The sequence below is a fragment of the Vreelandella neptunia genome (assembly GCF_000712975.1).
Classification (GTDB): Bacteria; Pseudomonadota; Gammaproteobacteria; order Pseudomonadales; family Halomonadaceae; genus Vreelandella; species Vreelandella qaidamensis.
The window spans coordinates 1-57,671 of the sequence record NZ_JHQL01000002.1 but is presented as its reverse complement, the minus strand read 5'-3'; the positions used below and the strand labels follow the sequence as shown (position 1 = coordinate 57,671).

Below are 57,671 nucleotides of genomic sequence, written 5' to 3'. Positions count from 1 at the left end.
GCTGGAAGCGCTGATTCGGTCGGGTGCGTTAGATAACTTGGGTCCGAATCGGGCGGTGTTATCCGCTGCGATGGAAGATGCCTTGAAAGCCGCTGCGCAAAACCACGCCAATCAAAACCTGGGTATGCTGGATATGTTTGGCGATGCGTTTAGCGCAGAAGAGGAAGCGACAGACCCTTACGCTGAGTATCAAAGCGCTCGTGAGTGGACGGATCGTGAGCGCCTTTCTGGGGAAAAAGATACGCTGGGCCTCTATCTAACCGGTCATCCCATTGATGAATATGAGCGTGAGCTAAAACGCTTTGTTTCTACTCGCATTAGTGATTTGAAGGCTTCGCGTGAGCCGCAGCGGGTGGCGGGATTAGTGGTAGCTATGCGCACCATGAAGTCCAAGCGTGGCGATACCATGGCGTTTATCACACTAGATGATCGTACTGGGCGCATCGAAGCTTCGCTATTTGGCGAACTATTTGATCAACTGCGGGGCCAAATTGAGTCTGATCAAGTGATCATCGTTGAAGGTGAAGTATCCAACGATGACTTTTCCGGCGGTTTGCGCTTGCGGGGCAAAGACGTGACGCCGATGGTGACCGCACGTATTCGCTATGGCGAAGCGGTGGAATTAGCATTGGATGCTGAACAGATCAACGGACGTCTAGTCGATAGCCTACGCGAGAGCCTTACGCCATACCGCGATACCGGCGGATTGCCAGTTCGGCTGCAGTATCGTCACTCAGAAGCGGTCGGTTGGTTAGCATTGGCGGATGACTGGAAAGTAGCTCCCAGCGATGATCTGCTGTTAGCCCTTCGTGATGTGCAAGGGCAGGTAGGTGTTCAGCTACGCTACCGTTAGGAAATGCACTAAACGTATACGAGCCGGTGTCAGATGGAAGACTAAATGACCGTGCGGCACGCTAATTGAAAGGGTACTGCCTTGCGTGGCAAGTTCAGGGTGCGATAATGCCCCTATACATGCCCGTTTCAACAAGGCTTCTTTTTTTATAGGCAGCTTACAGGCAGAGCCGATGAATCCTAATTATCTCGATTTTGAACAGCCCATTGCCGAGCTTCAGGCAAAAATTGAGGAGCTGCGTTTGGTTAGCTCCGATAGCCAGGTTAATCTTTCTGACGAGATTTCTCGTTTAGAGGAGAAGAGCCGTAAGTTAACCGAATCGATCTTCAAGGATTTAACGCCCTGGCAGGTTTCTCAAATATCTCGTCACCCCCAGCGTCCTTATACGCTGGATTATCTTGAGCATATTTTTACTGACTTTGATGAGCTTCATGGTGACCGTAACTTTGCTGATGACGCCGCATTAGTTGGTGGCATTGCGCGTCTGGACGATCAACCGGTGATGGTCATTGGCCATCAAAAAGGTCGTGATGTAAAAGAAAAGGTGCGCCGTAACTTTGGCATGCCGCGGCCAGAAGGTTATCGCAAAGCCTGTCGCTTAATGGAGATGGCAGAGCGTTTTAAAATGCCCATTCTAACCTTTATCGATACGCCTGGTGCCTACCCTGGGATCGATGCGGAAGAGCGGGGGCAGTCGGAAGCCATTGCCTACAATCTGGCAGTGATGTCGCGCCTAAAAACGCCGATTATCTCCACCGTGGTGGGTGAAGGTGGCTCCGGTGGCGCGCTAGCCATTGGCGTATGCGACGAGCTACATATGCTGCAGTACTCCACTTATTCGGTGATTTCACCGGAAGGCTGTGCGTCGATTCTTTGGAAGAGCGCTGAAAAAGCATCTGACGCCGCCCAAGCCATGGGTATCACCGCCGAGCGCCTTAAAGAGCTTGGCTTTGTTGATGAGCTAATTAAAGAGCCGTTAGGTGGCGCTCATAGACATCCAATGACTACCGCCGAGCGCGTTAAAGAGGCGTTGGCTAACAGTCTGGAACGTCTGCAAAGCTTTGATAGCGATGCACTGCTAGAGCGTCGCTACAAACGGTTGATGAGCTATGGCGCTCCAGCCGCCTAAGCCGCTGTTACGCTTGCTAAATGACGCCCTGGCGGAAACCCCGCCGGGGCGTACTATTTGGGTGGCGCTTTCTGGGGGGCTGGATTCTTCGCTGCTGCTGACGTTGGCCGCTGAAGTTTGTCGAGATGCAGGACGCCCACTGCAGGCGATTCATATTAACCATGGCTTGCAGGCCGCAGCTAGTGCCTTTGAAGCGCATTGTCTGGCGCTGTGTGATGCGCTTAACGTAACGCTGGTGACGGCAAGCGTCGCGGTAGACACACTCGGCGAGGGCGTTGAGGGGGCGGCACGGCGAGCACGCTATCAGGCGTTCATGACGCATATTCCCGCTGGCGATACGCTATGGCTAGCCCAGCACCAAGATGATCAAGCGGAGACGTTGCTGTTGGCGGCGCTACGCGGCAGTGGCGTGCGTGGGTTGGCGGGTATGCCTTTTCGCCGTGATTGGCAGGGGCTGACCCTGCTACGGCCCTGGCTGAGTATCAGTAGACAGACGTTGGCTGATGCAGCGCATGGGTTATCAATCAGTTGGTGCGAGGACCCAACCAACCGCGATATCGCGTTTGATCGCAACCGCTTACGCCATCAGGTGATGCCAGCCTTACAGCTACGTTGGCCTGACGCTGCACGGGCCCTTGCCAACAGCGCCCAACATGCCGGCGAGGCAGACCAACTGTTGGCGTCCTATGCCGCGGAAGAGCTAGCAACGCTAATGCGAGGAGAGCGCTGCATGGATGCTACGCTGCTTAGCCAATGCTCTTTACCGCGCCAACGACTGCTCGTGCGTACACTTTGTGAGCAGCTAGCGCTCCCAACGCCGCCGCAGAAACGTCTGGAAAGCTTGCTTTCGCAACTAGGTGCGGCAAACGATGCCCAGGTCAAAGTGGTATGGCCGGGTGCAGAAGCACGCATGTGGCAGCGCCGTCTCTACCTCATGCCTCCGCTGACGCCGTTGCCTAGTTGGGAAGTTGAATGGGACGGTGTACTGGAGCAGACAACGCCCTTAGGACCGCTGCAAGTAGCGTTGACACCACCACGCCGCGTAACGCTGCGTTGGCGACGGGGTGGAGAGGTTATTGCGTTAAAAGAGCGCGGAAGGCGAGATATTAAGCGCTTACTCCAAGAGCGGGGAATACCGCCCTGGGAGCGTGAGCGTTTGATTGTCGTGATGGATGGAAAGGTATGTTTGGCCGTTATCCTGCCGCCTGCTAATGTGCTCTGGCAGGCAGAAGGGGTTGTTATTGATTTGCCTCTACTACCAAAAACGTAAAGCCAGCCGCTGTCATATAGGCTTGTTCTTGCTCCATATCGGTACTTAGCAGTGTCGGCTCGTCGCTGGCAGGTAGCGTTATCGTCAGCGTTTCGCCTTCTGCTTTAATAGCCGGTAACGGTGGAGCAACTTCAGATCGCGAGTGATTAATAAGCACAGCAAGACGCATCAGGCGGGCAAGTTTGGCGCAGCCTTCCTGATGGGAGGCGGGTAACGCCTGCCACTCTTTGGTGGGAAACTTGCGGCGATGGGCACGCACTAAAAACGCCAGTAAGCGCTGTTCAGGGCGCGAAAAGCCAGCTAAGTCGGAATGTTCTAGCAAGTAGGCGCCATGGCGATGAAACTGGCTATGAGAAATAGCTAGGCCAATTTCATGCACATGACTTGCCCAGACAAGGTAGTGGCCTTGCTCTTGGGATAGCGCCCAGGCTTTTTTTACGTCGTTAAATAGCCGAAGGGCAGTGTCGGCAACATTTTCGGCTTGCCGAGAGTCAACATCATAAATCCGCTTCAATGCATCTAAGCTTTTAGAACGGGTATCTTCTGCGCTATTTCGGCCCGCCATATCATAAAGCACCCCTTCGCGCAGGGCTCCATCCGCGAAGCGCATTTGGGAAAGATTAAAGGCTTCAAAAATAGCGTTTAAAATGGCAATACCTGCCGGAAAAACTTTTGCTCGATCAGGTTTTAGGCCATCTAGCTCAACTTTGTCTAGCTGTTTGCATTTGAGTAAGCGTTCGCGCAGCTTTTTTAATCCGCTGCGAGTGATAACACCTTCCTGAGGCGTATCGCCATAGGCATATAGCACGCTAGCAGCGGCTTTAATCGTGCCACTAGAACCTACTGGATCCTGCCAGCCAAGGCGTTGGTAGGGTCGCTGAATATTGGCCAGTTCTGACAGGGCGGCGAGCTCAGCGCGACGCATACGTTTTTCACTGAGCTCGCCGTCACGAAAGAAACGGCTGCTGAAAGTGACGCAGCCCATGCGTAGGCTTTCAAGTGCTTTAGGCTCAAACGCTTCACCAATAATGAACTCGGTAGAACCACCGCCGATATCGACAATTAAACGGCGTCCATTCTCAGCCAATGCGTGGGCGGCCCCCAAATAGATCAGGCGAGCCTCTTCACGACCAGCAATAATTTCGATGGCGTGTCCAAGCTGCGCTTCGGCACGCTCAATAAATGTTTGGCTGTTATAGGCATCACGCAACGCATTGGTTCCAACAATGCGAAGGTTGGCACTCTCAATGTCGGTGAGAAACGGCGCAAAGCGGCCTAGGCAATCTAACGCTCGCTGCATCGCGGCTTCGCTTAAATAACCGTTTTCATCTAGCCCAGCGGCTAATTGAACCTTTTCACCCATCCTAGCGACGACTTGCAGGCGCTCATGTTGATAGTTGGCGACCAACAAATGAAAGCTATTAGAACCCAGATCAATGGCGGCTAAGCGCTGCGGTTCGGTGTTATCCAATTCAGCCGGCGACGCGGCGAGAGGGAATGAAATTTCCTTGGGCATGGGCGTTCCTTCCTAGTGGCTATGCCAAGGTTGCGGTGCCTCATTAGTATTGTCAATTGTCAAAGGCTTGCGTTTATCTCGGGCCTTGACTACCATCGAGCTACTGGCTTGATCCGAGTTAGCTTGTTTGTCTATTAAACAAGTGTATTTAAGCGAGTGTATTGCTCAGATATTTTGAGTGGTACGTATCCAATTGACATCAGCCAGATGTCCAAGTCGTCAGATAACCCCTGAAACAGCACCTTTCTGTGCTAATCAGATTAACTAGTTTGCTAGCACCCTCACGCTGAGCAGTCAATTATGCCGCTACTCCTTCTTAGGCATAGCTATGATAACTCTCTAGCGATCAGTATCTGAGCGTGTGCTTAGTGGGGTTCTGAACGCATCACTCGGCGCTTAGCCCTACTATTTAGGCCACGCCTCCTGTCTTATTCCCGGCGCTTGTCGCCTAGCTTTCATGAGCAACTTTCTAACACACCGATGAATCTCACTGAACTCAAGCAAAAAACCGTTCCCGAGCTGCTCGATATCGCCCGTGAAATGGGTATCGACAACCTAGCCCGTTCGCGCAAGCAGGACATCATCTTCGCTATCCTCAAAAAGCATGCAAAAAGCGGTGAGGATATCTACGGCGATGGTGTGCTGGAAATACTTCAGGATGGCTTTGGCTTCCTGCGTAGCGCCGACAGCTCGTACCTCGCCGGACCGGACGATATTTACGTATCGCCGTCGCAGATTCGCCGTTTCAATCTGCGTAAAGGTGATTCCATTTCCGGCAAAATCCGCCCGCCAAAAGAAGGTGAGCGCTACTTTGCCCTACTCAAAGTTAGCCAGATCAACTTTGATCGTCCGGAAAATGCCAAGCATAAGATTCTCTTTGAGAACTTAACGCCGCTATTCCCAGATGATCGGATGCGCATGGAGATCGGTAACGGCTCTACCGAAGATCTTACCGCGCGCATCATTGATCTGACGGCGCCAATTGGTAAAGGTCAACGTGGTCTATTGGTGTCACCCCCTAAAGCGGGTAAGACACTGATGCTGCAGAACATCGCGACGTCGATTACGCGCAATAATCCTGAGTGCCATCTGATTGTATTGCTGATCGATGAGCGCCCTGAGGAAGTTACCGAAATGTCACGCACCGTGCGTGGCGAAGTGGTTGCTTCTACTTTCGATGAACCGCCCGCTCGCCATGTGCAGGTTGCCGAAATGGTCATCGAAAAAGCCAAGCGCTTGGTAGAGCACAAGAAAGATGTGGTGATTCTGCTCGACTCTATCACCCGTTTAGCGCGTGCCTACAACACCGTGGTGCCCAGCTCCGGCAAAGTGCTCACCGGTGGTGTGGACGCTCATGCCCTTGAGAAGCCTAAACGTTTCTTCGGTGCCGCGCGTAATATCGAAGAGGGCGGTAGCCTGACGATTATTGCCACCGCGCTAGTTGATACTGGCTCGAAAATGGACGAAGTCATCTTCGAAGAGTTCAAAGGCACCGGTAATATGGAAGCGCACCTTGACCGCAAGCTAGCTGAGAAACGCGTGTTCCCTGCAATCAACATTCGCCGTAGTGGTACTCGCCGCGAAGATCTGCTGGCGTCTGAAGACGAAATGCAGCGCATGTGGATCCTTCGCAAGCTGCTTAACCCGATGGAAGACACCGCTGCGACAGAGTTCTTGATTGATCGTCTGAAAGATACCAAGACGAATCTGGAGTTCTTTGAAGCGATGAAGCGACGCTAAGTGCTTCATTTGCAGCCAAGCACTGGCAACAGTAATGGCTGACAGCCGGGTAAGTGCCTTGAGGAGAGTGCCTTGAAGTACCACGACTTGCGCGATTTTATTGCAGCGCTTGAAGCGCAGGGTGAACTGAAGCGGATTAAAGCAGAAGTCGACCCCTATCTCGAAATTACTGAAATTTGTGACCGTACACTGCGCGCTGGTGGCCCTGCACTATTGTTTGAGAATGTGAAGGGCCATGATATGCCGCTATTGGGCAACCTGTTTGGTACGCCTAGGCGGGTAGCGCTCGGTATGGGTCAAGATTCAGTAGAAGCACTGCGCGAGGTAGGTAAACTACTGGCGTTCCTAAAGGAACCTGATCCGCCGAAAGGGCTTAAAGACGCCTGGGACAAGCTGCCGATTTTTAAGCAGGTGCTCAGCATGGGGCCCAAAAATGTCAAGCGAGCCCCCGTGCAAGAAGTGGTGTATGAAGGTGATGAGGTTGACTTAGGCCGTTTGCCGATCCAGCACTGCTGGCCAGGTGATGCCGCGCCGCTGGTAACTTGGCCGCTGGTAATTACCAAAGGCCCGCATAAAAAGCGCCAAAATCTTGGCATTTATCGTCAGCAGAAAATCGGTAAAAACCGTCTGATCATGCGTTGGCTTTCCCATCGCGGTGGTGCGCTGGATTTTCTTGAGTTTCAAAAAGCGCATCCCGGTGAGCCATTCCCTGTGGCAGTGGCGTTGGGGGCTGATCCTGCAACAATTTTAGGTGCCGTGACGCCGGTTCCTGATTCGCTGTCTGAATACGCTTTTGCTGGGTTGCTTAGAGGCTCGCGCACCGAGCTGGTCAAGTGCGGTCATGCAGAGTTGGATGTGCCTGCGTCGGCTGAAATCATTCTTGAAGGGTTTCTCTACCCCGACGATATGGCACCAGAAGGACCGTTTGGCGATCACACCGGTTATTACAATGAAGTTGATCACTTCCCTGTGTTCACCGTGACGCGGATGACCATGCGGCGGGACGCGATTTATCACTCCACCTACACCGGCCGCCCACCCGATGAGCCAGCCATTTTAGGGGTTGCGCTTAACGAGGTGTTTGTTCCCATTCTGTGTAAGCAGTTCCCCGAAATTGTCGATTTCTACCTACCACCGGAAGGGTGCTCCTATCGAATGGCTGTTGTGACCATGAAGAAGCAGTACCCGGGTCACGCCAAGCGCGTCATGATGGGGGTGTGGAGTTTTCTGCGTCAGTTCATGTACACCAAATTTGTCATTGTATTAGATGACGATATCGATGCGCGTAACTGGGAAGATGTGATGTGGGCCATTACCACGCGCATGGACCCGGCGCGGGATACGGTGATGGTGGAAAACACCCCTATTGACTACCTCGATTTTGCGTCGCCGGTGTCTGGGTTAGGTTCCAAGATGGGGCTCGATGCTACCAATAAATGGCCAGGCGAAACGGATCGTGAGTGGGGAACGCCCATTGTGATGGATGATTCGATAAAAACCCGCGTTGATGAGCGCTGGGACGAGCTGGGCATTGATATCCCATTACCCACTCCTCGCCACGGCTAACCCAGTGGCGCAGGTCGGGCGACTTTCTATATAGAGGCTTTCATGAGCGCAAGCACGTTAACTTGCAGAACGTTAATCTGCCAGGTAACCGCCGTTGAGGATTTAAATCCCGATGTCTTTGGGGTGACCCTGGAAGGGCGGCCCGAGGCCATGCAGCATGCGCCTGGGCAGTATTTAGAGCTCAAACTAGACGATAACACTTGGGTACCGTTTTCTATTGCCAGCGCGGAACGCGGTGACGGTATTATCGAATTACATATTCAGCACTGGCCTGAGCGAGATAACTCTGCTCGCCTGCGAGAGTTATTGCAGGTAGCTAATCAGTTGACTGTTCGCCTACCCAGCGGTGAATGTGTATTAGACACGCAAAGCGAGCGTCCTCTGTTGCTAATTGCTGCAGGTACAGGCTTTGCACAAATGAAGGCGATTGTTGAGGCGGTACTAAGACAGCAGCCTGAACGGCCCATTTCACTATGGTGGGCCAATCGCGAACATCGTGATCTTTATGCGGAAGATCTGGCCTGCGAATGGGCACAGCAGTATGCCAATATTTCTTTCCAAGCGGTGACAGAGTTTCCACTGACTGAGCCGCTAGCAGAAGGCGAGCGTATCACGCATCATCAAGGGCGCATTGACTTGGTGTTAGAGAGTGATCTTGAGAACATGCTTGAGAGTGGAATGGCTGGGTCGCCCAGCGGCTGTGATATCTACTTGTCGGGTTCGCCGGGTATGGTGTACGCCTGTGTTAATATCTTAGAACGGAAAGGTATTGACAGTGAGCGAATGTTCTCAGATGTGTTTGCTTACGCGCCTCGTCCTCACTAAAATAGCTGGCCAATAACTGGTGTTCGGCATATGCCGGTAACCGATACTGATAAAAAGGAGGCTTTCATGGCCCACCATGACGACAACTTTAAAGACGAATCAGGTTTGCTTGCTATTGTGCTCGGTGTTGTTGTGCTGGTGAGTATGAGCGCACTGCCCGCTACTATTGGTTGGATACAAGCGTTTGGCGGTTGATGGTTGCCATTTTGCCTCTATGCAGGCAGGATTAACCCATTAGAAGCACTGTTCTCGACAATTAATGTGAATCAGGACGTAGCCATGCACACAGCACAATGCATTCAACACACACAAGCAAAGCCAGCATCGGCGGCTGGTGTGTGGGCGTGTGTTGCTGCGTTCTTTTATGCTGTCTATTGGTTTAGCTACGGTGTGCCCCTGGCCGACCAGTAGCGTCGCGTCATCAGGCACACCGACTAGGTTGCCTGCCGCATGCAAAGAAGCCTCGGTTGGTAGCCCAACCGAGGCTTCTTTTGTTTTAACTGTTTATTTAGGTTAATTGCTCAGATTTCACAGGACTTTCATCAAGGAGCTGCATCATGATGTACCGCGCAAACTCTCTCGCTAATCTGCTCGCCAACGTTGCTAACTATATCGGTTATGGCTATGGCTGGCGATTTAGCGACGCGCGGTCGGTGCAAGCTGCCACCTCCGACCGTGCAAGCCAGGGTGGCATGTTGTTGTTATCACGATGTCATACGCTTCCGGAGAGTTAAGTTATGAATGCCCATGTCAGCCCTGCTTGCGCAACCTTGTCAAATCTAGCGTCATTAACGAATGGCCCCACGAACTCATCGCAGCCGTTGCCTTTGCCAGCAGAGCTACGCCGCAGTGTAGGTATCGATAGCCAATTGAATGCGCAAATTGCCCATCAGCGCCAAGCGGTTCAGCGCATTTTGAATGGTCAAGATAGCCGCTTATTAGTGGTAGTTGGCCCTTGTTCTATCCATGACCCGCATGCCGCGCTAGAGTACGCCGATCGGCTGGCTGCGCTTAGTGAAGAAGTGAGCGAGCAACTGCTACCGGTAATGCGTGTTTACGTTGAAAAACCACGAACTACAGTGGGTTGGAAAGGTTTGGCATATGACCCTGATTTAGACGGCAGTGGCGATATGCCAAAGGGCATATCGCTCTCTCGTGAGTTGATGCATGCCGTAGCCTCACGGGGCTTGCCGGTGGCTACTGAGCTTTTACAACCCATGTTGGCACCTTACTTAGATGATCTGTTGAGCTGGGTCGCTATTGGCGCACGTACCACGGAATCACAGCTGCATCGCGAGCTGGCCAGCGATCTCACGGCAGCAGTGGGGTTTAAAAATGCCACTAGTGGCGACGTCCAGGTTGCTATTGATGCTATGCAGGCAGCGGCGCATTCCCACCAGCGTTTCGCAATGAATAGTGAAGGGCGGCCGGTCATGCAGGAAACCGCTGGTAACCCCAATACGCATGTGGTGTTACGAGGTGGTCATGGCGAACCAAACTACCAAGCGCATCATGTGCGAGCAGCGGTGAATACCTTACGAGACGCCGGACAGAATCCTCGCTTAATGGTGGACTGCAGTCATGCCAATGCGCGAAAAGATCACCGACGCCAAAGTGAGGTTATGCTCGACGTGCTGGCGCAGCGTAAAGCGGGCGATGCTAATTTGGTCGCATTAATGCTCGAAAGCCATTTGTATGAAGGTAAGCAAGCGCTGTCACCCAACGCGATGCGTTACGGCGTGTCGGTGACCGATGCCTGTGTGAGTTGGGAAACGACCGAACGGTTGCTTAAAACTGCTGCCGAGCGAATGAGTTAATACTGGTTATCTACGGCGAGCTTGATAATCACTTGTTTGCCCTGGTCAGCCCCGTATCATAAGGGACTACTTTTGATGATGAGGTTGGCCATGGTTTTCACTCTTGAGCAGCATGACCCTAGCAGTTATCAGCGCAAGGCGCGAATGATCAGCATTGCCATGGCAGGGCAGTTGATCGTCTTTGGGCTACTGTTCTCAATGCTTTTAACATCTGCTTTTGGCAGTAGTCTATGGCTTAATGCGCTGGGTGTGTTTCTAGGTCTATTAGCCACTAGCGCGATGTTTGCAGTTCTCAAGGATCGGCCTTGGATGACTGAAATGCGCTATGTTTGGCAGCTCAAGCATCACCTTTCCCATATTAGTGGTTACCTACAGCCACTGCGCCGGGGAGTGGAAGAAGATAATCGCGTAGCGCTGGATATTGTGACGTTTTACCATCAGGGGATGACGCAGCTCGCTGAACTCAACGGTCGTACTACCGATGATGATTCAGAACGTCTCGCTGAAAAAATGCAGATAAGGCTGAAACGCGAAGAATTAGGGCTGCCAGCCCAGGTTGACAGTTTTGATCCACAGGACTTAAAAGCATTTAAGCGCCGCTAAACGAATTGAATTTGTTTATTCAGAAGAAATGCGCTGAACGCTAAGTAGGCGTCCATTGACGATGTTTATGATAATGAAAAACATCACAAAGATAGCGGCATGAATAGTAATAGTGGTAACAACAGTGATAACAACAGGGAGCAGGATGCATGACTTACTTACCTAATCGGTTAACTGGTTTAATTGCGCTGACTGCCTCGGTTGTGCTGGCAGGCTGTGCAAATACTGGGGCAACACCTGCTGATTCTACTGCTGAAGTGTCTAAAACAACGGTACACAGCAGTGCACCATTACTGCCTGCTGTCCTGTTTCCTGGTAGCGCGTCGTACTTTGACGCCTGGGAGTGTCAGCCCGCCAACCAAAACTTGGTCACCGCGGTGAACGACGATAATTTGCGGCTTTGGTCACTGCATGGTGCCTGGCGTTTACCAGAAGCGGTCGTGGCAAGCGGTGCGCGCTATCAGGATGGAGAGGTCAGCTTCTGGAACCGTGGCGATCAGGCGCAGGTGGAAACACCGCGTGGTCAGCTTCAATGTCGACAGGGGCAGCGCCGAGCAGCAGCCACACGGGCGGATCACCCCGGCGTGATGTTCTTGGGGCGTGGTAATGAGCCAGGTTGGTCGATTGAGCTTGCCCATGATGCGCCGATCATGACCTGGACAACAGCCTACGGTAGCGAGACGCAAACGATGCCCTATATGGTGAGTGTCATGGATAACGAAGCGGGTAGGGTGGTGATTGAGAATGCCAACGCTGATCAGTTTTTCCGTGTACGTATTGAATCAGGCGCCTGTTTTGATGATATGAAAGGCCAGCCATATCCCGCCCGAGTCACATTGACCATCGGCGGGGAGCAGTACAAAGGCTGCGGCCAGGGTATTGCCCCTTAATTGGCGCGAACTTTTAAATTCACTGGTGTGTTAGCAGCGGTAAAGGAAAGGCTCGACACGCCAGTGGGGTTCGATAAAGTCGCTAGCGCATAGTGCGGTGACATTGCCCGTAGCTCTCACAGCAAGTCTGGAGAGTGTCGCAAAACGAAGGCCGCGTGATGTGTCTACTTCTTCGCTAATCTCTACTGGTTGCCAAAGGTCACCATCCCGGGTTGCCAGGGTAAAACTGAATGGATGAAACCCGGGAAAGCCAAGTCGAATATCCGTGGCGATCAACGTTTCCTGGCCATCAACCCACTGTGTGTCATAACGCAGAAATGGACCTGTAAACCATACTAGCCGTTGTCCTAGCGGCTCTGCCAGGGCACTTTCCTCCAGTGCAACGTTGCGTTTGATAGGCTCAAATATTGGCTCTCGCTGGCCATCAAACACGCTGATCAAACTCTCAAAATAGCGATCTCCGTCAATAACAGTGGCGCGCCACAATGCAATATTAAACGGTGTTGGTTGAATCAATATAGGGGCTGCTTGCAAACCAGCGTCCGCTAATGCTGGTGCTAAGCGCTGCTCAATGCTCCATTTTGTGCCTGCTGCCAGTAGCAAATATAGGCTGGATATTGCTAATCCGATCGTACAAGCCTTACGTACTTTTTTTGTGGCAATGGCGATAATCAGTGCTAACAATAGTGGCAGGGTATAAAAAGGATCGATAATAAACACGATAGGCCACGCTGCAGGTGGCATATCGAGCGGCCAGAACAACTGTGTGCCGTAGGTGGTCAGTGAATCCAGTAGCGGGTGGGTGATCAAAATGAGCGCAAAAAAGCACCACCATCTTCCCAAGGATATATCCCGAGCAGGCGCAAAACGATGACACAGCAGTGCCAAGACGGTAGCTAAGCCGGTTAGCACAAACAGCGAGTGGCTAAAACCGCGATGCTCTGTCACATTGGCCACAGCATCGCCATAGTCGAGCACAACGTCTAGGTCCGGCAGTGTGCCAAGCAGCGCGCCAATAAACACGGCTTTGCGGCCCAGTCGTTTACCTAGCACCGCACCCCCAATGGCAGCCCCAAGAGTAGCTTGTGTAATTGAATCCACGAATGTCTCCTTGGGGTGTTCCCCGACGACTAAACAATAAATGTATTATTATACAGATCTGTGAGGAGGATGTTTAAATGTCAAAAAATCGTCTAACTAAGCGTCTGGTAGCCAGTTTTTTTGCTGCGTATTCACTCAACGCATTAGCAGCGCCCACTGTTGATGTGCACAGCGACCCTAACTGTGGTTGTTGCAGCGACTGGGTGAGTCATCTCGAAGAGGCTGGGTTTGAAGTGAATCATCAGCGAGATGGCGATCTAAGATCTATTAAAATGGCTAATGGCGTTCCACCAGAACTAGCTTCTTGCCATACAGCCTTGATTGATGGCTATGTCATTGAAGGCCATGTGCCCGCATCCGATATCAAGCGACTGCTGGAAGAGCAACCAGAGGTGGTTGGGCTAACGGTGCCAGGCATGCCGCATGGTTCTCCAGGCATGGAGACAGGCCGAGTGGATGATTATGCTGTGCTCAGTTGGAGCCGAAGTAACAGCACGCCCGAAATTTTTAGCGACTACACCCAGAAATAATGAAGGGAGAGTGACATGCAGTTTTTGCATACTATGGTGCGGGTGAGCGACCTAGACGTGTCGCTAAATTTTTACTGCGATCTCTTAGGCTTAAAAGAAGTACGCCGTAAAGAAAACGAAAAAGGCCGTTTCACCTTGGTCTTTCTCGCTGCCCCAGAAGATGAAGCGCGCTCTGAACGCTTAACCGCACCAGAGCTTGAACTGACCTATAATTGGGATCCGGAAGAGTATAGCGGTGGGCGCAATTTCGGCCACCTAGCTTACCGAGTTGACGATCTCTATGCGTTATGCAAAAAGCTTCAAGATAATGGGGTCACTATTAACCGTCCGCCGCGGGATGGTCATATGGCATTTGTGAAGTCGCCCGACGGTATTTCTGTTGAGCTGCTGCAAAAAGGCGATGCGTTGCCGCCTCAGGAACCATGGGTGTCAATGGAAAATAGCGGAAGCTGGTAATTTTCAATAAGGAGCATAAGACAGTGACGGTCAAATTTGGAGCAATGCTAGCCGGTGTCGCTACCGCGCTACTGATCAGTGCGTGTAGCAGTTCACCAGAGCAAGAGAGTACAACAGCGCCGGAAAGCATGTCGCTATCAGGCGCGATAGTCGATCAGCGTTGGAATTTACTGCTAATAGGTACCGATGAGCGGGTATCGTTACCCGATACGCCATTCTTTAAAATTGAACGCGACGGCAGCGTGAGCGGTTCGGATGGTTGTAACCGATTTACCGGCAGTGTGGAGTTGGGTGAAAACCAACGTATCGAGTTTAGCCAGCTCGCCTCGACACGCATGGCTTGCCCCAATATGGAAGATGCCAAGCGGGTAACCGACATGCTCGATACGGCCTACCGCTACCTGATTGACCACGACAGGCTGGTATTTTTTGGACCAGATAGCCGTGTATTAGGCGGCTGGCGCGAAGCCAACTAAGCTTGAGATCAGTATTTGATCTCAATTAGCTAGCGTTCAAAAGGCGGATTGAAGCGGGCGATAAAGCGCGCATCAATCCGCCTTTTCCATTCTCATGCCCAGCGGCTGGAAAAGTCGAAGGCGCATCTTCTGGAAATTATATGACTGTTTCCGAACTGCGATAGTGCACTCTGGAACGTAAAAAATATCGCTCTTCGTTGCTAACTAAACCTTAAGAATTAAGGAAGTTGCAGTTTCTTTTGTCATTACCGTTCAACCATTTGGGTTGAAACAATAACATTAGTAAATTTCGAGTCAATTCGTAATGCTAAAGTATTATTGACTTGAAAAAACTGCTTTACAGTAATTCTAGGCAGAATTATTGTGGTTTAAAGGCCAGCGATAAAAATCAACTATGGTCTTTTACGGGAGGATGCCAGACTGTCTTTATTGGCTGCTGGTTTTATGTCAGGTATTCCTTTATTAAAAAAAGAATATTAGGAAAGAAAATGGTAAAGACTTTTATTGTCGGCTTCGATGGCACAGATGCATGTCAGCGTGCTGTGGACTTTGCAGTAGCCTGTGCTAAACATCAATCTGCTGAAGTGCATCTTGTGCATGTTTTGGAGTGGTCTCCTTATAAATTTATGTCTAGCGAAGAAATGCGCGAACGCCACGAACGTAAGCAACAAGAAGTGGCTAGTGCAGAAAAGTTTATCAAGCCAATTGTCGAAAAGATGCGTAAAGATGGTGTTAAGATTACCAGTGAAGTTCAGCATGGTAATCCTACCGAAATTATATGTAGAATTTCAAAGAATAAACCAGATTCGCAGATTTTTGTTGGTCGTAAGGGAGCTTCTAAGCTAACTAAGTTATTGGTGGGAAGTGTTGGTATGTCGTTGATTCAGAGTTCACCGGTACCAGTTACTATTGTACCCTAAGTTGCTTTTTACTTAAAAAAGTAATGCTCTCTATGTCGAATGTATTTCAATTGTTAATTCCCTGATCCGTGCAAGCTGCTGGAGATTCTTAGATGCATAGTCTACTAACCCGCATAATTGCGATTGCAGTACTTTTTGGTTTTTCCTCTCAAGCTTTTGCTCAAAGTGGTGGTTTGGATGAAGCAATTAGTCGTGTTTTCGAACCTATTGCTACCCCTATTGTAAATGTTATTTTTTATTCGGTACCTATCGGCGGTGTGCAATTTCCGCTTATCGTAGGGTGGCTAGTTATTTGTGGTCTTGTTGCAACTTTATTTTTTAAATTCGTTCAGTTTAGGGGGTTTAAACACGCCATTGACTTGGTACGCGGCTGTTACTCTAAACCAGGAGATGCAGGAGAGGTATCCCACTTTCAGGCGCTGACTACGGCGTTGTCTGGTACGGTTGGGCTAGGAAATATTGCGGGTGTTGCTGTTGCTGTTTCTATTGGTGGAGCGGGTGCAACTTTCTGGATGATTCTCGCGGGCCTGCTGGGAATGGCATCTAAATTTACCGAATGCATACTTGGCCAGAAATACCGAAACGAACTACCTGATGGCAGAGTTTCTGGCGGTCCAATGTATTATTTAGAGCGTGGCCTGCGAGAAGAACGTAATCTAGGTGGTTTGGGAAAGTTCTTTGCGACTGTTTTCGCTATTTGTTGTATTGGTGGTGCGCTAGGTGGCGGCAATATGTTTCAGGCCAACCAAGCTTATTCTCAAATTGTTAATGTTACCGGTGGTGCTGAGAGCTTCTGGGTTGGTAAAGGCTGGTTGTTTGGTTTAATTATGGCAGTCGTTGTTGGAAGTGTCATTATTGGCGGTATCAAATCTATTGGCCGTGTTACCGAAAAGCTGATTCCTACTATGGCTGGCCTCTACTTTATTGCTGGTCTTGTTATTATCGCTGTCAATATTGATATGGTTGGATGGGCTTTTGGTGAAATTTTCCGCGGAGCTTTCACTGGTGAAGGTGTCGTTGGTGGTGTTCTGGGCGCTTTAATACAAGGTTTCAGAAGGGCTGCTTTTTCAAACGAAGCAGGTATAGGTTCAGCAGCGATTGCTCACTCCGCAGCTCGTACTAGTGAGCCAGTGTCTGAAGGCTTTGTTGCCCTACTTGAGCCATTTATCGATACCGTTGTGATCTGCACAATGACCGCGCTTGTGATTATTATTTCTGGTGCGTTGTTAACTGACTTAACAGGAGTTGAATTGACCTCAGCAGCTTATGCGACTGTCCTTCCATGGTTCCCGATAGTTCTTGCGATTGCGGTCGTTTTGTTTGCACTTTCAACCATGTTTGCATGGTCTTACTATGGTCTAAAAAGCTGGACTTATTTGGTTGGCGAAGGTAAGGCTAAAGAGAATGCCTACAATTTCGTTTTCTGCTTATTTATCATTATTGGTGCCAGCATGAGTTTGGGGCCTGTGATCGACTTCTCGGATTCTATGCTGTTCGCGATGGCTATTCCAAATATTATTGGTATTTATCTATTAATGCCTGTTGTTAAGCGTGAGGTGAATAAGTATTGGGCTAAAATAGAAAGTGGTGAAATCAAAAAAGTAAAATAAAGATAAAAGGCGCAAGGAGGCGCCTTTTGTTATTTAGGAAAAAATAGCATTATGCGTCACTTGTTATTGTTTTTATTTGCTTTCTTACCCTTGATGATGGGCTGCGACAATATGCGTCCAACCCCTATAACCTCCGAACTATTACATTTAAGTGTTGCTGAGCTAGTTGGGAAAATAGACAGTGCTTTAAGTCGGCTTGAGTACAGTAATGGTAAGGTGGGGGTTAACCTGGGGCGCGTAGGCATGCGTATGGAATTGCGTACGTTACAGTCTTGTTTAGAGCAATTAGACTATTTTGACGGACCGCGTTTGGGTATTCTTGATGATAAGACGGTTGATGCTATTGAGCGCTATCTAGCTAATCGGGACAGCCTGTTGTAGGAGCTTGTTTTGCTATGAGTTTAAGCCTTTGGCTTGCTTTTGTGGTTGCTGCTGGGGTTATTGCAATTACCCCAGGCCCTGGGTCTATTCTTGTGTTATCAACTGGCCTACGCTATCGTTACTCTTTTGTTTTTATAGCACTTTTGGGCTTAGAACTTGCCTTGTTGGTTCACCTTGGTATTGTCGCACTCGGGCTGGGCGCTTTACTGACGGCTTCGAGTACCGCCTTTCTTGTGATGAAGATCATCGGCGCAGTTTACCTAGTCTGGCTGGGCATTCAAAAATGGCGAGCTAGCGTTGAGCCGATTGATACAAGCCAGTTCCACATTGCCGCCAACAGACAGCTGTTTCGCCAAGGCTTGCTCGTCAACCTAACTAATCCCAAGGCCGTCATCTTTATTGCTGCTTTAGTGCCACAGTTCATCAACGCCAATGCCCCTCAACTACCACAGTATCTGATCATTGGCGCAACCATGGTAGGGGTGGATGTTTTCATAATGACGGCCTATGCCTTGCTGGCTGGTCGGTTTCGTAACTGGTTTCAAGATACTCGGATGTTGCGCTTACAGAACCGTGTTTTTGGCGGAATATTCGTATCTGCTGGAACATTGCTGGCTGTGTCATCTCGCTAAACGCTTGAGCCTGAGCATCGTGAAAAAATGGGCTTCAAGAGTGTTTATCGAGCTTGATAGCGCCGGGCGGATTGAAGCGGGTTATAAAGCGCGCATCAATTCGCTTTTTCCACTCCCATACCCATTTCCCCGCGAAGCCGATCTGGCCGCGGCTGGCAATTGCGCGGCTGTCGCCCGTGCCAATCAGCGCCAGCACCCGTTTGGGTGGCTGCCAGTTAGCCAAGGGTTGTCCGTGGCAGGCGGCGCGCAGATTCCCTGCTAATACTGGCCCCTGGCGTACGGCGTATACCCCGGCTTTGGGTAGCGGCGGGTTAAACTGAGCGCAGTCGCCTGCGGCAAAAAGCTGAGGTATGCCGGTAACCGCTAATGTTCGTCCGGTAGGAATAAAGCGTTTTTCGTTTAAAGGGAGCGTGGTTTTGGATAGCCACGGATGCCCGACCGCGCCGGTGGCCCAGAGCACGATATCTGCTGGTAAAGTCTGGCCCTGGTCATCCTGCACGCCTCCATCAACCAGTTCGGTACCACGCCCACGATGCACCTGAATACCGGCTCGCTTAAGAGCGCGGAAGGTTAACTGACGGGGCAGCCAGCCAGCGTCGCCGAGCAGGTTGGGTGATGCACTAAGAAGATGCCCCTGCCAATCAATATCTGCGCGATGGTGGCGAAGCTGGGCCAGCACGCTCATCAGGGTTTCGCAGCTGGCTGCGCCGCCGCCAACGCTGACGATCTGCTGGGTCGAACCACCAGGCAACGTCTGGATACGTTCCTGCAGTGCTTGCCAGCGGTGATGCAGTGAGCTTAACGGGCGCATGGCCAGCAGGTAGGGCAAGCTGTCGCCGTGGGTCGCGGGGAGTTCCAGCGTCGAGCCGACGTTTATCGAGGCAACGTCAAAGGTGAGTATCTGGCCGTTGGCCAGGCTGACCTGACGTGCCTTGTGATCCAGGGCGACCACCGGGGATTCAATCAGCGTTGCGCCTGCTCGCTGGCAGAGCGCTGCGACATCAAGCTGGGTATCGCGTAGTGAGCAATCTCCCGCCAGCCAAGCAGGCACGCTGCCGGAGTAGGCGGCCAGGGAGCTATCGCTGACCACGGTGATCGTCACCTCAGGGTCAGGTGTCTCTGCAAAGGCTTCCAGCACAAAGGCATGGGCATGGCCTGCGCCGATCAGTAATAGCTGGGTCATGCTTGATCTCCTTGCTCTCGCTCTTTCTGGGTATTCTGATGACCCCGCCGCCAGCGGAAGTAGCGTTCCAGTAGTGTGAGAACACGTTCAGGCTTGTGGGCGTTTTTCCAAACCCCGGCGCTGGCCTTGGCCGCTTCCCCGAGAGTCGGGTAGGGGTGAATGGTGCCAAGCAGCTTGTTCATACCCAGACCGTGCTTCATGGCAATCGTAAATTCACCCAGCCACTCACCGGCGTGTTCGGCAACGATGGTAGCGCCGAGAATCTTGTCGCGGCCAGGAACGGTCAGCACCTTAATAAAGCCCTGGGTGGCCCCTTCGGCAATGGCGCGGTCGCTTTCGGCCATGGCGTAGCGGGTCACCTCAAAGGCGATGCCCTGAGCTTGGGCGTCTTTTTCGTTCAGCCCGACCCGTGCTACTTCCGGTTGGAGATAAGTGACCGCAGGCATAAAGCGATAATCCACAGCAAAGCTCTTCAGTTCGCCAAACAGAGCGTTCACGGCAGCATGCCACGCCTGGTGGGCGGCCGCATGAGTAAGCTGATAGGGGCCTGCTAGGTCGCCGCAAGCCCAAATGTTGGGTAAACGAGTTTGCAGACGTTCGTTGAGTTCTAATGTTCCTGTGTTAGTGGTGGTGATACCTAGCGCTTCCAGGCCTAAACCTTCAACATTGGCTTGGCGGCCAACGCTAACTAGCAAATAATCGAATTCAATGGTGGTGCGCTCGCCGTTATGCTCTACCACCAGCTGATGCCCCGGGCCATCTTGGCTTATTTCCAAGGCATTGGCGGCGGTCATTACATTGACGCCTTCTTGGGTTAGCGTGCGTTCAACGTGTTCGCCTACATCTTGATCCTCTCGACCTAGCAGCTGTGTCATACCTTCCACTAAGGTGACATGACTGCCTAGGCGAGCAAAGCTCTGGCTAAGCTCGCAGCCAATGGCCCCACCACCCAGTACGACCAAGCGTTTAGGCAGCTCAGTGAGTGACCAAAGATTTTCCGAAGTGAGCACTGGCGCATGCTCGATACCAGGCAGCGATGGCACGCGAGGGCGTGCGCCGGTAGCCAGCACAATATGTCGGGCGGTAAGGGTTTTATCACCGACCTTAATTTCCCAAGGAGACGTTAGGGTAGCGTGGTCCTGATACACCTCAACGCCCAGTTTGGTGTAACGCTCGACGCTATCGTGGGGTTCAATATCAGTAATGGCTTGGTGTATATGTCCCATCACCTTGGTGAAGTCGATCTCTGGCTCGCCAGCGTTGACCCCAAAGCGGGAGGCCGTGCGTACTTCATGAGCGGCATGGGCGGCACGGATCAGCGCTTTGGAGGGCACACAGCCAGTGTTCAGGCAGTCGCCGCCCATTTTGTGCTTTTCTACCAGTGCCACTTTGGCTTTTACCGCGCTGCCGATGTAGCTAGTGACGAGGCCCGCCGAGCCGCCGCCGATGACCACAATGTCATAATCAAAGCGGGACGGGCGCTTAAAACCACGGTAGGCATTGCGCTTTTGCACCAGTAGCGCAATACGGCGAGCTATCCAAGGAAATACTGCCAGCAGCGCAAATGAAGCCAAAAGCCCAGGAGAAATAATACCTCCCAGGCTTTCAAGTTCACCTAATTGGCCGCCAGCGTTCACGTAAACCACGGTGCCGGGCAGCATGCCAAGCTGGCTCACCCAGTAGAAGGTGACGGTTTTAAGCCGCGTTAGCCCCATCACTAAATTAATCATAAAGAAGGGGAATATTGGCACTAGGCGAAGGGTGAAGAGATAGAAAGCACCATCTTTATCGACGCCACGATTCACCGTTTCGAACTGGCGGGGAAAACGCTTTTCAATTGGCTGGCGAAATAGAAACCGCGAGAGTAAAAAGGCCAGTGTGGCACCGATGGTGCTGGCAAAAGAGATAATCAACAGCCCCCAGCCAAGGCCAAATAGCGCGCCACCCAACAGGGTTAGCAGGGTTGCACCAGGTAGCGATAGTGTTGTCATGACGACATACACTGCAAAGAATATGCCCGCAACCTGCCAAGGTGATTGCTGAAATGCTGTCTGGAAATCGCTGCGATAGGCTTGCAGAGTTTCCAAGGTAAAAAACGTGTGAGCACCGCTCACGTAAAAGCCGAACACGGCCAGTAGCAGCAGGGCGATAATCATCAGGCGCTGACGGTTCATGGCAGGCTCCGTTGGGGCAAGGTGGTGTTAGAAACAGAACATTCGTTCAGTAACAGTGACGTAAAGAGCGGAATCCTTACATGCTGTTTGCGTGCTTCAGCGCTTGTTGCCAGCGTTGCCAATCTTCCGGTCGGTCAATATCCCACATGGTATCGGGAAAAGCGGCGTCCAGGCCCAGCGCGGCAAGCCGCTGACGAGTGACCTTGAGCACTTGCTCGGTTCCCCATGGAATATCCTCAAACAAGCTAGGGCAGTCGTTATGAGTGCCGATCAGTCCGTAACCGCCGTCTTCGGCGGGTAGAATCACAACCGGTACGTTTTCAAGTGCTGAACTGCACCGCCTAAGCATGGCAACGGTGATGCTTGGGCAATCAGTGCCCATCACCATTGACGCACCTTGTGTACTATTAAGTGCGTGACGAACGCGCATTCCCACATCACCTTGCTGTTGAGCGGCAAGTGCTATCCCGTAGTGTGTCTGCAGTTCCATGAATAGCGGATGCTGATGCTCTAAGGAAGTCCATAGTGTGACGTGCTGCGATCCCAGTGCTTGGCAGGCGGTGGCAACGCAGTGGCGAACCATGGTGGCATGGGCTTGCGCCGCACCTTCTGGCCCCAGGTAAGGAATTAAGCGCGTTTTCGCCTGTCCAGGCAGTGGCGCTTTGGCCAGCAGATGTAAATGGGGCTGCACGGATGGCTTAACGGGCATTACGATACTCCTTGGCCAGTTGGCTGGCGCTGACGCCACGCCAGTAGCGGTAACGTAGCCGCCACATCAGGCAAATAGTTTTCCAGGCGCCGAACTTATCCCAGCGCCTGCCTGAGCTTATCACTTTGGTGCGTAGGCAGTTGGGGGAGGCAAGTGCCTTTAGCCGTTTGCTTAACTCGATATCTTCCATCAGCGGCTGATCGGGAAAGCCGCCAACGGTGTTGAATGTTGTGCGGCGGATAAACAGGCATTGATCGCCGGTGGCAATGTCTGTCAGCTGCGAGCGCAGGTTCATCATCCGGCTGACCAGGGGTAACCAGCGGCTCTGGCCTTCCAGATGAATATCAAAACGCCCCCAGCAGTGGGTGTTAAGCGCCTGGGTGATCAGTTCAACAGCCCCTGCGGGAAGCTGGGTATCGGCATGTAAAAACACCAGCGCCGCTGCGCGGGCGTGTTCGGCCCCCAGATTCATCTGTCGGGCTCGGCCGGGGTCGCTGATCAACAGCGCATCTGCCAGCGGGGTGGCCAGCGCCACGCTGTTATCACTGCTGCCACCATCGACCACAATGATCTCTGTGCCAGCTTCGCGTAGCACTTGCAGCGGCGCCAGGGCGGTCTGAATGTCAGCTGCTTCATTGAGCATGGGGATGATAATGCTGAGTGTCGGCGTGTCAGCGTCTGGGTTAGCCAAGGGCAATGATCGGCCCTCCGGCAGCGGCGGCATCGGCTTCGTCATGGGTGACCAGCAGGGTAGGCAAGCCCGCCTCGCGCAGCTGGCCAAATACCAGGGCGCGCATTTCCTGGCGCAGCGCGGTGTCCAGTTTGGAAAACGGCTCATCCAGCAGCACGGCGCGGGGTTGTGATAGCAACAAGCGCATCAGCGCTACTCGGGCCTGTTGGCCACCGGAAAGGGTCGCCGGGTCGCGGTTTTCAAAGCCTGCCAGCCCGACCTGCTCCAGCGCTTGGGCGATCTGTTGTTGCTTATTGTGAGTGCGCTTGGGGAGGCCAAAGCGCAAATTACCCGCCACGCTTAAATGCGGAAACAGCAGCGGGTCCTGAAACAGCAGGCCAATGCCGCGCTGCTCGGCGGGCAAGGTCAACAGATTCTGCTCACCCAGCCGCACCTGGCCCTGGGCGTCAAAGGCGCTATCCAGAAAGCCTGCCACAAAGGCTAGCAGGGTGGACTTGCCCGAGCCGGAAGGCCCCATCACCGTCAGCACCTCGCCGGGTGCAATCCGGGTGTTGACCTGCAGCAATGCTTGCCCCGCCAGGCGGATGCAGACCTCTTCCAGAGTCAGTGATTCAGTCGCAGCGTTGTTCACAGAAATCCTTGATAAGCATACGGTTAACGGGCTGATCCTCGCTGGGGAGCACCTAGCCAGCGGGGTAGCGTCAGGGCGATGATAAAGCCGATCAGCGGCAGGCCTGCCTGTACCAGCGCCCAGACGCCGATCAGCCGACGGTTGCCGCCAGAGGCCAAAGCGACGGCTTCGGTGGTTACCGTTGTGACCCTTCCTGCGCCAAGAAGTTGAGTCGGCAGATACTGGCCGATGCTCACCGCCAGGCCGACCGCCACTGCCGTCAGCAGTGGCGCCAGCAGCAGCGGCAGGCGAACCTTCCAGAATGCCCGGTTGCGGGAGACGCCTAGCGACTGAGCTATCTGCAACCAGCGTGGGTCCAAGCGCCGGTAAGACTCGCCCAGCGAGAGATAGACATAGGGCAGTACAAAGAGTGCATGGCCGGCGATGACCAACGACAGCTGAGGGCGAACGCCGATCTGTTCCGCGGCCACCACCAGGCCGAACAGAAAGGCGATCTGCGGTACCAACAGGGGTAAATATAACAGCCACAGTGCCCGGCGTGGATGAAGGTGCTGGCGCTGTTCGTTTTCCAGCGCGGCAACTACCAGCAGGGTGGCCAGGCCGGTGGCGACCAGTGCAATCACCCCAGTGGTGACCAGGGGCGCTGCCAGCATGGCGGCGCTGCGCTGCCAGTGATCGAGGACCAGGGATTGGGGCAAAAACTCCGGGAAGCGCCAGAAACCGGCTACTGAAAACAGCGCCAGGCCCACCAAAGCCGCAAGGGCGCTCAGGCTGGTCAAGGCCAGGCCACTACGGCCTGCCACTGTTAGCGTTGCCGCGCCACGGCGGCGGCTGCCGTTGGTTAGCCAGTGGCGGCTGCATCGGCAGATCAGCTGTTCCAGTAGCCACCAGCCGATAAGGGCGGCCAGGGTGACGCCAAGCTGGAGTACTGCGGCCGCTGACGCCATAAAGCGCCGAGTGATATCTGGGTCGTTGAACCAGCCCAGAATCGAGACACTCAGGGTCGAGGGCAGCCGTGGGCCGAGTATCAGCGCCATATCCACTACCGAGGTGGCATAAGCTATCACGGCATACACCGGCAGGCGAATCAGCGGGTAGAGCGAAGGCAGGATCACTTTCAGCCAGGCAATGGTCGGGGCATAACCCAGTGAACGCGCCAGCTGCAGGCGCTTGTCAGCCTGCAGCTGTGGCAGTGCCGCTAGGCTCATCAGCAGCAGAAAGGGCGCTTCCTTGAGCACCAGGCCAAAGGTTAATGCCAGCCCCCAGGGGTCATTGACAATCAGCGCATCTGGCGGGCTTTGCCAACCGGACGGCCAGGGGGAAATCAACCGGGCCATCAGCCCGGAAGGAGCGATCAGAAAGGCAAAACCAAAGGCCACGGCAGCATGGGGAATCGCCAGCAGGGGTGAGACCAGGCGACGTAGGCTGCGATCCAACCAGGTGCCTTGGCTGGCGGCCAGAAACAGCACCACGATCAAAAGGGCCAGCGCCGTGCTAGCTAGGCCGCTGGTAAAGCTGAAAGCCACCGAGCGCCATAGCCCCGGCTGGCTGAACAGGGCCTGCCAGGGCGCCAGGCTCAACTGCTCGCCACCCAGCACCGGCAGATAGCCAAAAGCAGGCAGCAATACCATGCCCAGCCCCGCGGTGACCGGGATCACCAGCAGGGCAATCATCAGTATCGGCACATACCGCAGCATCAATCAGTTAACACCATCATCAGTTGACACCCCTATCAGTTGACAACATAACGCTCAAGCCAGGCGTCCTGCAGCGCGGTCATCCAGCTGGGGTGAGGTTCGGCCAGGGTGTTGGAAAGTGCATCCACCGGCAGCGCTGAGGGGTGCTGCTCGCCTTGCTCGAACAGGGCCTGGTCGCTGTCGTCGAGCTGGCTGATGGCCAGCACGCTGCGGTCGCCCCACATGTCCAGCGACTGCTTTCTTGCCTGGGCCTCGGGCGACAGCAGGAAGTTGGCCAGCGCCATGGCGCCTGCCTTGTGGGGTGAATTGTAGGGAATGGCCACAAAGTGAACGTTGCCCAGGGTGCCATCTTCCAACACATAGCTGCGCACGCTGGGGGGCAGCTCATACTCCATGACGGCCACGGCCGCATCGGTGGGGTAGAAGGAAAACGCCAGGCTGAGCTCGCCATCACTCATCAGGGTGCGCAGGTTGGGGCCGGAATCGGGAAAGCTGCGACCGCTGCGCCACAGGTGGGGATGAAGCTCATCCAGGTAGGCCCATAGCGGCGCGGTGATTTCTTCAAAGTCGCTATCTTCCACCGGCTGGTAAAGCGCATCGTCCTGGTCGCTGAGTTCGATCAGCGCCTGTTTCAGGAAGGTGCTGCCGGTAAAGTCGGGAATCCGCGGGTAGCTGAATTGGCCGGGGTTTTGTTTAGCCCATTCCAGCAGGGCGTCAATGCTCTGGGGCGGTGCGTCCACCTGGGCGCTGTCATAATAGAAGGTGATCTGCGCCTTGCCCCAGGGGGATTCGTAGCCGTCAGTGGGCAAGGTGAAGTCGGTAACTACTTCCGGGTTGTTGTCCGGGTCGGTCAGGGCAAAGTGAGGCAGCGCATCGGCGAAGGGCCCGAACAGCAGATCCTGTTCGCGCATGGCGGCGAAGTTTTCGCCGTTGATCCAGATCAGGTCGATACTGCCCTCGTCGTCATTGCCAGCCTGTTTTTCCCCCAGCACCCGTGCCACCGCACTGCTGGTGTCGTCCAGTTTGACGTGCTCCACCTCGATCCCGAAGTCTGCCTGCATCTGTTCGGCGACCCAGGCAATATAGCGGTTGGTGCGCGCATCGCCGCCCCAGGCGTTCCAGTAGACGGTCTGGCCGTTGGCCTCTTCCAGCACCTTCTGCCAGTTATCCGGGGCAGGTGCGGCCACAGCAGGGAGTGCGCCGGGCAGTGAAAGAGCCAGCATGGCCGTGGCGATAACCGCCGAGAGTAGGGGTCTTGATTTCATCATGAGCCTCGTAAAAATCAGGTGCTAGAGCGTCGTTTGCAGGTTCAGCAGTTCGTTGTGAACGTGTTCGATGGCCGCTGGCGATAGATAGTGTTCGACCCGGTCGCGCACATGGGCAATCACGCTGGCATCGGTCAGCTCTGCCGACCAGTCCTGGCCGCGGTGCTCAGCATCTTTGCTGTGTAAATGCTGGGCGCGCCATTTGGCACACCAGGTCAGCGACCATAACCAGGTGGCCCGGCGACAGGCGATCAGGGTTTGTGCGCTGGGTGATTGGCCCATGCGCGCCTGCCAGCGGCGATAAAACTCAATCATCTGATCGTGGGTGAGCACCGCCTGGCTGTTCACATCCCAGGTGGTTGAGGTGTAAAGCGAGGTGTGAGCTAGATCAATCCCCGGCAGGCCATAACGGCCCTTTTCCAGATCAACCAGCACGGCCCGGCCATCCTGAGTGATGAGGAAGTTGCCGGGGTGGGTATCAAAACTGATCAGGCAGCGCTTTGAATCCGGCAGAGTAACCGGCAGGGCGTCGAGTTCGTCACGTACCCGGGCAATGGTGTCCGGGTTCAGGTCGGCCTTGTCCAGCCATTCGGCCTGGCGGCTGACCTCCTCGCGCATCGCCTGCCAGGGGTCGTTGGGGGCCAGCAGCGGCGCTGTCTGCGCGGGCAACGGCAGTTTGTGAAGACTGGCCAGCGCTTCCGCGATGCGAGGGAGATCTTCCGGCAGTTGCGCCAATCGGCCTTCGATGGCGTCGACCACCAGGCCGCCACGGGGCAGCGTCTCGCTTACCGGCAGAATGCCGTGCAGGCGGGGAACATGGCCACCGGCGCTGGCGCGCTCATAGCAGGCGGCTTCATAGGCCAGGTTATCGGCGGGGCCCAGATCCATCTGGCTCTGTTTGGGAAGCCGAGCAACCCAGTCATTGCCGGTGCGGTGAATCCAGATATGGTCGTGGGCCAAGCCGGTGTCCGCCATCAGCGAGAGTGTTTGGTAGGTAATACCCGCCTGTTGCAGGGCATTTTTCAGTGCTTGTAAACGTGCCTCAGTTGGTGTCGGCATAGCCTCATCCGCGTCGATATATGTTTAGCAATGCCAGTGAGTGGCTGTTCTTGTACCAACCTTACACGGTTATCAAGAAAAAGTGATTAAGACGCGGCAGAAGAGCGCAGACTCGTTTAATGCACGAAAATTCACAGCGCTAAATAATGGTAACGCTTTTGTTTAGCTGTATAGACGTGGGCTATACGAAAAATGGCACCTTGAGGTGTAATGCTTGTCAGTTAAGCTTGCCATAAGTGGGTTTAGAAGGGGGCCGTGTTGGATACCGGCCTGGTCTCCATAAGCATTCGGTTCACATATACATTCAATGCGTATTGTGCGATTTATTGGCAGCAAATTTTACTAGGTGCTTTAACACCTATTTTTCCACAAGCGTTTCTGCACAACCTACCCTGTTGAAAAGTTGGTTTTTTTTGCAGGTTTTAGTGGAATTTATTTCCATAAAATAATGCGTTGCATCAATAAGCAAACCTTTATGGCTGGTGTGTTTATGCATAAGTTGCAGCAAATAACGCTGAAAAGTTACGAACATGAAGGAAACAGAGTTAAAACGACTGTTTTTCTGCAAAGTTTACTACGTGCTTGAGACGCATAGGTTTTTTCTATATTCTGGAGTGACTTTTCTACTTTAGGCTGATTGGACCTTGACCATGATAGATGCAAATAAGCAAGCGGCTTTGGATTATCACGCTAAACCGATTCCCGGTAAGCTATCTGTGGAGTTAACCAAACCCACGGCTACCGCGCGTGATCTGGCGCTGGCGTATAGCCCTGGCGTTGCTGAGCCGGTTCGCGAAATCGCTCGTGAAGCGGAAAATGCCTATCGCTACACTGGTAAAGGCAATCTGGTTGCTGTTATTTCCGACGGGACCGCCATTTTGGGTCTGGGCAACCTTGGCCCGCTGGCCAGTAAGCCGGTAATGGAAGGTAAGGGCGTACTGTTCAAGTGCTTTGCAGGCATTAACTCTGTTGATATCGAAGTGGATGCTGAAAGTCCGCAGGCGTTTATCGATACAGTTGCGCGTATTGCGGACACTTGGGGTGGTATTAACCTGGAAGATATCAAAGCGCCTGAGTGTTTTGAAATTGAGAAAGCCTTGATTGATCGCTGCAGTATTCCGGTATTCCACGATGATCAGCACGGCACCGCCATTGTAACCGCAGCCGGCATGCTGAATGCGCTGGATATCGCGGGTAAACGTATTGAAGATGTAAAAATTGTCTGTATGGGTGCGGGCGCTGCGGCAATTGCCTGTATGCGTTTGTTAGTCTCTTGTGGCGCTAACAAAGAAAACCTAGTGATGCTGGATCGCCGTGGAGTCATTCACACTGACCGTGACGGTATTAATGAGTACAAGGCGGAGTTCGCCCGTGCTACCGACATGCGCACGCTAGACGATGCCATCGATGGCGCTGATGTATTTATTGGCCTTTCCGGTCCTGGGCTTCTTTCTGCCGAACAAGTGAAAAAAATGGCCGCAGATCCGGTTATTTTCGCCTGTACAAACCCCGACCCGGAGATTCATCCCGCTGTGGCTCGTGAAGCACGTCCTGATGTGATTATGGCGACAGGCCGTTCGGATTATCCGAACCAGGTAAACAACGTGTTGGGTTTCCCGTTTATTTTCCGGGGAGCCTTGGATGTTCGGGCGACACGTATTAATGAAGCCATGAAGTTGGCTGCGGTCCACGCCCTGAAGGATCTGGCCCGTGAACCTGTTCCTCAGGAAGTGTTAGACGCCTACGAGCGCACTGAAATGAGCTTTGGGCGTGAGTATATTATCCCGACGCCCGTCGATATTCGCTTGCTAGACCGAGTTTCCTCTGCAGTGGCTCAAGCAGCGGTAGATTCTGGCGTGGCACGTAAGCCTTATCCTGCCCACTATCCGCTGAAAACCATCAATGACGTTTACGGTAAATCAGTAGGTTAATTATCTGCTGATGTGTCACCCGCGCCCGCTAATTGCGGGCGTTGGTGTTTTTAGCGTGTATGTAATTGGTGTGTGTAATTAATGAGAAGGGTAGCGTACCAATCCCTCTTGAGCGCTAGAGGCCACTAAACGCCCATCACGGCGGTAAATATGGCCACGGGCTAACCCGCGGGCGCTGCCTGCCCAGGGAGAGTCAATCACATACAGTAACCAGTCATCCAAACGGGTATCTTCGTGTAGCCAAAGAGAATGGTCTAAGCTGGCAATGCGCAGTTTAGGGTCGGTGTATTTGACCCCGTGGGGAATCAACCCAGTGGTTAGCAGGTTGAAGTCTGAAGCATAGGAGAGCAAGTGGCGATGCAGTGCTGGATCATCAGGCAGCGTGCCGCCTGCTAAGCGAAACCATAGGCACTGGCCTGCAGGTGACGCATTATCTGGATTGCCCTTCAAGTGCAGAAATTCGATAGGGTGTCCTGGAAAGCGCGCGTGTTTAACGTCGCCACTTTCAATTAATGCTTCCGGCGTAGGCACGGTGGGCATTGCGCGCTGGTGGCTCATGCCCGTTTCATCGCTTTGAAATGAGGCGCTACAGAAAAAGATTGGTCGTCCTTTTTGAATGGCGGTGACGCGGCGAGTCGTAAAACTGCCGCCGTCGCGAATGGTATCTACTTGGTAGACTACCGGGCGATGAGGGTCGCCGGGACGCAGAAAATAGCCATGCTGGGAGTGTGGTCGGCGTTCATCGGGCACTGTGCGGGCGGCGGCTGCCAGTGCTTGGCCCAATACCTGTCCGCCGTATAGCTGAGGAAAGCCTAAGTCCTGGCTTTGGCCGCGAAATAGTGTCTCTTCAAGCATTTCTAGTTCTAGTAAACTTACCAGTGACTTCAGCGCATCGTTCATTCTCGGTATCCTTGGTGCTGTCTGTTTTGCCGCTGATGATGGCGAAGATATTTATGCGGCTATCACACAATTAAAACGATCGTTTTTTCTACCTTAGCGGAGTTTGCTTTGATACGCAGCGATGAATTTTATATGCACCGTGCGCTCGATCAGGCACATCTTGCTTTTGCCGAAGGAGAAGTGCCGGTGGGTGCTGTCGTCGTTGATGCCCAGGGAACCATTATAGGCGCAGGGCGAAACTCACCGGTAGCGAGCTGCGACCCCAGTGGTCATGCAGAAATTCGCGCGTTGCGAGAGGCCGGGCAGGAGCTAGGTAACTATCGCTTAGAAGGCTGTACGCTGTTTGTGACGCTTGAGCCCTGCATGATGTGTGCAGGGGCCATGGTTCATGCTCGGTTAGCGCGCTTGGTCTATGGTGCAGCAGAGCCGCGCACAGGGATGGTTGAATCAAAAGCCAATCTGCTTGCTCAGCCGTGGTTCAATCACCAAGTGGCAGTGACCAGAGGCGTGCTGGCAGCGCCAGCTAAAAAGCTGCTAAAGCAATTTTTTGCTACAAAACGTGAATCCATTACGCAGCGTTAAGGTGCCGCTATCCTCTGTGGATAAAAGCGCTAGGATTCGTCATCGTGACCTATTCCACTGGCGGAATAATATCAAAGAGTAACAGCGGCTCGTCGCTAACTAATGTCTGTTCCAACTGGAAAAATTGCTGACGACTGCGCTCAACGTACTCAATCATCTCGTAGTAACGACGAATATTGCGCACATAGATGACAGGCTCGCCGCCGCGCGCATAGCCATAGCGAGTTTGGCTGTGCCACTCCCGTTGCTGAAGTAAGGGTAGCGCTGCGCGTACATCCTGCCAGCTATTTGGGTCACCGCCGCGCATTTCAGCTATCTTACGGGCATCGTATAAGTGCCCAAGTCCCACGTTGTAGGCTGCCATCGCCATGTAGAGCCGATCATTGCCGACAATGCTTTCTGGTAGGCGATCTTTAATACTGCGTAAATAGCGTGCGCCACCGTCGATGCTTTGAGCCGCATCTGTACGATCGGCAATGCCCATCTCTTTGGCGGTTGGGTTAGTCAACATCATCAGGCCGCGTACGCCGGTAGGAGAGACGGCGTCGGGGTCCCAGTGAGACTCTTGATAGCCTACGGCCGCCAACAGCTTCCAGTCAAAGCCAGTGCTTCGAGCAGCTTCTTTGAAGAGCTCGGTATAGGTGGGCAGTCGTTCATCAAGATGGGCTAAAAACGTGCGTGTTCCGACGTACTCTAGATAGTCATCATGGCCAAAATAACGGCTGACTAACTGTTCCAACGTACCATTTTCTTGCAGCTCTTGAAGAAACTGGTTGGCTGCGTCCAATAACCCCAGCCCGCGCCCACTGGGAACCGCCCAGGTTAATGACAGTGGCTCACCTAAGAAGAAGCCGCGTTCGACGTTAGGAAAAAAAAGCCGGTTGAGACGAAACTGGTGATCAAAAATAACGGCCGCATCCAGCGTGCCGTTTTCCACCCGCGCCAGCAGCTCTGCCACTTCAAGTTCATGGGACTCTTTCCAGCTTAAGCTTGGGTAATCGCGTTGCAAAGCAAGAAGCGCTTGGCTAGTGCCTGCTTCACTCAGCGTGCCCAGTTCCAAGCCAACTAGATTTTCCGGTCCGTTGATACCGTTCAAGCCGCGACGATAGACCACCAGCGGCTGCATTTGAATAATCGAACGAGTGTAATGAATACCAGGCGAGTCGGGTAGCAGTGGCAATGCTGCAGCGCCCAGGTCACCTTGTTTTCGCACCGCAGGAAGCACGCTTTCAGGGTGATGGCTGGCATTAAGGTTTAGGCTAACGCCTAGGTAGTCAGCAAACCGATGCATTAATTCATATTCAAAGCCTGTGGGGCCTTGGCGGCCTTCGTAATAGGTGGTGGGCGTATTACGGGTATGAATAGTAATAAAATCTTTTGCAGTGATCTGAGCTAAATGTTCACCGGGCAGCTGCGAAGAGACGCGCGGAACTAACACTAGGAAAAGCGTGGCAGTCACTGCGAAATAAGCGTGTAAACGCTTCATAAAATGTCGGCAAATCAACGTCAGCATGGCGTCTTGTCGGCATGAAACAGGCTGCCACGATACCCAGCCTGAGTGACGCTGTCACCTTGTTGATTTCGTGTGGCCGCCGCTTTCCAGTATCATAGCCCCTATTAGTGTCATTAAAGAGGGCCGCGCTGCGGCCTGTTGATTTCCTGCACGAACTCTTCCTGCTTTAGAGGCTCCCAGATATGCTCGAACTGCGAGGCGCACCTGCCCTTTCTGCCTTCCGCCATGAACGGCTGCTAACGGTGTTGCGTGAACGTGTTCCCGAGGTGGAGGCGCTGTCCGCCCATTACGTCCACTTCATTGATCACCAAGACACGCTGGATGACGCCGCCCAAGAGCGTTTGGCCCAGCTGCTTGACTATGGAAGCCACGCTAGCCAAGACGTACCGGAAAACGCCCTGCGCTTTTTGGTAGTGCCTCGCTTGGGTACCCAGTCTCCCTGGTCCTCTAAAGCAACCGATATTGCCCATAACTGCGGGTTGCATCAAATCAGCCGCATCGAACGTGGGGTCGATTACCGGGTGGCGCTGAGCGGCGAACCAACTAGCGACGACCTGGAAGCGGTCAGTGCGCTGCTGCATGACCGTATGACAGAGAACGTGCTGGCTGACGTCGCTGATGCGGTCAAACTGTTTGCCCATCACGCACCTGCCCCGCTGGGCAGTGTTGATATTTTGGAAGGCGGCCGCGAAGCGTTGGCAACCGCCAACCGTGAATTAGGGCTGGCGCTTGCCGACGATGAAATCGACTATCTGGTGGCTGCGTTTGTTGAGCTTGGCCGCAACCCTAGTGATGTCGAGCTAATGATGTTCGCTCAGGCCAACTCTGAGCACTGCCGCCATAAAATCTTTAACGCAGACTGGGTTATCGACGGTGAAGCCCAGAGTCATTCGCTGTTTAAAATGATTAAAAACACTTTTGCGACGTCGCCAGATAATGTGCTCTCGGCCTATAGCGACAACGCGGCGGTGATCAAAGGAAGTCATGGTGGGCGCTTTTTCCCCACGCCTCTGGTCGGCGCTGAGGGCGAGCGGGCAAGCTATGATGCCCATCAAGAGCCGATCCACATTTTGATGAAGGTGGAGACCCACAACCACCCCACAGCGATTGCGCCATTCCCAGGCGCAGCGACCGGTTCTGGCGGTGAAATACGTGATGAAGGGGCGACCGGTATCGGCGGTAAGCCGAAGGCGGGTCTGTCAGGCTTTACCGTCTCTAACCTGCGTATCCCGGAGTTTGTGCAGCCCTGGGAAGCCTTTGACTACGGCAAGCCTGAGCGTATGCAGTCAGCGCTGCAAATTATGTTGGATGGCCCTATCGGCGGTGCCGCATTTAATAACGAGTTTGGCCGTCCTAACCTGACGGGCTACTTCCGCACCTATGAGCAGGATACGCTGAGCGACGATGGCATAGAACGTCGTGGCTTCCACAAGCCGATTATGCTGGCCGGTGGTTATGGCAATATTCGTGCTCACCATGTGCAAAAAGGTGAAATTCCCGTTGGTGGCAAGCTCATCGTGATGGGTGGTCCGGCCATGCTGATCGGTTTGGGCGGTGGCGCCGCGTCTAGCATGGCCTCTGGCGAGTCTAGCGCGGACTTGGACTTTGCCTCGGTGCAGCGAGAAAACCCAGAAATTGAGCGTCGCGCCCAAGAAGTCATCGACCGCTGCTGGGCTCTGGGCGATCAAAACCCGATTCGTTTTATTCACGATGTAGGCGCCGGCGGTCTTTCCAATGCCCTGCCGGAGCTGGTCAAAGACGGCAATCGCGGTGGTGTGTTCGATCTGCGTGCAGTGCCTAACGCCGAGCCGGGCATGAGCCCGCTGGAAATTTGGTGCAACGAAGCCCAAGAGCGCTATGTGCTGGCCGTTGCCCCTGAAGACCTGGATACTTTTGATGCCCTATGCAAGCGCGAACGCTGCCCCTATGCGGTGGTTGGTGAGGCCCTGGAGCATCATCACCTGGAAGTGCGCGACGGCCATTTTGATACCAAACCGGTCGATCTGCCGATGAGCGTGCTGTTTGGCAAACCGCCGAAAATGACGCGCTCGTTTGAACGTCAAACGCCTGAGCTGTCTGGCGTTATGCTCGATAACCTAGATCTACGCGAAGCGATGGATCGGGTGTTGCGTCTACCTACGGTGGCATCGAAAAGCTTCTTGATTACCATTGGCGACCGCTCAATTACCGGTCAAGTCGCCCGTGACCAGATGGTTGGCCCTTGGCAAGTGCCGGTGGCCGACGTTGCCGTTACCACCGCAAGCTTCGACACCCACGCTGGTGAAGCCATGGCAATGGGCGAACGTCCGCCGGTAGCATTAATTAACCCTGCTGCCAGCGCCCGTCTAGCCGTTGCCGAAGCGATTACTAACCTAGCCGCTGCGCCCATTGCCAAGCTGTCGGATATTAAGCTCTCAGCGAACTGGATGAGCGCCGCTGACCATCCTGGTGAAAACCAAGCGCTTTATGACGCTGTGCATGCTGTTGGTATGGAGCTGTGTCCGGCGCTAGGCATTGCCATTCCGGTGGGTAAGGACTCCATGTCCATGCGCACCGCTTGGCAGGAAAGTGATGAGGCTGACGAAAACAGTGCTGACGAAAAGAGCATTACATCGCCGCTTTCGCTGGTGGTAACTGGGTTCGCGCCGGTCACCGATGCAATGGCGACGTTAACGCCGCAAATCAACCTAGACCAAGACGAATCCGACCTGATTCTAATTGACCTGGGGAATGGCCAAAACCGCTTAGGCGGCTCTGCGTTGGCGCAAGTCTATGGTCAAGTCGGTAACGAGTGTCCTGATGTTGATGACCCAGAAGACCTGAAAGCGTTTTTTGAAGTCATTCAGGGGCTCAACCGCGACGGTAAACTGTTGGCCTACCATGACCGTAGCGATGGTGGCCTGCTAGTGACGCTGTTGGAAATGGCCTTTGCGGCCCACGCGGGCCTTGAGATTAAACTGGATTGGCTGATTGACGAGCCGGTGGAAGCTTTCAACGCACTGTTCTCCGAAGAGTTAGGCGCGGTCATCCAGGTGAGCCGTGAGCACACTGAAGAAGTGCTCACTCAGTTTGCTGTTGCAGGTATCGAAACATGCGGTGTTATTGCGCGCCCTCGTTATGACGATCAGGTGCGGGTAACGCTGTTTGAAGAGCCACTGTTGGAAACCACCCGCCAACTGACCCAGCGCACCTGGGCGGAAACCAGCTACCGCATGCAGGCGCTGCGTGATAACCCCGAATGTGCCAAGAACGAATTCGATAATCTGCTGGACGTCCGTGACCCTGGCCTAAGCGCTGCGCCTAGCTTTGATATTAATGATGATATCAGTGCGCCGTTTATTAACACTGCCAAGCCCGCTGTTGCCGTGCTGCGTGAGCAGGGCGTGAATGGCCAAGTCGAGATGGCTTGGGCGTTCCACAAAGCAGGCTTTGACGCAGTGGATGTACACATGAGCGACATCCTTGAAGGGCGTGTTTCCCTTGATGAGTTCAAAGGGCTCGTCGCCTGCGGTGGTTTCTCTTATGGCGATGTACTAGGTGCAGGCGGCGGTTGGGCGAAATCGGTGCTGTTCAATGAGCGTGCCCGTGAGCAATTTGCCAACTTCTTCACCCGTGATGACAGCTTCTCGCTGGGCGTGTGCAACGGTTGTCAGATGCTCTCGCAGCTGAAATCACTGATTCCGGGCGCTGAAAGTTGGCCTGCGTTTGAGCGTAACGAGTCCGAGCAGTTTGAAGCTCGCGTGGCGATGGTGCGGGTAGAGAAAAGCCCATCGATTCTGCTGGCCGGTATGGAAGGCTCTAAGCTGCCGATTGCGGTGGCTCATGGCGAAGGGCGTGCCGAGTTCCGCGATACTGCACACTTGCGCAGTATGCAGTCCAGTAGTCAGATAGCGTTGCGTTATATCGATAACTACGGCCAGGTAACGACCCGCTACCCGGCCAACCCCAACGGCTCGCCGTCAGGGATCACCGGCCTCACCACGCCGGATGGCCGCGTCACCATTATGATGCCTCACCCAGAGCGGGTGACCCGTGCGGTCACTAACTCCTGGCGTCCGGCTGAATGGACGGAGGACGGCGCTTGGCTACGCTTGTTCCGTAATGCCCGCGTATGGCTGGGCTGATACGCCCTGCCATGCTAAAGAAAAGCGGCCTGCGGGCCGCTTTTTGCTAGGGGGGAGCTCTAGGAGGGCAAAGCAGTACAGCAATGGCGAAAGTAAAATAAAACGTTTGTTTGAAAAGCGTTCATCTTCGCGCCACACTCACTTCATAGACGCGGTGATCAGTTTATCAGCGGATTAGCCCACACACGCAGCGATCGCCCATCGGTGGCGAGCCAAAGAAAGTTTCAGGGAGCCCGAATGCATCACATCTTCAATGAGCGTGTAGCGCTAACCTTTGCCGACCATGTAGCCGACGTTATGTTGTCGCGCCCCGTCCATCATAATGGTTTGGATTGGGCCATGATCGATGGCCTGCTGGCAGCCCAGCAGCACCTGCCCCAGCTTGCTGGGCTGCGGGCGGTGGTTTTAAGCGGTGATGGTGATAGCTTTTGCGCAGGGCTAGATATGGCGTCGATCATGAGCGAGGCGGAGCGGCTGCCCACCCTGCTGGCGCCTGACGACGCGGGTATCAACCCAGTTCAGCGCTTGGCGCTAGGCTGGCGCGAGGCGGGCGTGCCCGTGGTGGCTGCTCTGCATGGGCATGTTTACGGTGGTGGCCTGCAGATAGCACTGGGTGCCGATATACGCATTCTTCACCCTCACGCGCGCCTGGGGCTGCTGGAGATCGACTGGGGCATTATCCCCGATATGGCGATTAGCGTGACAGGCATGGGGCTGCGTCAGGATGTGCTTCAAGAACTGGCGATAAGCGGGCGCAAGGTATCAGGGGAAGAGGCGTACCAGCTGGGGTTAGGCAGCCGCCTAAGTGATGTGCCCCAGGAAGCAGCTCGTGAAACCGCAGCGCTTATCGCCTCGCGCTCACCTCGGGCGGTGGCGGCTGCTCGTGAGCTGTTCGCTCGCGCGCCGGATCTAGCCCATGGCGAGCGGCTGGCCCTTGAAGCGCATTTGCAGCAGCAGCTGTTGGCGGGTGCCGAGCATCGCGAGGCGGTAAGCGCACGGATGGAGCGTCGCGCCCCGCGCTTCGACTAATATGTCTTCATTCAGCTCGTCCAGCAGCGCTAGTTCCGCTTCGCCGCCCAGCTTGCGCCCTTACCAAACAGAGGCAGTCAAGCGGGTGGTGGAGCACTTCCGCGCGACCAGTGCGCCCGCGGTGGTGGTATTGCCTACCGGTAGTGGCAAGTCGCTGGTCATTGCTGAGCTTGCCAGGCTTGCCCGTGGCCGCGTTCTGGTGCTGGCCCACGTACGTGAGCTGGTCGAGCAAAACCATGCTAAATATCAAGCCTATGGGCTTGAGGCAGATATTTTTAGCGCGGGTCTCAAGCGTAAAGAAGCCAGCCGACAGGTGGTGTTTGGCTCGGTGCAGTCGGTGGTGCGCAACCTAGAGCGTTTCAGCGATGCAAGTTTTACGCTGCTAGTGATAGACGAGTGCCACCGGGTCTCGCTGGAAAAAGACGCCAGCTATCGCCAGGTGATTGAACATCTTCAGCATCACAACCCGCAGCTAAAAATTCTCGGTTTAACTGCCACGCCGTTTCGGTTGGGGCAGGGGTTTATCTACCACCGTCACCACCATGGCATGGTGCGCGGTGATGACGCGTGCTTCTTTGCCGACTGCGTCTTTGAACAGCCGCTACGGCTAATGGTGAAACAAGGCTTTTTGGCGGAGCCTAAACGGCTGGATATGGCCATTGAAGGCTACGACTTTTCCGCCTTGGCTCCTGCCTCCAGTGGGCTGTTTCGTGAGGAAGAACTCAACCGTGTTGTTGCCGGTAGCCGCGTTACGCCAGGGATTATTGCCCAGGTGGTTGAGTATGCCGCCGCGCGTCAAGGGGTGATGATTTTTGCCGCCACGGTCGCCCATGCCGAAGAAATTATCAGTTATTTACCCATCAACCAGTCAGCGCTGATTACCGGTGCGACGGCCTCTCACGAACGTACAGCGCTGATTGAGGCGTTCAAGGCGCGTGAACTTAAATTTCTTGTTAACGTCGCCGTGCTGACGACTGGATTTGATGCGCCCCATGTGGATTTAATCGCCATTCTGCGGCCCACAGAATCGGTAAGCCTTTATCAGCAAATTGTTGGCCGAGGGCTGCGTCTTTCGCCGGATAAAGCCGACTGTCTAGTGTTGGATTATGCCGGAAACCCCTGGGACCTCTATGCGCCAGAGGTCGGCGAGCCAAAGCCGGACAGTGACAGCGAGCCAGTACAGGTTGAGTGCCCGGCCTGTGGTCATGCCAATCTATTCTGGGGTAAACGTGATGGTGAGCTGGTAATTGAGCATTTTGGCCGTCGATGCCAAGGGCTGGTAGATAATCCCAATCCACCTGCTAAGCCAGGCAAGGGCAGGTGGGGCACCAATCAAAAGCAGTGTGACTTTCGTTTTCGCTTTAAAGTCTGCGAGCAATGTGGCGCTGAAAATGATATTGCCGCCCGCCGCTGCCACGGTTGCGAGCAATTGTTGGTAGATGCTGACGATAAGCTCAAAGATGCGCTTAAATTAAAAGATGCCAACGTGCTGCGAGTCAGCGGTATGCAGTTAGAGGCCATCACGAATGGGCGAGGGCTGCCGCGATTAAAAGTGACCTATTACGATGAAGATGGCGCCAGCTTGGCCGAGTGGTTTGCGCTGGAAACGCCGGCTCAGCGGCGGGCATTTTATGCGGTTTTCTTACGTCACCATTTGCGTGCGCCAGGGACTAAGTGGCAGCCTGCTTCGCCAGCTGAGGTGGTCGAAGAACAGCGCCGCCTACGCCACCCAGACTTTGTGGTGGGCCGTAAAGTTGGGCGGCACTGGCAGCTTCGCGATAAGCTGTTTGACTACCAAGGGCGCTACCGTAAAGCCGCCGAGGCAGGCTAGGTGCCGCCACGGCTTGCACGCTGTTACACTGGCCATCATGGATGTTTAACTGATAAAGGAATACGCCCTGCGTGAGCGAGACGCCAAGCGCTACCGTTGACCATGACTCTCTCGACGCCCTCGCCACAGCACCCATGGCGGAAGTGCTAGGGCGTCTGTTTGATGAGCCCATCATGCAGCTGCCGGAGGATCTGTATATTCCACCGGAAGCGCTGCGCGTGTTTTTGGAAGCCTTCGAGGGGCCGCTTGATCTGTTGCTCTATCTGATTCGGCGCCAAAACCTGGATATTCTCACGATTAACGTGGCAACCATTACGCACCAGTACATTGAGTACGTCGAGCTGATGAAAGCCATGAAGATTGAACTGGCCGGTGAGTACCTGTTAATGGCAGCGACGCTGGCGGAAATTAAGTCGCGCTCACTGCTGCCGCGCCCGCCGAAGGCGGAAGGCGAAGAGGAAGAAGATCCCAGGGCTGAGCTGATTCGCCGCCTGCAAGAGTACGAGCGTTTAAAAGAAGCAGCCGAAACGTTAGACACGCTGCCTCGGGTTGGGCGTGACTGGTTCAGCGTTCAGGCAGGGTTGCCACCGCTGGAAGCGCGAGTGATTCACCCTGACGTGGGGTTAGACGAACTGTTAGGGGCGCTGTCGGACATTCTGAAGCGCGCTGAGCTGACACAGTCCCACCAGATCAGCCGCGAGGTGCTGTCTACCCGAGAGCGCATGCTGAAAATTATGGAGCAGCTAAGTCACGACGCTGAGCACCAACGCTATACCCCCTTTGAAGCGCTGTTTACGTTGGAAGAGGGGCGCGCTGGCGTCGTAGTGACGTTTATGGCCATTTTAGAATTAGCCAAAGAAGCCATGATTGAAATTGTCCAGAATGCGCCGCTGTCGCCCATTCATGTGCGTGCGCGTCAAGCGGCCTTGGCAGATAGCGAAGAGAGCGCGTTTGTAGACGTAGACAGCGAAGACGATGCCTCTGAGTCTGCGTTTGACGAAGTGGTGTTTGAAGAGCCAGCGTTTGAACCTGACGAGGAGTCGCCGTGAGAGACACCACGTTAGACGATATTATTGAAGCAGCGCTGCTTGCCGCTGGCGAACCGCTTTCCTTAGAGCGGCTTGAAACGCTGTTTTTAGAAGACGAATGCCCGCCCAGAAAAGCGCTGCGGGATGCATTGGCTCGTCTTGAACTGCGCCATGAAAACGGGGCGCTGGAGCTGGTGGAAACGGCATCCGGCTTTCAGCTACGTATTCGGCCACGGCTTTCGCACTGGGTGTCGCGGCTATGGGATGAGCGGCCGCAGCGTTACTCACGGGCGCTGCTAGAAACGCTGGCGCTGATTGCCTATCGCCAGCCAGTAACGCGAGGCGATATTGAAGACGTGCGCGGCGTCAGTGTTAGTAGTTCGATTATGCGTACGTTGATGGAGCGAGGGTGGGTTCGCGTAGTAGGCCATCGAGATGTGCCCGGACGCCCCGCTGTTTATGCCACTACTCGTAGCTTTTTAGATGATTTTGGCCTGAAAACCTTGGATGCATTGCCGCCCATGCATGAACTGGTCAATGCTGATGATCGCGATACGGATATTGGGCAAGATGAAGCGCAACCAGCACTGGACGAAACGCCTGAAACCGTGCAGGATGCGCCACCCCAGAGTGAAGAGATAACCTCAGCTGAGAGTGTTGCTGCTGAGAGTGTTGCAGCAGAGATTGTTACAACAGAGATTGTTACAGCAGAGATAGCTGATAAACACGCCGAGACGGCGTTAACCCAGCCGCTGAGTTTCGCCGATTTAGAGGCGCGCCTAGCGGCACGTGCGCAGCGTAACGACGATGATGCGCGCACGCAGACTAACGATGTGAGGTCAGACGACCATGAGTCAGAGTAATAACACCACGCCCCCGACCAGCGAAAAGCTGCAAAAAGTATTGGCTCGGGCAGGGCTGGGTTCTCGCCGAGAGATGGAAACTGCCATTTCCGACGGCCGAGTAAAGGTGAATAGCCAAGTCGCCAAGCTAGGTGACCGGGTAGAAGCCCGCGACAAGGTAAGTTTTGATGATCGCCCCGTGTCACTGCGGCCCGAAGAGGAAGTGCCGCGCCGGGTGATTATGTACAACAAGCCAGAAGGCGAACTGTGCACCCGTAAAGATCCAGAAGGGCGTCGCACGGTGTTCGAACGCCTACCGCGCCTGAAAGGCGAGCGCTGGATTGCCATTGGCCGCCTGGATATTAACACCAGTGGCTTGTTGCTCTTCACCACAGACGGCGAGCTTGCTAACCGCTTAATGCACCCATCAACCCAGGTAGAGCGTGAATACGCGGTGCGGGTGATGGGTGAGGTCAAGCGCGAACACATTGTTGCGATGGTCGACGGCGTGATGCTAGAGGATGGCCCGGCGCGTTTTACCGACGTACAAGAGTTCGGTGGTGAAGGCATTAACACCTGGTTTCACGTGGTGATTTTAGAAGGTCGTAACCGCGAAGTGCGTCGCCTGTGGGAATCCCAAGGGCTCACGGTTAGCCGCTTAAAGCGGGTGCGCTATGGCAATATCTTCCTTGATAAGCGCGCCAAAGCAGGCGAGTGGGTAGAGCTTTCCCAGGACGAGGTCGATGACTTGGCCACGTTGGCAAATCTAGAAACCCGCAAAGTGCCCGCATTAACGCCAGATGAGAAGAACCGTTGGAGCCGCGATAAGCACAAGCGCCGCCCGGTTCAAGCTATGCGCAAGCCAAAGCCTAAGCGTGGTTAATAATTAAGTATGGTTGGTAGTAGTTCGAAGAAGTGTTTTTGACGGATGTGTATTGGTAAAAGGTAAAAAAGGCTTGCTATTAGCAAGCTCTATCCGTACTATATGCATCCGTTCGAGGGGGTCGTTAGCTCAGTTGGTAGAGCAGTTGACTTTTAATCAATTGGTCGTAGGTTCGAATCCTACACGACCCACCAAATTTAACGCCCTTGGTAGCTTGCTGCCAGGGGCGTTTTGCTATTTGGTGATGAAGCCAACTAACGCACACTTTATGCTTGCAGCGGGCAACGATTTAACACCACAATAGTCCTAGTTATAGCTACCAATGATGTCATGGTAGCGCTGTCCACTTATGGTGGGCAGAGCGATGAGTCCCCGCGAAAGACGCAGCGGCTTATCGCATCGAGTGCGGCGTTTGCAAAGTGCACACGCCGTGACCGGTGTTTAACAGGGGGATTCCCTGTTCGTCACAGTGGTAGACACGATGACTATTATGACTACTCAAGCTGAGCTTAGCGCTCCGCTCCCCAGCCCATATTGCCCCACTCGTATTCCTGCGGAAGATGAGGCACGGGTGGCTGAAATCAAGCAACTACTCAACGCAAATAATGCAGTGCTTGTCGCTCATTACTATACCGATGATGCCATTCAACAGTTGGCTGAAGAGACGGGTGGCTGTGTTGCAGACTCTCTTGAAATGGCACGCTTTGGTGCACGACATGATGCGACAACGCTGGTCGTTGCAGGTGTGCGCTTCATGGGAGAAACGGCGAAAATTCTATCGCCAGAAAAACGCGTTTTAATGCCTACTCTGGAAGCGACCTGTTCGCTGGATATTGGCTGTCCTGCCGATGAATTCAGTGCTTTTTGTGATGCTCATCCTGACCGTACCGTGGTGGTATACGCCAATACCTCTGCCGCCGTGAAAGCCCGTGCTGATTGGGTTGTTACCTCCTCAATTGCGGTTGAAGTTATTGAGCACCTTCAAGCGAAAGGGGAAAAAATACTGTGGGCACCGGATAAGCATTTAGGCGGTTATATTCAGAAAAAAACCGGCGCAGATATGCTGATGTGGGATGGTGCTTGTATCGTTCACGAAGAGTTCAAAGCGAAAGGTATTGAAGATCTCAAGCGCCTTTATCCGGAAGCTGCGGTGCTGGTGCACCCTGAGTCACCGGATGCAGTCGTTGCTTTGGCTGACGTGGCAGGCTCTACTTCGCAACTGATTAAGGCTGCACAAACGCTACCTAATGACAAATTAATTGTTGCCACTGACCGCGGCATTTTCTTTAAAATGCAGCAGGCCGTGCCCGATAAAACCCTGTTTGAGGCGCCCACAGCGGGCAACGGTGCAACCTGTCGTAGCTGTGCCCACTGCCCATGGATGGCGATGAATGCTCTGGATAACCTCGCGGGAGCGCTGCGCGACGGTAGTGGCGAAATTTTTGTTGATGACACGCTGCGGCTGCAGGCGTTAAAACCACTAGAGCGAATGCTGAGTTTCAATGCCTAACGTATAAACTCACTATGATAGCTCGAAGGGTACAGCCCGAATGCGATAGGCATTCGGGCTTTTTTAGAAATGTCAAAACTTGTCTAATGCCTCGCGATAGTCAATGAACGCTTCCCTGCGTTGTTCAATACGCGCTAATACCTGCTGATCGTTCTCTTGCTGTGCGGCATCTTTAGCGATATTTAACTGGCGAATACCGCGGTCAACTCTACCGGTTAGCTGTAAGTGCTCTGCTCGTGCTAAGTGACCCCAACCGTTATAACCACTTCGTCCCGCTGCTTCGGCAAGTAGGTTGAATCCCTGGGGGCTTTCAGGGTGCTGCGCAGTAATATCACGTAGCAATTCATAAGCAGCCTGTGGGTCGCGCTGCAGCTGAGCTTCGGCTAACACCAATTGCGCCGGTAAGTAATTGGGCATGATTCGCAGTAGACGCTGGCTACGCGTAATAGCTTCCTCATAGCGTTGGGCTTCTAACGCAACTGTAGCGGCAGAGGCAGGTAGCATACCGTAGTCGGGTAATTCACGGGCCAGTTGATCGATAGTTTGCAGCGCGTTGTCAGTTTGGCCGTTTCGAGCTGCGATTAGCGCCGATAAATAGCGCTGCGCTTGCTCTTCACCATTTTCTTGGGCAAGGCGTGATGCAGCTTGTTGCGGTGTGTTGTGGTAAATGCTCAAAAGTGCGCGAGCGCGCATCATGTCGTATAACGTGTCGCTAGTATAAGTGTCGGCAATTGTTAGCTGTGATGCGCGTGCCTGAGCATCGCTTAGCCGGCTATCGCTCACTGGGTGGGTAAGTAAGAATTCTGGTGGGGTGCCGCCCTGGAGCCGTGCCATTCGCTGCATAGCACCAAACATTCGTACCATCGCATCTGGGTTGTAACCGGCACTTGCCATTGCCTGCAGACCAATACGGTCAGCTTCTTGTTCAAAACGTCGTGAATAAGACAATTGATCTTGAATTAGCGCCGCTTGAGAACCCATGGCAGCGGCCATGCCTGCATCACCGCCACCGCTAGCGGCAATGAGCATGCCTGCAAGCATAGCGGCCATCGCGGGTAGCTGCGTTTGCTCTGCTCGTGCACTGCCCCTGGCGTAGTGTCGCTGAGACAGATGGCCTAGCTCATGGGCGATAACCGACACAAAGGCTCCCTCATCTTCAGCAAAGGCGAATAATCCAGAATTGATGCCTATGACCCCGCCAGGAACTGCGAAAGCATTGAGAGAACCGTTATCAACCATCACGGTCGTTGTGCGAAGGCTGCCAAGCTGACTATGAGGAGCAAGGCGTGCAACTAGGCTATTTAGGTAGTCATTTACGATAGGGTCTTGCCATTGTGGTGCCTGAGCACGAAATTGACGAAGCCAAGCGCGACCTAGACGATACTCCTCGTTGCTAACAGAAGTTGAAGCGCCGCCTAGGCTAGGGAGCTGATAATCGTCGAAGCCAAGGCTGGGCGAGCTAACGCTGGCGATGCTCAGCATAAGTGCCAGTGCATAGGTTCGGCGAAAAGGTACGAGTCGAAGGTGCGGCATGGCATCCTCATTGGTGTTCCTGAGTTCAAGTAATATACGCAGCAAACAGCGGTGTGACATTGATTCAGGCAGGGAAGTGCCGTTAAATCAAATTCTCAATGAGGATTTGAAAGAAATAGTGGTTGTAACAATACCGTATTCGAGCAAATATTTTTCAGGAGAGGGTATGTCCGAGCAAACAGATTCTAGGCCAGTTAATAGCCTTCAGCCAGACACCGTGTTAGATGCCACCGGATTACATTGCCCGCTACCGCTATTAAAAGCCAAGCAGGTACTGGCTGGGATGGCCCCAGGTCAACGACTAGAGGTGAGGTCAACCGATGCTGGCTCATGGCGCGATATGGCATCATTTACTGAGCTAAGCGACCATACGCTTGAAGGGCGCGAACAACGCGGCGATATTTACTACTTCTGGATACGCAAAGCAGGGATATCTCGCTCATGACCGTGCGTACCATTCTGAAAAGTTGGGTAGAACGCTACTTTTCAGACGAAGAGGCGTTAATCCTTTTGCTTGTGTTAGTAGCTGGATTTGCAGCCATTATTTGGTTTGGCAGAATGCTAGCGCCGTTTTTCACTGCGCTTGTGCTAGCGTTTTTGCTGCAGGGGGTAGTGAGTGCGCTGACCCGGCGCGGGGTGCCTCATTTGCTAGCGGTTATTGTTGTGTTTGTAGCATTTGTTAGCGTGTTATTGACGCTTGCTTTCATCTTAATGCCACTAATCTGGAATCAGCTTGTTGGCCTTGTTCAGGAAACTCCCCGAATGTTTGCTAGTGGCCAGGGGTGGTTAGACGACCTACAGGGGCGCTATCCAAATTTAATAACCCCCGATCAAATGCAAAGCTGGATAGGCGTTGCAAGCCGAGAAATCAGCCAGCTAGGGCAGCGTGCATTAACACTTTCACTGGCGTCGCTGGGCAACATTATGTCGCTGATTATTTATCTCGTGTTAGTGCCGATACTGGTATTCTTTATGCTCAAGGATCGCCAGTCATTGGTAGGTTTTACGCTGTCGCTGCTACCACAAAAGCGCACGCTGTTGACCCGCATCTGGCATGAAATGGATCGTCAAATTGCGAATTACATACGCGGCAAATCGATTGAAATTATTATTGTTGGTACGGTTTCTTTCTTTACCTTCGCTTTCTTTGGCTTGCCTTATACCGCGTTATTAGCAGTGCTTGTGGGTTTCTCTGTGCTGGTGCCTTACATTGGAGCGGCAGTTGTCACTATTCCTGTGGCGGCGGTCGCAGGGTTTCATTTTGGAATCAGTGAGCAATTTGCTTATGTGCTGATTGCCTATGGTGTGATTCAAGCACTTGACGGGAATGTGCTTGCACCAGTGTTGTTTTCAGAAACGAATAATATCCATCCCGTTTCAATTATTGTTGCGGTGCTGTTTTTTGGCGGTATTTGGGGGTTTTGGGGCGTTTTCTTTGCAATCCCCCTGGCTACATTGCTAAAAGCATTGGTTTACGCTTGGCCAAGAGGGATTGAAGAACGAGAAGGAAAAAAGCAGCTACCAGTGGTTGAACATTAATAGGCGCTATCTACTCGTAATGCATGTGAACGAATAAGAGAAACGAGCGGAGATGGCATCCACAAGGGATACGGCAGTCTTGGTCTTGTTAGCTGGCATTTAATGCTTCTGCGGCTGCCAATACGTCATCAACGTGCCCTGGAACTTTAACGCCACGCCACTCTTGAGCAAGCTTACCCTCACTGTCAATCAGGAAGGTGCTACGCTCAATGCCAAGGTGCTCTTTACCGTACATTTTTTTGAGCTTGATAACGTCAAAAAGCTGGCACACAGTTTCATCCTTATCGGAGATAAGCTCGAAATTGAACTCTTGCTTCGCCTTGAAGTTCTCCTGAGCACGGATACCGTCTCTAGAAACGCCGATAATGACTGTGTTGGCAGCATCGAAACGCGGTTTGCGGTCTCTGAAATCGCCACCTTCGGTAGTACAACCGGGTGTACTGGCTTTTGGGTAAAAATAGATAACTACCTGTTTACCGCGCAGTTCAGACAGCGTCACCGTTGTATCACCGGTGGCTGGGGCGGAAAAGTCAGGTACCAATTGGTTAAGGCGCACTGACATGTAAAGCTCCTTTAATGGGATAATATAGTGAGTTGATTACACGCAAGTAACGCGCTTATGTCAAAGCGAATAAGCGCCTAATAGCGAAGGGCTATAAAAACTCTCAGTGCTTTGCGCTGTACAGGTTCGAGTCGCCTGAGTACCATTTGTTTTTTGTAGAACCCCTTGGAGCACAGCAGAAGGCGAAAGGCATAAAATGGCAGCTAGTCGAATTGCCCCACTATGTATGCTCAATGTATGCCCATGCGATACCCAGGCTAATGGTCGTGGCTACTCGATTTCTTTGAATGAATATCGTTTGCCGCGTAATTTTATAATTTTGTAGGTGAGGAACAAGCGGATGATCACAGGCAGCATTGTCGCCCTGGCGACGCCGATGAAGATCAATGGCGACATCGACTGGGAGGCGCTTCGTCGTCTGGTGAACTTCCACCTCGATAATGGCACTGATGCCATCGTTGCAGCGGGTACCACCGGCGAGCCTACTACCATGTCATTTGCCGAGCACTTCGATGTGATTCGCAGCGTGGTAGAAGAGGTGAATGGCCGAATTCCAGTGATTGCCGGCACCGGGGCTAACGCCACATCAGAGGCGGTTGAGCTGGCACGCTATGCCAGTGAAGTGGGCGCAGACTATTGCCTATCGGTGTGCCCTTACTACAATAAGCCGACCCAAGAAGGGCTATACCAACACTTTAAAGCCGTTGCTGAAGGCAGTAATCTTCCAGTAATTCTGTACAACGTTCCTGGTCGTACCTGCTCTGATCTCTACAATGAAACGGTAGTGCGCTTGGCAGAAGTGAAAAATATCATTGGTTTGAAAGATGCGACGGGGAACCTTGAGCGTGCCGAGGATCTAATTACTCGCTTGAAGGGCAGCGATTTTATGCTCTACTCCGGAGACGATGCCACTGCCTGTGATTTTATGTTGATGGGTGGCCACGGTGATATTTCCGTTACTGCGAACGTAGCGCCTAAAGCAATGCATGATTTATGTGCTGCAGCAGTGGCCGGTGATGCAGACAAAGCGCACCAAATTAATACGCGTTTGATGCCGTTACATACTAATTTAGGCATCGAAGCTAACCCAATCCCAGTTAAGTGGGCACTGCATCGCATGGGGTATATGGACGCAGGGATTCGTCTGCCGTTAACTTGGTTGTCTGAAAAGTACCACGCCACTGTGAGTGAAGCGCTGCAGTTGGCGGGCGTCGTAGAGGAGTAATTCGACGCAACCCCTCTGTTACCCGGTGGTCGTTGTTGACTCGCCGGGTACTCGATCTGTTGACTGTTAAGGTGGCTCGATGCGCCCTGTTCTTGAAAAACGCTTGCTTGAAAAACGTGCGCTTAAATGGATACCGCTGGCACTCGCAACAGCTGTTGTACTTGCCGGATGCTCGCGCGATGGTTACTACCATGACCGCAATTTAGACTACACTGAAGCCGCCCCAGCGCCCCCCCTAGTACTTCCTGACACGCGCAATACCCAGCGTTACCGCGATGCTATGCCTGTGCCGCAAGTTACTGCACAAGATACGCGTCCTCAACAGGCCGCTGAGATTTCTGCGCCTCCGTCATTAGCGATTGGCAGTGGCTTAGAACCAGAGTTCGTAGAGCGTCGTCAGGTAGGTAACCAGACATGGCTAGTAGTCGCGGCAGACACGGGAGCCGTTTGGCCACAGTTAGAAGCGTTTGCGCGTAGTCGCCAGCTAGGTGTACAGCAAAGTAATGCAAGCCAAGGCGTTATAGTGACCTCGCAAGCCACATTGACGCTGCAGAGTGCGTTGAGGTCGGGCAGTAGTGAGGTACGCTGCGAACAATCAGGGCAAAGCGTAGCAGCATGTCTTGACGCGTTAGAACAGTACCTAGGTGCACGTAGTGCCACCGCTAGCGCTTCTTCTTGGACAGCTCAACGACTTGCAGAACAGCAAACGCCTCAGTTGCAACAGCAAGGCGACGAGTGGGAAGTGGTAATTCCTCAACCGATAGATCGTGTTTGGGCGGAACTTGATCATTATCTGGAACTTGATTTTAGTGTAGAGGGCGAACGTGACTTATTAGCAACTTCCGCTGATAATTATGAGTTTTTGGTTGAGTATATGACGGAGACAGAGCGGGGACGTAATCCACTGCAGATCGTCTTTAGCCCCGATGTACGCCGTATGTCACAGCAAATTCGTCTTGCTCTTCAGCCTAACGGTGATAAGACGATTCTGCGCGCCATTAATGCCAGTGAACGTAGCTTTAGTGCTGATGATCAGCGCGAGCTGCTTGAGCGTGTCTCCGGCTATCTACGTTAACGTCTAATTTTGTAACCTTTTCGGAGTCCCCATGGAAAAGCGCCAAGAGCTCTATGCTGGTAAAGCAAAATCTGTTTATACCACCGACGATCCAGATTTGTTGGTACTGCATTTTCGTGATGATACCAGCGCGTTTGATGGCAAAAAGAAAGAGTCACTGGCCCGTAAAGGCAAGGTGAACAACATCTTTAACGCATACATTATGCAACGTCTACAAGAAGCGGGAATCCCTACGCATTTTGAAAAACAGCTTTCGGATAACGAAAGCTTAGTAAAAAATATGCAGATGATTCCTGTTGAATGTGTAGTACGCAACATTGCGGCTGGCGGTTTGGTTAAACGGTTGGGCGTTGAAGAGGGGATGGCACTGTCTCCTCCGACCTTTGAGCTGTTCTTAAAGAATGATGAAAAAGGCGACCCAATGATTAATGAGTCGCTAGCAGAAACCTTTGGTTGGGCAACCCCAGAGCAACTGGCAAAAATGAAGACACTCACTTTTAAAGTGAACCATGTCCTCAAGCAGCTATTTGCCGAAGGTGATATTTTGCTTGTCGATTACAAGCTAGAGTTTGGCATCTTTAAAGGCGAGGTTGTACTCGGCGATGAATTCTCTCCGGATGGTTGCCGTCTATGGGATGCCAACACCCGTGAGAAACTTGATAAAGACCGTTTCCGCCAAGGGTTGGGAGGCGTCATTGAGGCTTATGAGGAAGTCGCTCGGCGCATTGGTATTCATATTGACTGAATAGCATAGCCCCCCATGGTTGAGTGGCTTTAACAGCAAAACCCGCTTAGGAAATCAATTTCCAAAGCGGGTTTTTTGCTATTGTGTAATGGCTTTCGCCCTCAATTCAATAGCTCAATAGCCCCTCTATTTGCTTACGGTTGCCTCAGTCATTTCGTCAAGCGCCTGTAGTCGGTAGCCATATCCATAAACTGAAACAAGATTCCAGCCAAATTCTGAAGTTAGATTCAGTTTTTTGCGTACCCGGTGTATGTGGACATCTAGCGTGCGTGTGCCCGGCGGGTCACTTTTCCCCCAAACATATTCATATAAGTAAGAGCGTGAAAGCGGACTGCCAAGCTGGTTGAGTAGAAGGAATGCCAAACGAAATTCCTGCCGAGTCAACGTCACTTCTTCACCGTCTACATAAGCCGTTTCACGGTTGGCATTCAGCTTAATACGGCCAAATTCAAGTGCTTGCTGTTGCGCCACGCTAGGTGTGCGTAATGAGTGGCGGCGTGTGGAAGCATAGGCTCTTGCAGCAAGCTCACGGGGTCTGAAAGGCTTGCTAATAAAGTCATCAGCACCTGCATTCAACGCCTGAATGACATCTACTTCCTCCTGCCTCAGGGTAACCATAATGACGGCAGGAAGGATCTGCAGATACGTTTTCATCCAGTTGAGCAGAGCGATGCCTGTTCCATCAGGCAAGTGCCAATCAAGCACCACCAAGTCGAACGTGTTACGACTGGCGGTATGTATGAAGGCTTTACTGGTTTCAAAGGAGAAGATATTAGCTTCGATGCCTCGTTCGGCAAACCCATCCAAAAGCGCCTTTTCAATGCGCTCTGAACCCACCTTCTCATCTTCTACTATTGCAATACGCATAGGCCATATCCAAGTCGTGTCTTGTCAGTGAAAGTAAGCAGCATGCTGTGTAGGTCTATCCATAGAGTTCAACGAGAACAAAAGTGCGGTCGTCCGATATGTTTTCCTCGATATCAGCAATACAAGCGCAGATAGTTCTGTTAATTAGTCGTTTGTGTTATCTGAATCATAGGGTGGCTCGTCTTAATGTAACAATAAGATAAAATTACTAATCTGCTCATTTATCGTTGAAAATGGTTTATTTTAGTGATTAAACATCAGTTCAACTGCAATTTTGTTAGCGTGCTTGTAGAAAAGCCGACCATAAGATAGACGGTTTCCGTGCGTTATCTTAAGGATAAACTATCGAAAAATTAAGCCCGCCTAGTAGTAAAACGCTAGTACTATAGTTGTCGCAGATTTCTCCCAAAAAATCGAGCAACAATTTTTCAAATTAAGATCATGCAAATATCAAACGGTGAGTAAGCTAACCTTTATGCTTTCAAATGTTAAGTACTGTCAAAAAATTGCGTTGCTTAACATTCGCTCTATTGGTGTAAGAGGAGCGTGACGGAAATAGAACTAGCGCTAAGCAAGCTATCTAAATTAGAAATATAATACCTTAATTAATCCAAACGATGGACACTAAAGGTTACCCAGCAGCTGATTATGGCATGATAGCACCATTCATTGAGTGCGTTAATGGAGGTGACATCAGTGATTGTCCATGGTCTGTGACTGCTTGATTTTATCCACACAATTAGAGTTAAGAAATCCACCACGCTGTGATAGCAGTAGTGAAAGCCGTTTTACTGTTTCAGCACAGAACTTGTTTGTGAACAATAGTTAATCTGAGAGTATGGTAGGGCAGAAAATAAAACTATAAATAATCATTAAATATTAAAACAGTGTTTCTAAATTAAAAAGGCACTGCCAAAGACAGTGTTGTATTTGAGTTCTGCAACCAGTTTGAGGTGATTATTTAACTCTTTGTAATATTTTACTGGTATTTTCTCGCGATTTTTTATCGAAATGAAGTTTTTTATAACTATTTTTTAAATATCTATGAGTGTTTTTATTTTTATTATTCTAATAAAGGTTAAATAATGTTTTTATGTGTTTGTTAATAATTGTGTATATCTTGGTTAAATATGAACAATAATTTCACTGTATTGAGTTAGCACTAATCTAAGTACGAGAATGAACCCACTAAATAAACGCCTTGAACGGTATTAACTAACTTCTGTGTTTTAACACAGGGGCGTTAGTGCTTTGGAAACCGCATATCACGCAGTGCAGTGTTGCTTACTCAGGTGGCTCTGCGCGTTGGTAGTCAGTGGTTGCCCGGTCGGATGGATGTTGCCAGGTGAGGTGTTACGCCTCAACGCTTCAGCACCACACCGAAATGGCCAAGGGAAAGATAGTTGTGCGAGGTAAATGCGCCTCCTCACTGAACAGTTAGTGGAGTTCTAAGCAATGAATAACGTATTTCGCTTAATCTGGAACCGTACGCTTGGCCGGTTAGTGGTAACTTCTGAAGCGGCCCGCAGCCGTGATAAAGCCGCCACCCGGCAAGGGCTCGTTGGCCAACTGCCAGCGCCGCAAACCTCCTCCAGTATTTCTGCCTTGTTGCGCCCAGCCGTTATTGCTGTGGCACTTGCCTCACTGCCATTCTCCATTACCGATGTGGATGCAAGAGTTTTTGCCGGCGCTGCTAATTGTAGTAATGCTAACACGGGGACAGTTGATGGGACGGCTTACGGTTTAGCGGGTAACCCCATAGATGGTAGTGGAACTTATTCAACGATTGCTGGGTGCGGCTCATCAGGTACTGGTTCGTTGGCTGCAACAGCGGTTGGCTCGTTTTCAAGATCCAATGCAGGTGGGGCAGCACTTGGCTTTAATGCGCAAGCAGGGAATTTTGCTACCGCCTTGGGTGCTCAGTCCAGAGCAAACTTTAACCGCGCTGTTGCAATAGGGGCCAGAGCAGAAGGTGGCGCTGACTACTCAATTGCCATTGGTGGCGGGTCTAGCGTTGCAGGTGAAACGACAAGGGCATTAGGGGTGTCATCCATCGCGGTTGGTAGGAATGCGTTGTCTGTAGGCGATCAGTCCATCGTCTTGGGTGTTAATGCCAAGGCTTACGAGAATGGAAATGGAGGTGTTGCCATTGGTGCTGGTGCTAAGGTGGGAGAAAACGAACCGCCATTGGCATCAGTTGATGTTCCCACTGGTGGTGTAGCGATAGGGGTACAAGCGCAAGCAGCTCGTGTTACTTCCACTGCAGTAGGGGCAGGCGCAAAAGCGACTGCAGCGAACGCCATCTCTATTGGCGGGAATAGAGATGTTTCTTCCATTGCAAGTGGAGTGAATTCCCTTGCTGTTGGCATTGATGCTACTGCCAGCGGTAACAGCTCTATTGCCTTGGGTTTCTCAGATGCGACGAAAGAGAGAGCGATTGCTATAGGTCCTAATGCTGCAGCGTCGTCTGAACGTACTGTAGCCCTAGGTAGCACCGCTAAAGCCATAGGCTCTGAGTCAGTCGCTATCGGGCGGAACAGTACCGCACAAGATGAACAGACGATTGCCTTGGGGGTTTTTGCGACGGCAAATTCAGGAGGCGCAATTGCCATTGGGCATAATGCGAAAGCCGAGTCGCGTTTTAGCCCGCCGATTGCAGGGCCCGAGTTTTTAATGCAATCAGTCGCGCTGGGTGCCGGTGCAGAGGCCACGTCTGGAACCGCCATCGGGGCTAATGCAAAGGTAGGTGACTCAACTGGCGGACTTGTTACAGGCACGGCGGTTGGCGGTGGTGCGCAAGCAGGTAATGCCGCTATTGCGTTGTCAGGCGCTGAATACTGGCCTGCAAAGGCAGAAGGGAATTCTTCTATAGCCGCTGGCACAAATGCAACCACAACCCTGGCTTCTACTTCTGCGATTGCGTTGGGTGCTACCACGCTTGTGGATGGCAAGCACTCCATCGCTATGGGTCGTCAGTCCCAAGTATCAGGTGAGAGAAGTATCGCCCTTGGCCAGGATGCCAAGGTGGGTACCTATGATACCAATGGCGATGCAACTGGCTCTGCCAATAGCGCCATTGCGCTAGGCGATTTTGCCAATGTACAGGGCAATAATGGTATTGCTATTGGTAAGGAAAGCCTTGCCTCGGTTGAAAACACCATCGCCATGGGTACCGGCGCGCAAGCCACGGGTAAAAATGCCATGGCGCTGGGCTCAGGCAGCCGAGCAACAGGTTCCGTTGCCATTGGTAATGATCCCACCGACCCCACTGTTGCAGCTAATGGTGGTACTGCCGTCGGTGATGGTGCGCAAGCCACTTGGCGCGTAGACAATAATAATACAGATACAACATTATTACCCACCCCTTATGCTGAAGCTGGTGTAGCGCTAGGCAAAAATGCCCTTGCCAACCGTTCGGGAGCCACGGCATTGGGGACTAACACTGAAGTGACGGCTTTTGGCGGTGTTGCTTTGGGTAGTGGTTCAAAGGCCACGATAGCAGCAAACGTAGCAGGCTACGTTCCCGCTGGCGCCACTGCTACTGAATCAGCTAATGTTGCAGGCACGATCGCAACACGTGCTGCAGTAGACATCGGTAGCCGTCAAATCACTAGCGTTGCCGCTGGTACCGAATTGGATGATGCCGTTAACGTCGCGCAGCTAAGGGCCAGCGAAACCCACTACTTCAGTGTCAACGATAACGGTACGCAGCAAGCCAACTTCAATAATGACGGCGCTTCTGGGGTTAACGCCCTGGCGGCGGGCACCAATGCAAGCGCTTCAGGGGAGAGTGCAGTTGCCGTCGGTGATGGGGCAGACGCTGGTTCTTCAACCATTTCTGCTGGTGCGCTAACTGGTGTTACTAACCCCAATGGTTATGCAGTCGGTGATAATTTAGCTTCAACTGCTGTTGGTGCAGGCGCAAAGGTAGTCTCTGGAACAGCCATTGGTTTTGACGCGGTAGCCGGAAAAGATGTCGGCGGAGCTACTGTCAATACTGGTACAGCCATTGGTGGCGGTGCGCAGGCGACAGGAAATGCTTCTATTGCCATCTCGCCTGCTGCTTACGCGCCTGCCATCGCTGAAGGCGATAGCTCCATTGCTCAAGGTCTTGATGCGCGTTCCCCAGGAAGTGGTTCAGTAGCAATTGGTGCGCTTACTAGTGCTGCTGCTGATGGCGGTATTGCTCTTGGTGCTTCAGCGGCGGTTGATGCGGCAGCAAATAGTGGCATTGCGCTTGGTAATAGTGCGAACGTAACAGCAACAAACGGCATGGCATTGGGCGCTAGCTCAAAAGCTAATGCTGATGCCGGTATTGCTCTTGGTACTTCAGCGACGGTTGATTCAACAGCAACTAATGGCATTGCGCTTGGTCTTAGTTCGAACGTGACAGCAGTTAACGGCGTAGCCTTGGGTGCTGGTTCAGCTGCCACTGTTGAATCAGGTGTAGCTGGCTACGTTCCCACCGGTGCTACCGTTGCTGATTCGACTAATATTGCGGGCACCGTTGCCGCTCTTGGTGCGGTTGACATTGGTAGTCGTCAAATCACTAGCGTTGCCGCTGGTACCCAATTAGATGATGCCGTTAACGTCGCTCAGTTGGTCGCTGTTGAAAATATAGCGAATACCGGCTGGGATGTTCAGGTTAATGCTGAAACCGCGGATAACGTCGCACCGGGTGAAACGGTTCAGTTTATCGATGGCAAGAATATCGAGATAAGCCGCAATGCCGATCAGGTGATTGAAGTTGCGACTGCTGACGAAGTTGAGTTCACTCAGGTAACAATTGGTGACGCTACCAATAACACCGTTATCACTAGTACGGTGGATGGCTTGGACGTGGGGGGTGACAAGATCACCAACGTGCAAGCGGGTGATCTCAGCGCGACATCGACGGACGCCGTTAACGGCAGCCAGCTGTTCGCGACGAATACCAACGTGACGAATAACACCACCGAGATCAATAAAGGTCTCAACTTTGGTGACGGTGCGACGTCAAATAACTACGCGTTAGGCGACACCATTAATGTTAACGGTGATGCCAACGTTACCTCTACCACCACGGCAGACGGTGTACAGCTTGGCCTAGCGGACGTGCTCAGTGTGGGGTCTACCAACCCTGTCTCGATTGATGGCGATGCCGGCACGATCAGTGGCCTGACCAACACCACCTTCGACCCGAACGCCACTTACACTGGTGGCCAAGCAGCGACCCAGGAGCAGCTGACAAGCGTTAGCAATGTTGCCAATGCTGGCTGGGATGTTCAGGTTAATGCTGAAACCGCGGATAACGTCGCACCGGGTGAAACGGTTCAGTTTATCGATGGCAAGAATATCGAGATAAGCCGCAATGCCGATCAGGTGATTGAAGTTGCGACTGCTGACGAAGTTGAGTTCACTCAGGTAACGATTGGTGACGCTACCAATAACACTGTGATCACCAGTACGGTGGATGGCCTGGACGTAGGGGGTGACAAGATCACCAACGTGCAAGCGGGTGATCTCAGCGCGACATCGACGGATGCCGTCAATGGCAGCCAGCTGTTCGCGACGAATGAAAATGTCACGACCAACACGACCAACATCACCAACAATGCTGCCGAGATCGACAAAGGCATTAACTTTGGCGACGGTGCTACATCGAACAAGTACGCGTTAGGCGACACCATTAATGTTAACGGTGATGCCAACGTTACCTCTACCACCACGGCAGACGGTGTACAGCTTGGCCTAGCGGACGTGCTCAGTGTGGGGTCTACCAACCCTGTCTCGATTGATGGCGATGCCGGCACGATCAGTGGCCTGACCAACACCACCTTTGACCCGAACGCCACTTACACTGGTGGCCAAGCAGCGACACAGGAGCAGCTGACAAGCGTTAGCAATGTTGCCAATGCTGGCTGGGATGTTCAGGTTAATGCTGAAACCGCGGATAACGTCGCACCGGGTGAAACGGTTCAGTTTATCGATGGCAAGAATATCGAGATAAGCCGCAATGCCGATCAGGTGATTGAAGTCGCGACTGCTGATGAAGTTGAGTTCACTCAGGTAACGATTGGTGACGCTACCAATAACACCGTGATCACCAGTACGGTGGATGGCCTGGACGTGGGGGGTGACAAGATCACCAACGTGCAAGCGGGTGACCTAAGCGCGACATCGACGGATGCCGTCAATGGCAGCCAGCTGTTCGCGACGAATGAAAATGTCACGACCAACACGACCAAC

Annotated in this window: 48 protein-coding genes and 1 tRNA gene (1 of these 49 running past the window's edge); 34 read left to right on the top strand and 15 right to left on the bottom strand. The window is 52.9% G+C overall.

Annotation, left to right across the window (positions count from 1 at the left end):
- From dnaE to tilS, 3 genes are all read left to right on the top strand, one after another.
- Nucleotides 1-853: the 3' end of a DNA polymerase III subunit alpha gene (gene dnaE / locus CR46_RS0104935; protein WP_030070390.1), read on the top strand. The gene continues 2,651 nt to the left of window position 1, outside the view; only the last 853 of its 3,504 coding nucleotides appear in the window; the start codon falls outside the window, past its left edge; its stop codon occupies nt 851-853.
- A gap of 172 nt (nt 854-1,025) precedes the next feature.
- A complete protein-coding gene (gene accA / locus CR46_RS0104930; protein WP_030070389.1) occupies nt 1,026-1,982 on the top strand; it encodes an acetyl-CoA carboxylase carboxyl transferase subunit alpha in 957 nt (318 codons plus the stop codon).
- Complete coding sequence (tilS, locus tag CR46_RS0104925; protein ID WP_030070388.1) at nt 1,963-3,252, top strand: tRNA lysidine(34) synthetase TilS; 1,290 nt, start codon at nt 1,963-1,965, stop codon at nt 3,250-3,252. The genes accA and tilS overlap by 20 nt, the downstream gene beginning before the upstream one ends.
- On the opposite strand, the gene ppx is transcribed toward tilS, so the two are convergent.
- Nucleotides 3,221-4,768: an exopolyphosphatase gene (ppx, locus tag CR46_RS0104920; RefSeq protein WP_030070387.1), complete on the bottom strand. Its 1,548-nt coding sequence runs from the start codon at nt 4,766-4,768 to the stop codon at nt 3,221-3,223. The genes tilS and ppx overlap by 32 nt on opposite strands.
- 480 nt (nt 4,769-5,248) lie before the next feature.
- On the opposite strand from ppx, the gene rho reads away from it, so the two are divergent.
- The 8 genes from rho to CR46_RS0104880 all read left to right on the top strand — a co-directional run bounded on the left by rho (nt 5,249) and on the right by CR46_RS0104880 (nt 12,209).
- Nucleotides 5,249-6,508, top strand: a complete 1,260-nt coding sequence (gene rho, locus CR46_RS0104915; RefSeq protein ID WP_009724159.1) for a transcription termination factor Rho — start codon at nt 5,249-5,251, stop codon at nt 6,506-6,508.
- 72 nt (nt 6,509-6,580) lie between these two features.
- Nucleotides 6,581-8,074: a 4-hydroxy-3-polyprenylbenzoate decarboxylase gene (gene ubiD / locus CR46_RS0104910; RefSeq protein WP_030070386.1), complete on the top strand. Its 1,494-nt coding sequence runs from the start codon at nt 6,581-6,583 to the stop codon at nt 8,072-8,074.
- A 42-nt stretch (nt 8,075-8,116) separates the two neighbouring features.
- Nucleotides 8,117-8,899, top strand: a complete 783-nt coding sequence (locus CR46_RS0104905; protein ID WP_030070385.1) for an NAD(P)H-flavin reductase — start codon at nt 8,117-8,119, stop codon at nt 8,897-8,899.
- A 66-nt stretch (nt 8,900-8,965) separates the two neighbouring features.
- Entirely contained in the window at nt 8,966-9,094 is a 129-nt protein-coding gene (locus CR46_RS18615; RefSeq protein ID WP_264017617.1) for a hypothetical protein, read from the top strand.
- 362 nt (nt 9,095-9,456) lie between these two features.
- Nucleotides 9,457-9,633: a hypothetical protein gene (locus tag CR46_RS18395; RefSeq protein WP_198023695.1), complete on the top strand. Its 177-nt coding sequence runs from the start codon at nt 9,457-9,459 to the stop codon at nt 9,631-9,633.
- Nucleotides 9,634-9,636: 3 nt separating this feature from the next.
- Nucleotides 9,637-10,716, top strand: a complete 1,080-nt coding sequence (locus tag CR46_RS0104890) for a 3-deoxy-7-phosphoheptulonate synthase (RefSeq protein ID WP_030070384.1) — start codon at nt 9,637-9,639, stop codon at nt 10,714-10,716.
- A gap of 90 nt (nt 10,717-10,806) precedes the next feature.
- Nucleotides 10,807-11,319, top strand: coding sequence for a DUF3087 family protein (locus CR46_RS0104885; RefSeq protein WP_030070383.1), 513 nt, complete (start codon nt 10,807-10,809; stop codon nt 11,317-11,319).
- 149 nt (nt 11,320-11,468) lie between these two features.
- Nucleotides 11,469-12,209, top strand: a complete 741-nt coding sequence (locus CR46_RS0104880) for an MliC family protein (protein ID WP_030070382.1) — start codon at nt 11,469-11,471, stop codon at nt 12,207-12,209.
- Nucleotides 12,210-12,239: 30 nt separating this feature from the next.
- On the opposite strand, the gene CR46_RS0104875 is transcribed toward CR46_RS0104880, so the two are convergent.
- Nucleotides 12,240-13,310, bottom strand: coding sequence for a metal-dependent hydrolase (locus CR46_RS0104875; protein WP_030070381.1), 1,071 nt, complete (start codon nt 13,308-13,310; stop codon nt 12,240-12,242).
- A gap of 77 nt (nt 13,311-13,387) precedes the next feature.
- Here CR46_RS0104875 and CR46_RS0104870 point away from each other — a divergent pair, with 77 nt between their 5' ends.
- From CR46_RS0104870 to CR46_RS0104840, 7 genes are all read left to right on the top strand, one after another.
- A complete protein-coding gene (locus CR46_RS0104870) occupies nt 13,388-13,840 on the top strand; it encodes a DUF411 domain-containing protein (RefSeq protein WP_030070380.1) in 453 nt (150 codons plus the stop codon).
- A 15-nt stretch (nt 13,841-13,855) separates the two neighbouring features.
- Complete coding sequence (gloA, locus tag CR46_RS0104865) at nt 13,856-14,296, top strand: lactoylglutathione lyase (protein ID WP_030070379.1); 441 nt, start codon at nt 13,856-13,858, stop codon at nt 14,294-14,296.
- A gap of 44 nt (nt 14,297-14,340) precedes the next feature.
- Nucleotides 14,341-14,772, top strand: coding sequence for an META domain-containing protein (locus tag CR46_RS0104860; protein WP_051690113.1), 432 nt, complete (start codon nt 14,341-14,343; stop codon nt 14,770-14,772).
- A 323-nt stretch (nt 14,773-15,095) separates the two neighbouring features.
- Complete coding sequence (locus tag CR46_RS0104855; RefSeq protein ID WP_198023694.1) at nt 15,096-15,692, top strand: universal stress protein; 597 nt, start codon at nt 15,096-15,098, stop codon at nt 15,690-15,692.
- A gap of 92 nt (nt 15,693-15,784) precedes the next feature.
- Nucleotides 15,785-17,302, top strand: a complete 1,518-nt coding sequence (locus CR46_RS0104850) for an alanine/glycine:cation symporter family protein (protein ID WP_030070376.1) — start codon at nt 15,785-15,787, stop codon at nt 17,300-17,302.
- Nucleotides 17,303-17,353: 51 nt separating this feature from the next.
- Nucleotides 17,354-17,683, top strand: coding sequence for a peptidoglycan-binding domain-containing protein (locus CR46_RS0104845; protein ID WP_030070375.1), 330 nt, complete (start codon nt 17,354-17,356; stop codon nt 17,681-17,683).
- Nucleotides 17,684-17,697: 14 nt separating this feature from the next.
- Nucleotides 17,698-18,315 (top strand): LysE family transporter, encoded by a 618-nt coding sequence (locus CR46_RS0104840; protein ID WP_030070374.1) that lies wholly within the window; start codon nt 17,698-17,700, stop codon nt 18,313-18,315.
- Between the two features lie 34 nt (nt 18,316-18,349).
- Here the strand turns inward: CR46_RS0104840 and CR46_RS0104835 are convergent, their stop codons facing one another.
- The 8 genes from CR46_RS0104835 to CR46_RS0104800 all read right to left on the bottom strand — a co-directional run bounded on the left by CR46_RS0104835 (nt 18,350) and on the right by CR46_RS0104800 (nt 27,724).
- Nucleotides 18,350-19,498 (bottom strand): FAD-dependent oxidoreductase, encoded by a 1,149-nt coding sequence (locus tag CR46_RS0104835; RefSeq protein ID WP_030070373.1) that lies wholly within the window; start codon nt 19,496-19,498, stop codon nt 18,350-18,352.
- A complete protein-coding gene (locus CR46_RS0104830; RefSeq protein WP_035536326.1) occupies nt 19,495-21,672 on the bottom strand; it encodes an FAD-dependent oxidoreductase in 2,178 nt (725 codons plus the stop codon). Before CR46_RS0104830 ends, CR46_RS0104835 begins: the two co-directional genes overlap by 4 nt.
- A gap of 76 nt (nt 21,673-21,748) precedes the next feature.
- Nucleotides 21,749-22,381, bottom strand: coding sequence for a TIGR04282 family arsenosugar biosynthesis glycosyltransferase (locus tag CR46_RS0104825; RefSeq protein WP_030070371.1), 633 nt, complete (start codon nt 22,379-22,381; stop codon nt 21,749-21,751).
- Nucleotides 22,371-23,117 (bottom strand): TIGR04283 family arsenosugar biosynthesis glycosyltransferase, encoded by a 747-nt coding sequence (locus CR46_RS0104820; RefSeq protein WP_269556839.1) that lies wholly within the window; start codon nt 23,115-23,117, stop codon nt 22,371-22,373. The genes CR46_RS0104825 and CR46_RS0104820 overlap by 11 nt, the downstream gene beginning before the upstream one ends.
- A complete protein-coding gene (locus tag CR46_RS0104815) occupies nt 23,065-23,703 on the bottom strand; it encodes an ATP-binding cassette domain-containing protein (RefSeq protein WP_030070368.1) in 639 nt (212 codons plus the stop codon). The genes CR46_RS0104820 and CR46_RS0104815 overlap by 53 nt, the downstream gene beginning before the upstream one ends.
- Before the next feature lie 23 nt (nt 23,704-23,726).
- Entirely contained in the window at nt 23,727-25,400 is a 1,674-nt protein-coding gene (locus CR46_RS0104810) for an ABC transporter permease (RefSeq protein WP_030070367.1), read from the bottom strand.
- A 35-nt stretch (nt 25,401-25,435) separates the two neighbouring features.
- Nucleotides 25,436-26,665, bottom strand: coding sequence for an ABC transporter substrate-binding protein (locus CR46_RS0104805; protein ID WP_030070366.1), 1,230 nt, complete (start codon nt 26,663-26,665; stop codon nt 25,436-25,438).
- A 24-nt stretch (nt 26,666-26,689) separates the two neighbouring features.
- Nucleotides 26,690-27,724, bottom strand: a complete 1,035-nt coding sequence (locus CR46_RS0104800; protein ID WP_030070365.1) for a phosphotransferase family protein — start codon at nt 27,722-27,724, stop codon at nt 26,690-26,692.
- A 650-nt stretch (nt 27,725-28,374) separates the two neighbouring features.
- On the opposite strand from CR46_RS0104800, the gene CR46_RS0104790 reads away from it, so the two are divergent.
- Nucleotides 28,375-29,655 carry a malic enzyme-like NAD(P)-binding protein gene (locus CR46_RS0104790; protein ID WP_030070364.1) on the top strand — a complete coding sequence of 427 codons (1,281 nt, stop codon included), beginning with the start codon at nt 28,375-28,377 and terminating at the stop codon, nt 29,653-29,655.
- A 78-nt stretch (nt 29,656-29,733) separates the two neighbouring features.
- On the opposite strand, the gene CR46_RS0104785 is transcribed toward CR46_RS0104790, so the two are convergent.
- Complete coding sequence (locus tag CR46_RS0104785) at nt 29,734-30,555, bottom strand: acyl-CoA thioesterase (protein WP_030070363.1); 822 nt, start codon at nt 30,553-30,555, stop codon at nt 29,734-29,736.
- A gap of 111 nt (nt 30,556-30,666) precedes the next feature.
- On the opposite strand from CR46_RS0104785, the gene tadA reads away from it, so the two are divergent.
- Entirely contained in the window at nt 30,667-31,137 is a 471-nt protein-coding gene (gene tadA / locus CR46_RS0104780) for a tRNA adenosine(34) deaminase TadA (protein ID WP_030070362.1), read from the top strand.
- Nucleotides 31,138-31,186: 49 nt separating this feature from the next.
- Here the strand turns inward: tadA and mltF are convergent, their stop codons facing one another.
- Nucleotides 31,187-32,650, bottom strand: coding sequence for a membrane-bound lytic murein transglycosylase MltF (mltF, locus tag CR46_RS0104775; RefSeq protein WP_030070361.1), 1,464 nt, complete (start codon nt 32,648-32,650; stop codon nt 31,187-31,189).
- A 182-nt stretch (nt 32,651-32,832) separates the two neighbouring features.
- On the opposite strand from mltF, the gene purL reads away from it, so the two are divergent.
- From purL to nadA, 8 genes are all read left to right on the top strand, one after another.
- Nucleotides 32,833-36,774, top strand: coding sequence for a phosphoribosylformylglycinamidine synthase (gene purL, locus CR46_RS0104770; protein ID WP_030070360.1), 3,942 nt, complete (start codon nt 32,833-32,835; stop codon nt 36,772-36,774).
- A gap of 237 nt (nt 36,775-37,011) precedes the next feature.
- Entirely contained in the window at nt 37,012-37,803 is a 792-nt protein-coding gene (locus CR46_RS0104765) for an enoyl-CoA hydratase-related protein (RefSeq protein WP_030070359.1), read from the top strand.
- 1 nt (nt 37,804) lies between these two features.
- A complete protein-coding gene (gene radD / locus CR46_RS0104760; RefSeq protein ID WP_084180372.1) occupies nt 37,805-39,634 on the top strand; it encodes a DNA repair helicase RadD in 1,830 nt (609 codons plus the stop codon).
- A 71-nt stretch (nt 39,635-39,705) separates the two neighbouring features.
- A complete protein-coding gene (locus CR46_RS0104755; protein ID WP_030070357.1) occupies nt 39,706-40,683 on the top strand; it encodes a segregation and condensation protein A in 978 nt (325 codons plus the stop codon).
- On the top strand, nt 40,680-41,525 hold the full coding sequence (gene scpB, locus CR46_RS0104750; RefSeq protein ID WP_030070356.1) for an SMC-Scp complex subunit ScpB: 846 nt from the start codon (nt 40,680-40,682) through the stop codon (nt 41,523-41,525). The genes CR46_RS0104755 and scpB overlap by 4 nt, the downstream gene beginning before the upstream one ends.
- A complete protein-coding gene (gene rluB / locus CR46_RS0104745) occupies nt 41,512-42,387 on the top strand; it encodes a 23S rRNA pseudouridine(2605) synthase RluB (RefSeq protein WP_030070355.1) in 876 nt (291 codons plus the stop codon). Before scpB ends, rluB begins: the two co-directional genes overlap by 14 nt.
- Before the next feature lie 118 nt (nt 42,388-42,505).
- Nucleotides 42,506-42,581, top strand: a tRNA-Lys gene (locus CR46_RS0104740).
- A gap of 287 nt (nt 42,582-42,868) precedes the next feature.
- Entirely contained in the window at nt 42,869-43,897 is a 1,029-nt protein-coding gene (gene nadA, locus CR46_RS0104735) for a quinolinate synthase NadA (protein WP_030070354.1), read from the top strand.
- A 72-nt stretch (nt 43,898-43,969) separates the two neighbouring features.
- Here nadA and CR46_RS0104730 read toward each other — a convergent pair whose 3' ends face one another.
- Complete coding sequence (locus tag CR46_RS0104730) at nt 43,970-45,430, bottom strand: M48 family metalloprotease (protein WP_030070353.1); 1,461 nt, start codon at nt 45,428-45,430, stop codon at nt 43,970-43,972.
- Between the two features lie 166 nt (nt 45,431-45,596).
- Here CR46_RS0104730 and CR46_RS0104725 point away from each other — a divergent pair, with 166 nt between their 5' ends.
- Together CR46_RS0104725 and CR46_RS0104720 are read left to right on the top strand one after the other, a co-directional pair.
- Nucleotides 45,597-45,875: a sulfurtransferase TusA family protein gene (locus tag CR46_RS0104725; RefSeq protein WP_030070352.1), complete on the top strand. Its 279-nt coding sequence runs from the start codon at nt 45,597-45,599 to the stop codon at nt 45,873-45,875.
- Entirely contained in the window at nt 45,872-46,969 is a 1,098-nt protein-coding gene (locus tag CR46_RS0104720; protein WP_030070351.1) for an AI-2E family transporter, read from the top strand. Before CR46_RS0104725 ends, CR46_RS0104720 begins: the two co-directional genes overlap by 4 nt.
- Before the next feature lie 88 nt (nt 46,970-47,057).
- On the opposite strand, the gene CR46_RS0104715 is transcribed toward CR46_RS0104720, so the two are convergent.
- The gene (locus CR46_RS0104715) at nt 47,058-47,531 is read right to left on the bottom strand and encodes a peroxiredoxin (RefSeq protein WP_030070350.1); all 474 of its coding nucleotides are present in this window, start codon (nt 47,529-47,531) and stop codon (nt 47,058-47,060) included.
- 340 nt (nt 47,532-47,871) lie between these two features.
- Here CR46_RS0104715 and dapA point away from each other — a divergent pair, with 340 nt between their 5' ends.
- The 3 genes from dapA to purC all read left to right on the top strand — a co-directional run bounded on the left by dapA (nt 47,872) and on the right by purC (nt 50,576).
- Nucleotides 47,872-48,756 (top strand): 4-hydroxy-tetrahydrodipicolinate synthase, encoded by an 885-nt coding sequence (gene dapA, locus CR46_RS0104710; protein ID WP_030070349.1) that lies wholly within the window; start codon nt 47,872-47,874, stop codon nt 48,754-48,756.
- 79 nt (nt 48,757-48,835) lie between these two features.
- Nucleotides 48,836-49,831, top strand: a complete 996-nt coding sequence (locus CR46_RS0104705) for an outer membrane protein assembly factor BamC (protein WP_030070348.1) — start codon at nt 48,836-48,838, stop codon at nt 49,829-49,831.
- Nucleotides 49,832-49,862: 31 nt separating this feature from the next.
- Nucleotides 49,863-50,576, top strand: coding sequence for a phosphoribosylaminoimidazolesuccinocarboxamide synthase (gene purC, locus CR46_RS0104700; RefSeq protein WP_030070347.1), 714 nt, complete (start codon nt 49,863-49,865; stop codon nt 50,574-50,576).
- A 126-nt stretch (nt 50,577-50,702) separates the two neighbouring features.
- Here the strand turns inward: purC and CR46_RS0104695 are convergent, their stop codons facing one another.
- Nucleotides 50,703-51,443: a response regulator transcription factor gene (locus CR46_RS0104695; protein WP_030070346.1), complete on the bottom strand. Its 741-nt coding sequence runs from the start codon at nt 51,441-51,443 to the stop codon at nt 50,703-50,705.
- 1,455 nt (nt 51,444-52,898) lie between these two features.
- Here CR46_RS0104695 and CR46_RS0104690 point away from each other — a divergent pair.
- Nucleotides 52,899-57,671, top strand: a 4,773-nt coding sequence (locus CR46_RS0104690; protein ID WP_030070345.1) for an ESPR-type extended signal peptide-containing protein, incomplete at its 3' end; no start/stop codon positions are given.

Bases quoted from the DNA above. Each gene is read 5' to 3' on its own strand.
- accA (WP_030070389.1), top strand. From the start codon at position 1,026: ATGAATCCTAATTATCTCGATTTTGAACAGCCCATTGCCGAGCTTCAG.
- tilS (WP_030070388.1), top strand. From the start codon at position 1,963: ATGGCGCTCCAGCCGCCTAAGCCGCTGTTACGCTTGCTAAATGACGCC.
- ppx (WP_030070387.1), bottom strand. From the start codon at position 4,768: ATGCCCAAGGAAATTTCATTCCCTCTCGCCGCGTCGCCGGCTGAATTG.
- rho (WP_009724159.1), top strand. From the start codon at position 5,249: ATGAATCTCACTGAACTCAAGCAAAAAACCGTTCCCGAGCTGCTCGAT.
- CR46_RS0104905 (WP_030070385.1), top strand. From the start codon at position 8,117: ATGAGCGCAAGCACGTTAACTTGCAGAACGTTAATCTGCCAGGTAACC.
- CR46_RS18615 (WP_264017617.1), top strand. From the start codon at position 8,966: ATGGCCCACCATGACGACAACTTTAAAGACGAATCAGGTTTGCTTGCT.
- CR46_RS18395 (WP_198023695.1), top strand. From the start codon at position 9,457: ATGATGTACCGCGCAAACTCTCTCGCTAATCTGCTCGCCAACGTTGCT.
- CR46_RS0104890 (WP_030070384.1), top strand. From the start codon at position 9,637: ATGAATGCCCATGTCAGCCCTGCTTGCGCAACCTTGTCAAATCTAGCG.
- CR46_RS0104885 (WP_030070383.1), top strand. From the start codon at position 10,807: ATGGTTTTCACTCTTGAGCAGCATGACCCTAGCAGTTATCAGCGCAAG.
- CR46_RS0104880 (WP_030070382.1), top strand. From the start codon at position 11,469: ATGACTTACTTACCTAATCGGTTAACTGGTTTAATTGCGCTGACTGCC.
- CR46_RS0104870 (WP_030070380.1), top strand. From the start codon at position 13,388: ATGTCAAAAAATCGTCTAACTAAGCGTCTGGTAGCCAGTTTTTTTGCT.
- gloA (WP_030070379.1), top strand. From the start codon at position 13,856: ATGCAGTTTTTGCATACTATGGTGCGGGTGAGCGACCTAGACGTGTCG.
- CR46_RS0104860 (WP_051690113.1), top strand. From the start codon at position 14,341: ATGCTAGCCGGTGTCGCTACCGCGCTACTGATCAGTGCGTGTAGCAGT.
- CR46_RS0104850 (WP_030070376.1), top strand. From the start codon at position 15,785: ATGCATAGTCTACTAACCCGCATAATTGCGATTGCAGTACTTTTTGGT.
- CR46_RS0104845 (WP_030070375.1), top strand. From the start codon at position 17,354: ATGCGTCACTTGTTATTGTTTTTATTTGCTTTCTTACCCTTGATGATG.
- CR46_RS0104840 (WP_030070374.1), top strand. From the start codon at position 17,698: ATGAGTTTAAGCCTTTGGCTTGCTTTTGTGGTTGCTGCTGGGGTTATT.
- CR46_RS0104835 (WP_030070373.1), bottom strand. From the start codon at position 19,498: ATGACCCAGCTATTACTGATCGGCGCAGGCCATGCCCATGCCTTTGTG.
- CR46_RS0104830 (WP_035536326.1), bottom strand. From the start codon at position 21,672: ATGAACCGTCAGCGCCTGATGATTATCGCCCTGCTGCTACTGGCCGTG.
- CR46_RS0104825 (WP_030070371.1), bottom strand. From the start codon at position 22,381: ATGCCCGTTAAGCCATCCGTGCAGCCCCATTTACATCTGCTGGCCAAA.
- CR46_RS0104820 (WP_269556839.1), bottom strand. From the start codon at position 23,117: ATGACGAAGCCGATGCCGCCGCTGCCGGAGGGCCGATCATTGCCCTTG.
- CR46_RS0104810 (WP_030070367.1), bottom strand. From the start codon at position 25,400: ATGCTGCGGTATGTGCCGATACTGATGATTGCCCTGCTGGTGATCCCG.
- CR46_RS0104805 (WP_030070366.1), bottom strand. From the start codon at position 26,665: ATGAAATCAAGACCCCTACTCTCGGCGGTTATCGCCACGGCCATGCTG.
- CR46_RS0104800 (WP_030070365.1), bottom strand. From the start codon at position 27,724: ATGCCGACACCAACTGAGGCACGTTTACAAGCACTGAAAAATGCCCTG.
- CR46_RS0104790 (WP_030070364.1), top strand. From the start codon at position 28,375: ATGATAGATGCAAATAAGCAAGCGGCTTTGGATTATCACGCTAAACCG.
- CR46_RS0104785 (WP_030070363.1), bottom strand. From the start codon at position 30,555: ATGAACGATGCGCTGAAGTCACTGGTAAGTTTACTAGAACTAGAAATG.
- mltF (WP_030070361.1), bottom strand. From the start codon at position 32,650: ATGCTGACGTTGATTTGCCGACATTTTATGAAGCGTTTACACGCTTAT.
- purL (WP_030070360.1), top strand. From the start codon at position 32,833: ATGCTCGAACTGCGAGGCGCACCTGCCCTTTCTGCCTTCCGCCATGAA.
- CR46_RS0104765 (WP_030070359.1), top strand. From the start codon at position 37,012: ATGCATCACATCTTCAATGAGCGTGTAGCGCTAACCTTTGCCGACCAT.
- radD (WP_084180372.1), top strand. From the start codon at position 37,805: ATGTCTTCATTCAGCTCGTCCAGCAGCGCTAGTTCCGCTTCGCCGCCC.
- rluB (WP_030070355.1), top strand. From the start codon at position 41,512: ATGAGTCAGAGTAATAACACCACGCCCCCGACCAGCGAAAAGCTGCAA.
- nadA (WP_030070354.1), top strand. From the start codon at position 42,869: ATGACTATTATGACTACTCAAGCTGAGCTTAGCGCTCCGCTCCCCAGC.
- CR46_RS0104730 (WP_030070353.1), bottom strand. From the start codon at position 45,430: ATGCCGCACCTTCGACTCGTACCTTTTCGCCGAACCTATGCACTGGCA.
- CR46_RS0104725 (WP_030070352.1), top strand. From the start codon at position 45,597: ATGTCCGAGCAAACAGATTCTAGGCCAGTTAATAGCCTTCAGCCAGAC.
- CR46_RS0104720 (WP_030070351.1), top strand. From the start codon at position 45,872: ATGACCGTGCGTACCATTCTGAAAAGTTGGGTAGAACGCTACTTTTCA.
- CR46_RS0104715 (WP_030070350.1), bottom strand. From the start codon at position 47,531: ATGTCAGTGCGCCTTAACCAATTGGTACCTGACTTTTCCGCCCCAGCC.
- dapA (WP_030070349.1), top strand. From the start codon at position 47,872: ATGATCACAGGCAGCATTGTCGCCCTGGCGACGCCGATGAAGATCAAT.
- CR46_RS0104705 (WP_030070348.1), top strand. From the start codon at position 48,836: ATGCGCCCTGTTCTTGAAAAACGCTTGCTTGAAAAACGTGCGCTTAAA.
- purC (WP_030070347.1), top strand. From the start codon at position 49,863: ATGGAAAAGCGCCAAGAGCTCTATGCTGGTAAAGCAAAATCTGTTTAT.
- CR46_RS0104695 (WP_030070346.1), bottom strand. From the start codon at position 51,443: ATGCGTATTGCAATAGTAGAAGATGAGAAGGTGGGTTCAGAGCGCATT.